Raw genomic sequence first — 57,671 nt, 5'->3', positions numbered from 1 at the left:
AAGATAAAATTAAGTAGCTGCCTAATTTGTATATGCCAAGTTTACTCTGTTGTGTTCGCTTTCACAACGCTGTATCAGCATTAAGAAAGCTGATACAGTTTTTGGAAGAGTTTACAGAGACTGTGCTTCAAGGATGTAAGAGTGAACAATATATTCTAAAGCAAGGCTCAAAGGAACCCGTGAACTAAGATCGAGATTGTTGAGGTAACAGGTCTCAATCGTAACAGGGCAATTGAGCGTTGCTTTTTGGGCCAAGGTATTTTGAGTGTCACCAGTGATTGATAGAAGTGGGACATGTCTGTTCGTCAAAATAGTGGCGTACTCGATAATATGTAGCGTTTCTCCACTATAGGACACAACAATTGCTAAATCCTCTGGTGTCATGGCTTGCGTGACGGCTCTAAGTTCATCCCAGTCTTCGCGTGCGTTACTTGGTCTACCAGCAAAAGTCAGCTTCCGTGCCGCTTCAACGCAATTAGTGTAGGAAGCACCAACACCTATAAATTCGATGTTTCGGCTATTTTTAATAAGTGTTAAGGCCTGAGCTAAGTCAAAGCTTGTCAGTTGATTAAGGGTGCTCGTCACTTCTCGCATGACCCGCTGATTGAGCGAATTAAGCGAGGAGAGTGGCGTTTGATCAGTTTGTTCAGTAGATTTGTTTAAGAGATATTGGCCTAGTACAATTCGTAGCTCTTGATAGCCTGAGTAGCCAAGGGCTTTACAGGTACGACTGATGGTTGCGGTTGAAGCAAATATTTTTTTTGATAATTCCTCAAGAGTTAAGTCAACTACTTCCTTGGGATGCTCCATCATATATTCTAAGACTTGGTTCTCTAATCGGCTGAGATTTTCTTTGCGTTGACTCAAACGTTTGAAAAATAATTCCATAATTAGCTACCTCCATAGTGGGGAATGGGTGAGATTTTTTATTTTTTCTGAGTATAAAAAAAGCGTGTGATTGACCGAATAAATGAGTCAATCACATGCTTTTAGAGACTAGTTTTGATTACAACCGCTTGGCTTCCCATTTGAAGCCAGGCATCTTCGAAATCTTCTCGATCAACTTTTTTATCTTTGTCTCCGTAAGGATCGTTAATATAAATGGAATCTGAATCAAAGCCTGTCATTAAGACACTGTGAACGTTCCAACTAATTTGGATAGTTCCGTTAACTGTTTTCCATTTTTCCATGTCAGCTGTTGCTTTCATTGGAACCGTAGTAATCACCCAGACTGGTCGATCTTCTAGTAATTGAAGTAGAACTGTTTCAAACTCTTGATCAGTCAGATCAACAACTTCTAAGTCCTTAGATATAAATTCTTCTGCGAGGTTAACAATAGGTTTGTGGTAAACGCTGTAGCCTGTCCCATTGCCGTAAATATCGCCAACAAAGCCATCATTAGGATCGCCGTAATAGCCGTTTTCATCTTGGTAATCGACGACCTCAATCTCTTCGGCTAGTTCATTTTTGGTGACATCAACACCAGCGTAATTAAGCATCATAGCTAAGCTAGTGATTTCGCAGCCGTTATAGAGACTGGGCTCTTCCATCTGTTCAATCAGTGGGACATCAAGTAAAATTTCGGCATCATCTGCCAGTGTTATTTTAGTCTTTTTTTGAGATATTTTCGTGTTCGGGAGATCGACAGATTTAGTGACTTCTTTAGCTTTCAGCCGATTCCAAGCCCGTGAGGATGGAAAACCGATTAGCAGTAAGAGCAGACAGAATGCAATAAGCCGATTTCGCTTGCCTCTTTTAGTGATCTGTTTCTTCATTATTCCCTCCGTTTTTCAAATGAACGTCAGCTTGTATCATAGCGCATATCGTTATTTATTTCAACTTTATGCAAATATTAATGAACTATTAACTTAATGGTGAAGCTGATTAAGCCAAGGGCAATTAATAGCCAGCCAAGATAATAGAAATAAGGAATGTAGCTAGAATTTGTTCCAGCAATTTCGACAATGCCAGTTAAGAGTTGACTGCAAATTAGGGTAGCAATGCCGCAGTTGAGTGTTAAGTAAAGTCCACGTCGTGTAGGGACCTTTTTTTTTGCGGTAAAAATACTTAGAATTCCATAACCAATTGACATAACTAATGAATAGCGCCACGTATTACTCATAGCGCTCGAACTGACACCGTGGCTAAACAAGCTGTAAATATGCGTAAAACTGATTAGCCCAAATGTGACAATGAGATGGCCTAAACTTTGTCTTTTTAAATTCATGTTACTGTTGTCCTTTCTGGGGCTAGTAGCCAATGTAGACAATATCACTAACAGAGCGTTCTTTAATTTGTCGACCATCTGTTGGGTTATTGACAACCGTGCCATTAAACCACAACGTTGAAGAACCACCGCCATCTAAGTTGTAAGCAAGGGTAGCGCCGCGTTTGGCAAATTCTTCAGCTAATTGATAAAGTGTAAGCCCCTCGCTATCAGTGGTTCGACCATCTGAGACAATCATTAGATAATGCAAGTGATCAATTTGACCAATAGCCGTTCGGGGATTACTGTTTTTAGATTGAGCGACTTCGGTGTCGGTAGAAATGGCAATATCACCGTCCTTAATAAGTGTCGGACCAAATGATAATATTTGTTGAGCCGCCTTTTCGCTAATAATTTCTTTGAGAGTGGTGTCGTCTTCACTATAGGTCGTAAAATCTCCATTTTGATCTATCACAAGGGCATCAGTTCCTTGCCAAGCAGTCTCACGATAGGTTTCACCATTTCTAAGGACATAGCCAGTGTCACGAAAGCCGTAATAATCCCCATTGATGGCCAATAAGGCTTGTTGCTCTTCAGCAATAGTTGATGTCGTTTCTTTGAGATTTCGACCGTAGCTATTTTGAGCAAAAGCTGTTTTTAAGTAATCAGCACTAGCCAGTTGAATATCAGCGATGTAAAAGGTCGTTTCATTAGCTCGCTCAGTTGTAATCGTTATGGAGATGGCGTCATCCTTGTAAGTCGTATCGGTAACGACTGCGGCGTCAGTTTTGATTTTTTCTGTAGTTGTGTTTTTGGTATTGGTTGATTTTGTTAATGATTTTGGAATCACAAAGGTATCTAGTAGAACGTAGCTAGAAGCCGCCGTTAGGAAAAGAGCATAAAGCAGAGCTAATCGAAAAGGCTTTTGAAAAAAATGAGTAAGGTGTTTCATTTCAATACCTCCAGTCAGTTAATTAAAAATAAAGCGTCGTTGAATGAAAAAGCTTAAACAGAATAGGCTAGAATCGATGGCTATTTTTAAGGGAACTATGTGAGCAGAGAATAGTGAAAAACCTTGTAAAAGGAGCCAACTTAGGAGAAGCTGTGAACAAAATAGACCAAAATAGTGACGCGCTTCTGTTCCTAAGGTGCCGTGACTTTTAAACACGAAGTGACGGTTTAAAAAGAAGTTAAAACAACCAGATAAGAAGCGGGCTAAAGAGGTAGCGATGAGTAATGAGAACCAGTTCTGGTTCTTGAAAATTAGGCTAATTAACAAAGTGAACAGCAGGATATCTAAACCAGCAGAACAGGCTGAGGCTAGAGGATAACGAATGATTGGCTGATAGATTCGAAAAGAGTCTTGAATAACTCGAAAATGACTACCAGAGTTGTTATTTAAATAGATTGTATCAATTGGGACTTCGTGGATGACACAATTATAACGAGAAAGGTTGAGTAAAACATTCATTTCATATTCGAAGCGATCCCCAGTTATTTTTAATAAATCAGGGATAATCACTTGCGGTAAGCCACGTAGACCTGTCTGTGTATCATGACAGCTGATGCCTGAGATCAAGTGAAAGAGACTTGAAGTCAGCCGATTTCCCCAAAAGCTTTTAAAAGGTGTTTGTTTTCGAGTGAATTGACGAGTCCCCATAATTAGTACTCGTTCTGTAGGTACGATAATTTTAGTGAATTTAATAATGTCTGAAACACTGTGTTGGCCATCCGAATCAGCTGTAATAACACCATCAGCTTGTGGAAAATGCTCAAGATGATAGGCTAGGCCTGTTTTTAAAGCAGCCCCTTTTCCAAGATTAGTAGGGTGACGAAGGATAACAATGTTGTTTTGCTGAGCCAATGAGTCGAATATAGCTTGATACTCAGGGCCACTGCCATCATCGACAATGATGATAGGATCATCGGTAAACTGTCGTAAATGAGTGATGAGTTGTGAGAAATGCTTAGTTGGTTCTAGTGAAGGAATTAAAATAGTTGCTGCCATGGGTTACCTCCTAGATGAAATAGTCGAGTACGTAAGTCTACTTTATCTGCTAGAACTTAAAAGTAACTTAAACGAGGACGTAGAAAATAATGTTAGTGACTGTCTTCAAACTAGACCTGATCTGGAATAACCTATATACTACAAGAAGTAGATAATTTTTTGGAGGAGACTTAATGATAATAAGTGTTTTAACAGCTATATATGTGATTAATGCAGTGGTTGCGGTCATTACTATTTTAATGAAGCCGCGTGATGTGGCAGCAATTTGGGCTTGGTTATTGGTCTTAATCAGCTTGCCAGTGATTGGATTTGCCATTTACTTATTTTTTGGGCGAGGGCTTGGTGATAAGCGAATGTTTCATTTACAAAAAAATGATTTTGATGAGCTAGAAAAGTTTAAGGCTTTTCAAGAAAATGGGGTTAGTTTGTACGAGTACAGTCATTCTGATGAGGTGGATCAAAATTTTTTGGCTTTTTTCTCCTCACTCAATAACATGCCTGTTACGCGTCAAAATAAAGTAGATATAATTACCGACGGCACTGCTAAATTTGACCGATTAAAAGCAGATTTACAAGCTGCCACGGAATCAATACACATCGAATATTATGCCTTTGTGACTGATGAAGTTGGTAGGAGTATTTTAAGTATTTTGGAAGAAAAGGCTAAAGCTGGGGTTGAGGTACGCCTACTCTATGACGCGTTTGGATCTCTTGGGACGAAGAATAAGGATTTTGATACATTACGGCAGTATGGTGGTCAAGCGCAAACCTTTATTACGTCTCAACGTTCATTAATGAAGTTGCGACTTAATTATCATGACCATCGTAAAATTGTGGTGATTGATGGTAAAATTAGTTATATTGGTGGGTTTAATGTGGCGAATCAATATGCAGGTGTGACGAAGAAATTTGGCTATTGGCGCGATACGCATTTACGAATCCATGGTCCAGCCGCGTCATTACTACAAATTCGATTTTTGATGGATTGGAATGTTTCTGTTCCAGCCGTGAATAAGTTAGATTATAAGGATAATTACTTTTTTGCCGCAGAGGATTTACTTGCGGAGGGGGAAACGCCCATTCAAATTATTGCGAGTGGGCCAAATAATGAACACGAGCAAATTAAATTAGCATTCATCAAGCTGATAACTTCAGCAAAAGAACGGGTGTGGATTCAAACACCTTATTTAGTTCCCGATGACAGTGTGTTGGCCGCGTTAAAAATTGCTGCACGGTCGGGAGTGGATGTAAAAATTATGATTCCTGACAAGCCCGATCATCCGTTTATTTACCGTGCAACTCAGTATTATGCTCGTCAGTTAATTAAAGAGAATATTGAAATTCATATCTATGAGGGGGGCTTTATGCATGCTAAGACTCTGATTATGGATGATAGTATGTGTATTGTAGGTTCAGCCAATCAGGATATTCGCAGCTATAAGCTAAACTTTGAGGCAAGTGCTGTGCTTTATGATGAAAAAATGGTGACAGAATTAGCTGAGATTTTTGAAAGAGATATGAAGAAATCATCAGAGCTGACAGCAGAAACGGTCAAACAAATGTCGGCATGGTTGATTTTTAAACAACAAATTTCTAGATTATTTTCGCCAATTTTATAAGGTGGTGTTAATAAGAGTAGATAGGAGTCCTGCGGAAGTTTCGTGGGGCTTTTTTATTGTAGGAAGAGCAAGCTTTTTAATTAGGGAAGTGTTATTTAGTCAAAAAATCTCGACCGGTTCAAAAGGCTAAAAGCGTACATGGCTTAAGTTGATTTTGTTATGTTAATGGATCTGATTACTATTAGAAATAATGATGCGGTCATCTTTTCGATGATAATCTATTGGTTGTAACGTTGTTTCAAACCTGTATGTGTTTGACGGACAACCGATTTTTAAATAAAGTAAATTTCGTTATTTTTATGTTTTTGACAGTGAAAATTAAGAAAATGGGTGGGTCTGTTATTCAATGAAAAAATCTCGACCTGTTCAAAACGCTAAAAGCGTACATGGCTTAAGTTGATTTTGTTATGTTAATGGTTTTAATTACTATTAAAAGTATTGATACTGTCATTTTTTCAATGTTAATTCATTGTTTATAACGTTGTTTCAAACCTGTATGTGTTTGACGGACATCTGATTTTTAAATAAAGTAAATTTCGTTATTTTTATGTTTTTGACAGTGAAAATTAAGAAAATAGGTGGGTCTGTTATTCAATAAAAAAATCTCGACTGGTTCAAAAGGCTAAAAGCGTACATGGCTTAAGTTGATTTTGTTATGTTAATGGTTCTGATTACTATTAAAAATGATGATACTGTCATCTTTTCGATGATGATCTATTGGTTGTAACGTTGTTTCAAACCTGTACGTGTTTGACGGACATCTGATTTCAATAATACTAAAAATAGGTTATTTATCTGATTCAAACATACTAACATTGATGAGTGATAACTTCTTATCTCTTAATTATATAATGTTTGGGTAAGGATCGTCTAATTGAGCTCTTTCCCTATAAAGTGTTAATCTACCTAAAATGGCTGTTAATGACTTCAAACAGTCAAAGAAAACCGTGTAGATTCAGTATTTATATGAAACTGTTAGTTATTTTAAAGTAATATTAAAGACAAAGTGGTAATTTAGCATCTCATATTCGTTTTTCATTATTTTGCATTTTTTTATTATAAAACAGCAAAATAATGCAAGTGGGTTCTTTTTATGTTAAGATAGGTTCTAGGAGTTGATAGCGTGTTAATAGAAGAGAGACTCAGTAAAATAATTGAGACACTGGAAGAGCAAAGCAGTGCGACCGTTGATCGTCTTGCCCAAACATTAAAAGTGTCAAAAGATACTATTCGTAGAGATTTAATCAAATTGGAAAATGAAGACAAGATCAAACGAATTCATGGTGGTGCCATGTTAGCAACTCGTGATGCGTTAATTTTTGATTATTCTCAGCGGGTTGCAGCTCTTTCGGCTGTTAAGAAACAACTAGCGTATGAAGCTGTAGCATTTATTGAAGATGATATGTCTCTAATTTTTGATTCATCAACAACGGTAGAGGCGGTTATTCCATTAATAAAAAATAAGCGACTACAAGTGATTACTAATTCGTTGACGCATGGGCTTTTGTTATCTCAGCAAAAAAATAAACAAGTGAGGATTGTTGGGGGAAAGCTTCATAATGAGCAACAGTTTTTATATGGCGAGGAAACTGTCGAAAAGTTGTCACGTTATTCGGCAACAGTGACGTTGTTAGGTGTTTTTGCGATTTCTGCAAATGGTCTATACATTCACACCGAGGAAGAGGCATTTGTTAAGCGCATGATGGTCAAGCAGGGGCAGCTCGTGGTGGCACTGGCAGACCAGACTAAAATTGGCACAACTGGTTTTTATAAGATCGCTGATCTTAAAGAGATTGATGTATTGATTACAGATAGACAGCCTGAGGTAGGATTTTGTGAGGTATTACAGGAAAATAACGTTCGGCTCATTATAGCCGGAGAAGGAGAATTAGTATGACATTAGAACTATCATTGATACCAGAACCAAGTGTTTTTTCAGATGTGGAGCAAGTTGTTTTAACCAATGACACAATGGCTAAACGATTGTCAGCTGTACTAGAGCAAATGAAAGCTGATCAATTAGAGGCGCTTGTTGTGTATGCAGATAAAGAGCATGGCGCCAATTTTGAATATTTGACCGGATTTATTCCTCGCTTTGAAGAGGCGCTCCTAGTATTGAAGTCTGACGGTCAGGCTTTTCTTTTATTAGGAAATGAAAATGTTAAGATGGCCGCTCATGCGCGACTTAAAAATACCGTCATCCATGTTCCTTATTTTTCACTTCCAAATCAACCAATGGAGGGTGAACGTTTGTTAGAGGATATTTTTGCGGAAATTGACTTAGACAAAGCGAGTAAAATTGGAATAGCGGGTTGGAAATTGTTTAGAAGTAACTTACAAGATAATCAAGCTTTATTTGATCTCCCTCATTATATAGTCGCTGCCTTGGAAAAAACTGTACAAGGTGAGGATGTGTTAGTAAATGCGACGGGTATATTTATTGGTGAAGAACAAGGGGTTCGAACGATCTGTACGGCTAATGAAATTGCTCATTATGAATATGGAGCTAATCTTGCTTCAACATGTATGTTGCAAGCACTGAATGCAGTTAAGGTGGGAATTTCAGAAATTGAATTAGGCGATCGTCTTTCGGCTGAGGGACAGTACCAGCCAGTTGTGACAATAGCAGCTACAGGTCAACGGTTCGAAAATGCCATTCTTTATCCGACACACAAGAAGCTACAAATTGGCGATAGATTATCTTTGACAACAGGGTTTAAAGGCGGATTATCTAGCCGAGCTGGATATGTGGTCAAGCATCAATCCGAGCTACCTCTGGGGGAACAAGATTACTTGGAGCGAGTGGCATTTCCTTATGCTAAAGCTGTTTCGATATGGTTGAAAACAATCAAAGTTGGGTTAAAAGGTGGCGATTTGTACGATAAAATTGAGCAAGTTTTGCCTAAAAAACAATATGGGTGGAGCTTGAACCCAGGGCATTTAGTAGCCGATGAGGAATGGATGGCAAGTCCTATTTATCACAAATCTCAGGTCAATTTGAAGAGTGGGATGATTTTTCAGGTTGATATTATTCCGAGTGTTCCTGGTTATGCAGGGACTAGTATGGAAGAATGCGTTGTTCTTGCTGATCAAAAATTACGAGCAGAATTAGCAGAAAATTACCCTGACTTGTGGAAAAGAATTGAAATTAGACGAGATTATTTAGTATCGGTCTTGAATATTGAACTGAGTAAGGACTGCTTACCTTTGTCAAATACGGTAGGCTATTTAAGACCTTATCTTTTAAGTAAGCAAGCTGTCATTATGTCTAAATAAATGAAGCAAAGACTGGACTGTGTTTAGCGCGCAATATTGGTGAAACAAAAAGGGGACATGACTTATGTCACGGCCTCGTTGTTTTCACGTATGTTATGTGATAAACACGCTCCAAAAGTCTGCTCACTACGTTTTACTTCGATCTCAACAACTTCTAAATGCTAAAGCATTTAGAAGTTGAAGGCTCGGCAATTTCTCAAAACCCGAGCAATCGAAATTACCGATTGTTCGGGTTTTTCGAGATTGCTCGGAGCAAAACGACTTTATGTCCCAGCTTCTTTTTGACATTAAAGAAAGCTGTTTTTGAAATTTTTCAAGATAAATTCAATTAAATGAGGAATTGGTGATAAAGGTGTGATACAATGATTAGAAAAAAAGGTGGCGGTAGTTATGAAAGCAATTCTAACAGTTATTGGCAATGATAAGGTAGGAATCATCGCACATGTGAGTCAAGAGTTAATGTTAGAAAACATTAATATTTTGGATGTTTCCCAAACAATCATGGGAACTAATTTTACAATGATGATGATGATTGATCTGTCAAAGGCATCAATCAGCTTTAGTGATATTCAAAGTAAATTACATTTACTAGGAGATCAGTTGGCCGTGAAGATTAGTGTTCAACGGGAAGACATTTTTAACACGATGCATAAACTATAATCTAGAGGAGGCTGTTAGATAGATGGAAGTCAATCAAATATTAGAAACAATTCGCATGATCGAAGAAGAAAAATTAGACATTAGAACGATTACGATGGGCATCTCCCTTTTGGATTGTATTGACAGTAATGGGGAACAGGCTCGTCAAAAAATTTATCAAAAGATTACTACCAAAGCAGCAAAATTAGTTGAAGTAGCCGAAGAGATTGAAAAAGAATACGGGATTCCGATTATCAATAAGCGGATATCTGTAACACCTATTGCGATGGTAGCAGCGGCCTCGGGAGAGCGTGATTACGTGGCCTTCGCTAAGACCTTGGATCAGGCAGCCAAAGCAGTTGGCGTCAATTTTATTGGTGGTTTTTCTGCCTTAGTACAAAAAGGTTATTCTGCTGGTGACGATATCTTGATGAATTCAATTCCGCAAGCTTTGGCCGAAACGGAGCGAGTTTGCGCCTCTGTTAATATCGGGTGTACCAAATCTGGGATAAATATGGATGCCGTTCGACAGATGGGGTATGTGATTAAGGAAACGGCAGCCTTATCGGATTTAGGGTGTGCTAAGTTAGTTGTATTTGCAAATGCAGTTGAAGATAATCCATTTATGGCTGGAGCTTTTCATGGTGTTGGAGAAGGAGATTGTGTCATCAATGTGGGAGTAAGTGGCCCTGGTGTAGTGAAACGAGCTCTTGAAAAAGTCCGTGGGGAAAGCTTTGATGAAGTAGCAGAAACGATCAAGAAGACAGCCTTCAAAATTACGAGAACAGGTCAGTTAGTTGGACAACTGGCATCAAAAGCGCTAAATGTTCCCTTTGGTATTGTTGACTTGTCATTAGCACCTACACCAGCAATTGGGGATTCAGTGGCTCACATTTTAGAAGAGATGGGGCTTGAATCAGTTGGGACTCACGGCACAACAGCGGCGCTGGCCTTGCTAAATGATGCGGTAAAAAAAGGTGGGGTTATGGCTTGCGGTCATGTTGGCGGTCTATCAGGTGCCTTTATACCTGTTTCGGAGGATATTGGAATGATTAATGCTGTCAATAATGGCGCTTTGAACTTAGAGAAATTAGAAGCCATGACGGCAATTTGTTCCGTTGGTTTGGATATGATCGCTATTCCTGGTGAAACCAGTGCAGAAACCATTGCAGCGATGATTGCTGATGAAGCGGCGATTGGGGTCATCAATAATAAGACAACTGCTGTTCGACTAATCCCAGCTGCTGGGAGAAAAGTTGGCGAGATGGTTGAATTTGGCGGTTTGTTAGGGCGCGCGCCTGTTATGGCAGTCAATAGCTATGGATCAACAGACTTCATTTTGCGTGGCGGACGGATACCAGCCCCCATCCATTCATTTAAGAATTAGGCAGTAAGAAAATAAAAGTAGTTCTCTGAAAAAGGAGGGCTACTTTTTATTTATGTTTGAAAAAGATAGACTAAAAATGAATAATTAATGAAAAAAGTTAATTAATTCAGTGATTATTGAGCTATTTTACTCGAATATGAGGTATGATAATAGATGGAGATTCTAGCCTTATTATGAGCTAGGGAGAGACAAGGGAGGAAGAATGAAGTGAATATGTTTGTAATAATAGTAGAATTTCTTCTTTGGTTTGTCTTTTATCCCGTGCTTTGGTGGGCTGGGTTAAACTATTTATTAAAGAAATACTCATTTCTTAACTATCTAAAACTATTGAGCATACCGTTGATTATCGGTCAGGCAGTTCTATTTTTTCTGATCCTAAGGGACAGTGTTCGTTTTGTGGTCGTATTTTTGATCGAAGGGCCGAATAAAGTGGAGTGGTTAGCCAAACAAATGTCTGGTATCTCTTATTATTTATTTGTTTCGTGGCTGTTATTGCCAATCTTAGCACGGTTACTATCTTTGACTACTGACAAGGATTATCGTTATTTGAAAAAGTATAGTCAAAAATTAGTAAAAAAAATACGGAAAAGGTGGCGTGGCTCTACACCGAAACGTCGAAAAAAGACGAGAAAGCATAAAAAGAGTCAAGCTTCTACTAAAAAACATAGATAATAGACTGGTTAACAATTCAGGAACTCGACTGCAAAGTAGTTGAGTTTTTTTATCGAGTCTCGGACTGTGAGAATCGTGGGCTAGTCTTTGTTGATAGCCTCTGTTTTTTGTCAAAAAATCTGGTATCATAGTGGGGAAGTTAGAATGGTAATTATGACATCAAGGAGAGTCGATAACATGACTAAAACAAGACTTAAAGTTGGCACGTTTAACATAGCTGCTGGCTTGCAACCGAATTTAGAAGCGCTTAAAAAGGTGATTGCTGCTACTCAACTCGACATAGTTGGATTACAGGAGGTGGATAAATTCACCAAGCGTATGCCTTACGATATGCTAAGCGGTATTGCAGGTAATACCTTTCCTTATTTGTATTTTAGTGCAAGTATGCCTTTTGAGGCAGGAGAATTTGGTAATGGAATAATGTCCGTAACGCCCTTTTGCTCTACTGAAATGACTCATTATATTGAACGAGCCGACTTAGAGCAACTAGAGCCACGCGCATATCAGTGTGTCAAAATTATAGCTGATGGTAAGGAAATTAGTTTCTATAACACTCATCTTTCCTATGAAAACCAAGCTCTTCGTCAAAGCCAATTCAGAGAATTATTAGAGGCATTGGAGCAAGACGAGAGCGCTTATCAAATTATTGTTGGTGATTTCAATACAGATCAATCGGTTAGTGAATTTGATTTAATGTCTGCTTCTTATAGCTGTGTTAATGGCCATCAAGGAGACTGGTGCGAAACATTTAATCAGGTTGATGTATCGATGAAAACAACAGCAATCGATAATATTTTTATTAGCCAAACTATCCAGCTTGTTGATTGGCAGATTGATGATGAGTTAGTCTCTGATCATTATTTATTGTCTGCTTTGCTGGAGTTAGCATAATTGAAGGATATAAAATAACAAAAAAAATTTTATTTTTTGGAATTATCACCAATATTAATCAAATAAATTTCACATTTTAATAACGAGTTTATAAAAGAAAAATCAAAAATTAATGATAATATTTAGATATTAGCTAGTTACGTATTTCTGACAGAGCTAATAGAAACGCATTCCTTTAGCTAGCTAATGAGTGGCTGCCGACAGGAACGGCGGTCACTTTTAATCAGATGAGGAAAGGAGGATTAGAGATGACTTATAGAGATGGATATGGCGAATACCGGCTGTCTCTTGATTTAGAAACGCAATTGTTTAAAGTTTATTTACCTGATAAACCCGAAGTTTGTGGTTACGGTACAACAATCGAAAAGGCGCTTCAACAATTAAGTAGACAAAAGGAGCCAGTATAGATGAGTGACCTGGAACTAGATTCACGATAAAAAGAGGTATTGTAAAAAAATTACAATACCTCTTTTTTATTTTAGAAAAATTTTAGATAAGAATTAAACATTTGCTAAAGGATGATAGAGTTTCTTTACTATTTTTTTTCATTGTGGTTTAATTACTTTTGTAAAGAGAAAGTGTGAGGTGAGATATGTCTGCAGGTAAAAAAGTTTTTTTAAGTATTTTAGCGGTAATGCTTGTAATCATTTTAGGGATTGGGGCTTATGCAGCTAAAGTTTATTTTGATGTTAAAGGAACAGCGAATGAGATCCATGAACCAATGAATCGAAAGGTCTCTGATAAGCGAGACAAACCCGTAAGCATTGATGCAGGAGAGCCTTTTTCAGTATTGTTATTAGGCTTGGATACAGGTGATTTGGGTCGTGATGAACAAGGTCGTTCTGATACGATGTTAGTGGCAACTATAAGCCCTAAAAATAATCAAACGACGCTCGTAAGTATTGCTCGTGATACTTATACGGAAATTGTTGGCAATGGTACAACTGATAAAATTAACCACGCCTATGCATTTGGTGGTGTAGAAATGGCAATGAATACGGTTGAGAACTTGTTAGATATCCCACTAGATCACTATGTGACGATCAACATGAAAGGGTTGAAGGAACTAGTTGATGCTGTTGGTGGCGTAAAGGTAGAGAATACGTTAGAATTTAGTCAGGATGGTTTTGACTTTCCTTTAGGAATTATTTCACTGAATGGCGAGCAAGCTCTGTCATATTCGCGGATGCGTTATGAAGACCCTAAAGGCGACTATGGCCGCCAGGATCGTCAGCGAAAAATTATTGAAGCAATCGTAAAAAAATCTTTGAAGCTTTCAACAATAACAAGCTATAAATCATTATTGGACACAATTGGTTCGAATATGAAAACTGATTTATCTTGGGATGATATGGTAGATATCCAAAGCAAGTACCGCAATGCAATGGGGGATATTAAACAAGAAACCTTACAAGGACAAGGTGTAATGCGTGATGGCGTTTCCTATCAGGACATAGCACCAGAAGAACTGACTCGTGTACAAGGAATTTTGAAAGCACAATTAGAAAAATAAAAAAATCTGCAACTACTCGTGATAAGTGGTTGCAGATTTTTTTACTTATTGAAGCAATTTGAAGAGGTCTTTGGTCATGTTGGCATTTTTTGAGTCGGGATAGATGTAGTTACTTAAAGTGACAATCCCTGTACTTCCGTCAGGAGAAAAGGAGAGGGTGGGCTCAAATCCGACAAAGACACCATGACCAGAAATAAAGGTATCATTATGGTAAAATCCAGCTGTATAAGTATAGTCGAAGGGTAATTTTGGTCGAGACCATAGCTCGGTTAAGCTTGATTTAGAAATGATTTTCTCATCGATCAGTGCCTGAATAAAGGTAAACATATCACCAACTGATGAATACACATTGCCTGTTCCAGTTTCTGAGGCAAAGGTAGTATCGGGCGTCTTAATTGGTTGCTCATAAGCTGCTTTTTTATTTTCAGATGCGACAGCGTGATTAGAACTTGCGTAAAAAGTAGGATAGAAGCCGGTGTGTTGCAAGTTCAGTTTAGTAATAATTTGAGTGGTGAAATAGTCTTGGTAAGTTTGCCCAGTAATTTGCCGAATAATACCTGCTAATAACGTGTAATTAACTGCCGAATAATTCCATTTTGTTAATGGACTGTAAGTTAGATTGTTAAGAGCATAGTTCAGAGAATCTTCTTCTGATACGCCAGCCGTATTGAAGCCTTTTAACTGTAGTCCAGATGTCATGTTTAATAAATTTTTAATCGTAATTTGATCACTATTAGGAATGTTTGGATAAAAGGTTACTAATGGTGTTTCCATTGTTAATAAGCCTTCTTCTATTAATTTCATGACTAGGACTGCTGTGTAGGCTTTTTGGACAGAGGCAATCATAAATTCTGTATTAGCATCATTTAAGCGATCAAGAGACTTGTCAGCATAACCGTAGCCACGTTCTAAGACAATCTGATTGTCTTTAACTACTAAGATTGACCCAATAAATTTAGTGTCATTAATTTTACTTTCAATCTGTTTTGTCAGCTCTGGATATTGCTCACCATTGTTAGTTTGACCAAAGGCTATTCGAGGTTTCTTTTTTTCTTCTTCTTCTTTAAGTTGTTGGAGATTAAGGTCTATTTTTTTTTGTAGATCACTATTTTGTGTGGTTAGAGAAGCGACAGTTTGTTGCTGTTTTGTTAGTTCCTGTTGATTTTTGGCAGCTAGCTGAGGCTCGTAAAAGAAATAGAAAAAACAAAAAATGGCCAAGCCACCAGTTAGGAATCCGAAGAAGAAAAAGAAGCGATGATAGCGTCGTTGACGTTTTCTTTGTATATTCATTTGTTGTTTTCGTTTATTTTCCATAAGGGCCTCCCATGTTGCAAAAGCATGTTTATATACTCACAGTTATCTAGCGAGATATGCATAGATTAGTTATATCACTTCTAATATAAAAGATAAACAATTTTTGGCTATCCTTACAAAGACGTAAGCTTTTCGCTATAAGCTGTTAGAAAAATTTAATAAATCAAAAAATGACTGACAGCTAAGCTTGGGCTGTCAGCCACTTCTGATAATTAAGATCTTAGGGTTAGTTTGACAACGACTTCCGCGCGAGCCGTTTGTGGAAACATATCCACTGATTGTAGATAATCAACATCATATTTTTTGGTTAATCTAACTAAATCTCGAGCTAATGTAGAAGGGTTGCAGGAGACGTAGACTAATTTTCTACTTGGATAACGTAGAATAGCTTGAATCAATTGTTCGTCTAGTCCTGTCCTAGGGGGATCGACAATTATTCCGTCAGGCCTAAATCCAGCCCTTAGCCAGTGAGGAAGAAGCTCCTCAGCTGTCCCTACTTCATAACGACTGTTGTCAATACCAAGACGTTCAGCATTGCGTTGTGCGTCTTCAATCGCAGCTGGAATAGTGTCCATTCCTCGAACCCGCTTAACTTGCTTAGCGAGGCTTAGGCCGATTGTACCAACACCACAGTAGGCATCGACGATTGTGTCATTTGGTTGAACATCAAGGGCCTTTCTTGCTTCCTCATATAGGACAGCTGTCTGCTCTGGATTAAGTTGAAAGAATGCTCTCGGTGATAAGTCAAACACTAAATCACCGAGATGTTCTTCAATACTTTCTTTTCCCCAGAGATGTTGTGTGTCATCTCCCATCACAAGAGATGTTTTTTTATTTTGAATATTTTGCATAATTGAAACGACGTTTGGGATAGTTTCAATTATATCCGCAATTAAGGCCTTTTTTTTCGGTAATTTTGGACTATTTGTAATAAAAACTAATTGAATTTCTTTAGTAGCAATCCCAACTCGAACCATTAGTGTTTTGACAATTCCACTATTTTTTTGTTCATCATAAATAGGAACTTGATGCTTAGTCAACAGTTCAACTACTTGATTAACAGTGGACATGGTTGCGGGTTGTTGGACTAAACAGTCTTCAATGGGCACTAGCTGATGAGAATCAGCTTGGTAAAGTCCTGCTTGAGCATGGCCATCACTTGCTTGACGAACTTGGAATTGTAGTTTGTTTCTGTAATGCCAAGGTGTTTTCATACCAATTGTCGGTAAGAGTTTATAAGTTTGATAACCGTTTGGTTGGTATTTAGCCAGAGCTTGCTTAACCACATCCTTTTTAAAGCTTAATTGTGAGTCATAGGCTAGATGCTGCAATTGACAGCCACCACATTCTTCGTAAACAGAGCATGGAGGGATCACTCGGTCTGGGGCTTGCTTATTTATTTTCGTTAAGCGAGCTTCAACGAAACGTGGCATAATTTTAGTAACCTCGACTGTGACAGTTTCGGTCGGTAATGCGCCAGGAATAAAGACAATCGTTTTTTTGAAATAGCCAATGCCTTCTCCGTTGATGCCTAATCGCTTAATTGGAAGTGTTAGTGACTGGCCAAGTTTAATTGTATGTTTGGTTTCCATTGATTCACCTTTTTTCATTATTGTTTCAGCTTATCTATTTTAGCACAGAATCAATTGAAATGCTGTTGAAGTTGAATCAGCCTTCTGTTAATAAAAATATCTCAGCTATCAGGACGTTTTGGAAAGAAATATATGGTAAACTATTAAAAGATAGAGAACGTTTGTTTGTTCTTAGATATGACTATCATGAAAGTATTAAGAAAAAATGAGGAGTTGAAGACAATGGAAATTATTAACCGTCTCTCAAAGGAAAAAAATAATCAATACAAAGTCTGGCTCGAATCGGGTAGCTCCTTTTTTGTTTCAGAGGATGTCTTGGTTCGTTTACGGTTGCTCAAAGGAATGGAAGTTGATAATGAGCTTATTGAAACTGCAAAAAAAGAAAGTCAGTTGGATCACGGGTATCAAATGGCTCTCAATTATTTGAGTTATCAATTACGCTCTCAAAAGGAAATTGAGGATTATCTAAGAGGTCGTGAAATTGATAGTCCAAGTATTAGTGAAATTATTAAACGCTTAGAGTCTCTTAAGTTAGTCGATGATGTAATGTACGGAGAAAGCTATGTAAGAACGCAAATGCGTACATCAGATAAAGGCCCAAGCGTTGTTCGTCAACAACTGAAAAAAAGAGGGCTAAGGGATGATGTCGTTGAACAGGTTTTACAGCTTTATACAGAAGAAGAGCAAGGCCGTGTGGCGCTAGAGGTAGGAACTAAGGCGGCACGAAAATATGGTCGTAATAGTCATTATGAACGATTACAGAAGATTCGTCAGTATTTAATGACAAAAGGGTTTAATGGCGACATTATTACAATGACATTAGAGAGTCTGTCAATTGAAAAAGATGAAGAGGAAGAAGAAAACCTACTAGAAATTCAAGGCGATAAGCTGTGGCGAAAAAATCAACGCTTTGATGCTAAGAAACGTAAACAGAAAGTCACTCAATCCCTGTACCAAAAAGGGTTTAGTTTTGATATAATTAATGCCTATATTAGTCAGAAAGAGATGGAAGATGAAGAGTAAAATTGAGAAACCGGATGCTCGTTTGGAGCAAGTGGTTGCGGAGTGGAGTCAAGAAAAGATAGCAAGCTTTCAGCATGATTTTTTGGCTTGGTATGAACAAGAGCGTCGCCTGTTACCTTGGCGAGAGAATCAAGATCCTTACCGGATTTGGGTGTCTGAAATCATGCTACAACAAACCCAGGTAGTGACAGTCATTCCTTTTTTCTATCGTTTTATGGAGTGGTTTCCGACAATTAAAGAGTTGGCTGAGGCACCAGAGGAGAGACTTTTAAAAGCGTGGGAAGGTCTAGGCTATTACTCACGAGTGCGTAATATGCAGGCAGCTGCTCAACAGGTGATGGAAAATTTTAATGGTCAAATGCCACAAACAATTGAAGAAATCAGTACTCTAAAGGGGATTGGGCCGTATACTGCTGGGGCGATTGCAAGTATTGCTTTTGATTTACCAGAACCAGCTATTGATGGAAATGTCATGAGGGTATTTAGTCGGTTATTTGAATTGATGGATGATATTGCTAAGCCCGCTAGTCGGAAGACCTTTGATTTTGTTGTTCGTAAGTTGATCTCTCATGAGGATCCAAGTAGTTTTAATCAAGCCATTATGGATTTAGGGTCAGGAACTTGTACACCGACGAGTCCGAAGTGTGAAAGTTGTCCAATCCAAACCTATTGTAGCGCTTATCATAGCGGTACGATGACTAATTATCCAGTTAAGAGCAAAAAAATAAAAAGCCGTCCTGTTTATTATATGGCACAAGTTATTCGCAATCAGGATGGCGAGTATCTAATTGGTCAACGGCCAGAGACGGGATTATTAGCTAACTTGTGGACGTTTCCTTTGATAGAGGTGAACAAGGAGGAATACGTTGAGATGCGTAATCAATGGTTAGATTATGAGCAGAGTCAAAATGCCCAGACAAGGCTTAATTTAGTAGCGGAGGATGAAATAGATCTTAGCGACTGGGTATCTTCTAACGGTCAAGATAGTCAAGTGATTTGGCAAAAACAACCTTTGGGAGAGGTGACTCATGTTTTTAGTCATTTAAAATGGCATGTCTTAGTAACTTATGGTGTGACAAAAGATAAAGAATATGATTTACAAGCGAATGAATATTGGGTGAGACCGGCTGATTTTAATGAGTACGCGTTTCCTAAGCCACAGCAAAAAATGATTGAGTTATTAGAAGGTAAAGCTTATTTTTAATTAGGAGGTTGAAGTATGAAGACAATTGGATTAATTGGTGGAATGAGTTGGGAGAGCACAGTCGATTATTATCGTGTGATTAACCAAGCCGTTAAGCGTGAGTTAGGCGGGCTTCACTCGGCAAAGATTATTTTAGTTAGTGTTGATTTTCAGGAGATTGAAACGTATCAATTTGCTGGACAATGGGAAAAGAGCGAAGAGATTTTAGTTGAAGCTGCTAAGACATTAGAAAAAGCAGGTGCTGATTTTGTTCTAATTTGTACGAATACAATGCATAAAGTAGCTGGGGGTGTGGCAGCAGCCATAGAGATTCCTTTATTACATATTGCTAAAGTGACAGGAGAATTATTGGTAGAAAAGCAATTGAAAAAAGTTGCTTTATTGGGAACTATTTTTACGATGGAGCAGGCTTTTTACCGAGATGAAATTGAAGCTAAAGGTATTGAAGTTATCGTTCCTAACCAAGCTGACCGACAAGTGGTTAGCCGGATTATTTATGAGGAACTTTGTTTAGGCGAATTGAGTGATGATTCTCGTCGAACCTATTTACGAATTATTGCTGAGTTAGCTTCTCAGGGGGCTGAGGGGGTTATCCTAGGCTGTACAGAAATTGGGCTACTCATTAAACAAAGTGATACATTAGTGCCATTGTTTGATACAACCAAAATACACGCTGAGAGTGCTGCTTTATCTGCACTTTCACGGTAATCGTTCCTTGATTCGAGGAGAATTAGGTATTTTATTCTAGCTATCAGACATATTTGTGATATAATAATTCTGATGCCGGTGTAATGAACACCCTAACGAAATGGCTGAATCATTTCAGAGAAAGTAGGGTACCTATGCGTGTTCCTAGAGAAGGGGAATTCATCACCATTCAAAGCTATAAACACGACGGCAATTTGCATCGAACATGGCGAGATACCATGGTATTAAAAACAAGTGAGCACTCGCTCATAGGGGTCAATGACCATACTTTAGTGACTGAATCAGACGGTCGTAGATGGGTAACGAGAGAGCCTGCTATTGTGTATTTCCACAATAAATATTGGTTCAATGTGATAGCCATGATTAGAGAAAAAGGGGTTTCTTATTACTGTAATTTAGCCTCACCTTATCTCTTAGACGAAGAAGCTTTAAAGTATATTGACTATGATTTGGATATCAAAGTCTTTCCTGATGGAGAAAAGCGCTTGTTAGACGTCGATGAGTATGAAGAGCACCGTAAACAAATGAACTATCCGGCGGAGATTGATTTTATTTTAAAAGAAAATGTCAAGATTCTCGTCGATTGGATCAACAATGGGTATGGGCCCTTTTCTCAAGAGTATGTTGAACTTTGGTATGATCGTTATCAGCAATTGTCTCGTAAGTAGTATGAGGTTAGATGAGTTCTAACATAAGTAAAAAAGAATGGAGCTGTCAGCTGTTTAGCTGGCAGTTCCATTTTTAGCATTCTTTTCAATTAAGACCCGATAATTATAACAGGATAGGTTTCAGAAAGGGAATTGTGACTTAAGTCACGCCCTCTTTTTGTTTCACGTATATTATGTGATGACCGCGTCCCAAAAGTATACTCGCTCTGTTGTTCTTAGTGCTCGGAGTAAGACGAAGGTTGTCACAACTTCCTTTATTTAGAGAGTTTTTTCCATCATATGATGGGGGATATTGGCATCTAAAAATTCATCGCCATAAATTGAATAACCGAGTTTGCTATAAAAGCCGATTGCAGTATTCTGTGCGCCAAGAATAATACGTTCAAAGTCTTGTTCAGCGGCGATTTTCTCTGCTTCAAACATGAGCTTTTTTCCAAGGCTGAGATTGCGAGCCTCTTTCATAACGGCCATTCGCTGTAATTTAGCAACGTGATGGTCTTGTTTTAATAACCGACAAGTAGCAACTGGTTGGTTATCATGATAAAGGACGAAGTGGAGACATTTTTCTTCTCCATCTATTTCAATTGCTTCGGAGACACCTTGTTCCTTCATAAAGACAGCTCGTCTGATGGCTAAAGCATCTTGATAAATAGCTGTTGACAGGTCTTCAGTAAATTGGACGATCATGTAATTCTCACCTCTTGCTTAGATTTCTACTTATAATAGTACAAAAGAAGAGCATAAATCAAGTAAAAAGTTAAAATTTAAAGTGAAATAATCAGTCTTAAGAACTATTTTAGCGCTACTTTTTTTCGGATACAATAGAGAGAGGGAGAAGCAACATAAAATAATTGGTTATTTTGAATCTTATCGAGGTAAATAAGAGCAATTTGTGGTTAAATCCATTATACTAAATGAGAGTTAGATTATGTTGTTGTTCAGGTACAGGAAATGTGTACGTGAAAGTTGAAGGAGGAAGTATTATTGTTTGAAAAACTTAAGCAATCCAAGTTAATGTTTTGGTCGGTGGAATTACTAGTCATCGCGACCTTTATTTTGGTATCATCCAAGATAAATTTTATGTTTAAGCCGGTGGCAACGTTATTTACAACGCTTTTTGCCCCAATCTTAATTGCAGGATTTTTGTATTATATGCTTAATCCATTAGTGAAATTATTGATTAAAAAGACGAAGATGAAAAAGAATTTAGCTGTGGCCCTAGTTTTTCTCTTGCTACTTGGGGCGTTGGTCGTTTTTATTGGTGCAATTATTCCTAATCTTGCTAAGCAGATTGCTTCTTTAGCTAGTAGTGTGCCTGGAATTGTTAAAGGGCTAGAATCTTGGGTCAATGAGATGTTGGCTCATCCGATGCTAAAAAATGTTAACTATCAAGAATATATTGATAAGTTAGATCTATCTTTTGGAGACATTTTCAAAAATGTTGTTAATGGTCTATCAACTAGTCTTGGTTCTATTATTTCGTCAGTTGCGAGTGCGACTATGCTGATTGTGACGGTACCGTTAATTTTGTTTTATATGCTAAAAGACGGTGAACGTTTTGTTCCGTCGATCGAAAAGTATTTACCAAAAGCTCATTCTAATGAAATAAAAGAACTATTACATAAAATGAGTGAAACAATTTCTGCTTACATTAGTGGGCAAGCGCTAGAATGTCTATTTGTGGCTGTCGCTACTATAGTTGGCTACTGGGCAATTGGTGTGGAGTATGCTTTCTTATTTGGTGTCATTGCGGGGCTGACAAACATGATTCCGTACTTAGGTCCATACATTGGGTTAGCGCCGGCTGTTTTAGTGACAGTCTTCGATTCACCCTTCAGAGCGATTTTAGCATGTGTGGTTGTCCTCGTTGTACAGCAAGTTGATGGTAACTTTATCTATCCTTTGGTAATTGGGAAAAGCTTGGATATTCATCCATTAACCATTATTTTAATTTTATTAGTAGCGGGAAATATTGCTGGCTTACTTGGAATGATTTTGGGAGTTCCTTTTTACGCAGTCTGTAAAACAATTTTTATCTATGTATTTGATATCGTGCAACTTAATCGAAAAAAAGAACTATTAGATGGTTCTAGTAAGTTAATAAAATAATTCTTAATATTGATAAATCGTATCATTTATGATACGATTTTATCGTATATCATTAACATGAGAAGATAGGGTGAAAGCCTTTAATTATCATGATGGAAAAACTACTGATGGCCCTATGACTACATAGTGAAAGCCCAGGAGTAAAAAGGGACTGTCGTTCCCTAAATAAAAGGAGAGAACAGCGTATGAATGCTGACCCGGAGAGTCAGTCGTTAATAGGACAACTTTTAATTTTAGTCATATTAACAATGTTAAATGCTTTCTTTGCAGCCGCAGAGATTGCCGTCGTATCACTTAATAAAAACAGAATCCAACAAAAAGCAGAGCAAGGGGATAAAAAAGCTGCCCGTTTGTTTGCTTTATTAGGAAATTCAAGTAACTTTTTATCAACGATTCAAGTTGGTATTACGTTAGTTAATATCTTGTCAGGGGCCTCTTTAGCAGACTCACTTTCAAGAAAATTAGCCCCACTTTTTGGGGATGCTACTTGGGCAACACAACTATCAAAAGTCCTTGTATTAATGCTATTAACTTATATTTCAATTGTGTTTGGTGAGCTTTATCCAAAACGGATTGCACTAAATAAATCAGAGGAAGTTGCCCGAATTGCTGTTGGGCCAATTTTAGCGATTGGTGTAATTGCTAAGCCCTTTGTTTGGCTGTTATCTGCTTCAACGGATGTGTTAAGCAAACTTACTCCAATGAAATTTGATGATGAAGATAATAAAATGACCCGTGATGAAATGCGGTATATGTTAGAAAAAGAAGGTATCTTGGAATCAGATGAGTTAGAAATGGTTCAAGGGGTATTTTCATTAGACACAACAGTTGCTCGGGAAGTGATGGTTCCTCGGACAGATTCATTCATGATAGATTTAAATGAACCAATGGCGAACAATTTAGAGCTGATTTTGAATAATACTTATTCTCGCGTGCCAGTTTATGACAATGATAAAGATAAAGTAATTGGTGTTTTGCATTTGAAACGGTTATTGAAGGAAGCACATGAAAAAGGGTTTGATAAAATTGATTTAATGTCAATTTTACAAGAACCATTATTTGTCCCAGAAACGATTTTTACGGATGACTTATTATATGAGCTGAAACGTACTCAAAACGCTATGGCGATTCTTTTAGACGAGTATGGTGGGATGGTCGGTATTGTAACATTAGAAGATTTATTAGAGGAAATCGTTGGTGAAATTGACGATGAATCCGATCAGGTCGAAAAACTTTATACTCAAATTGAAGATAATGTTTATTATGTACAAGGTAGAATGCCGATTGGTGAGTTTAATGAAGAATTTGGTACAAACTTAGATATGAAAGACGTCGATACAATGGCAGGTTATTTAATCACGGCTCTTGGAACTATTCCAGACAAGGATCAAAAATTGTCTTATACAGTGGACAATCTGACATTGATTTCGGAAGAGATGGAAGGGTCTCGCGTATTATTGTTGAAAGTGATTTTTCATGAACCTGCTGAAGAAGAACCAGAGGAAGAAAAGAAGTTTTTCGGAAACGGGAATAAAAATAAGTCGAACGATGATGAATAGAAACAAACAGTCAGCTGATTATTTTCAGCTGACTGTTTTTTACAAAAGAAAGAAGGGATCGTTTTGAGTAAACGTCAACTAATTTTAAGAGCAGATGATGCGGGATCAAGTTCATCTGCTAATTATGCCATGGTTAATGTGATTGAGGCGGGCATGGTGAAAAATATTTCTTTGATGGCAGTAGGACCTAAAATTGAGGAAGCAGCTAAGCTACTGAAAAAATATAAGTCAGTTTGTTTTGGGGTTCACTTAGTTTTAAATGCTGAGTGGGATCGAGTGAAATGGGGACCTATAACAAAATTAGATTCCTCGAGTGGATTAGTTGATAACGAGGGCTATTTTTTAGCTGATCCCAAGATGTTTAGTGAAACTAAACCGAATGTATCTGTCATTATGGCAGAATACGAGTCTCAATATCAACGCCTAATTGAATTAGGATTTCCAATTAGTTATGTAGACTCCCATATGTTTGCCGAGTTTTATGTGCCAGGGCTGCAGGAAGCTGTTGATGAGTGGGCGATAGAGAAAGGCCTGCTTAATCATGCTGATTATTATTCAGTTCCACCGGATATTGACAAGTTAATTAATCGTGAAGTAAGAACTGTGAGCTTTTTAACAACCGTCCCACCTGGTCAATACTTCTATGTGATTCATCCAGCTTTAGATTCAGCTGAAATGCGTTTGACAGGGAATTCCGAGGTTAGTGGAGAGAAAGTGGCGATTGATCGTCAAAAAGAAGCAGAGTTATTTTCAAAAAAAATGGTAAAGTTAACGTTGAAAGGGTTGGGAATAGAGACAATACGCTACGATCAAGCCAAAAAAATGCCGCGAATTGATTTGAAGTCATTTTTCGGTTAAGACATAGTGTAGAAGACGTGACTAACCTCGTTTTGCTCCAAGCACTGGGAACTTCGATAGCTTAAAGAAACTCGATGATCCATATTTCTAGGTAGTAAACTGCTTAGAATAAGGACTTGCAAGAGAGGTTAAAGACAATGAAACGAAGTCCATGAGTCGTTTTTTTGTGACGTGTTTAGCATGCGATATATGTTAAACAATAAAGAGCTGAGACAAAAGTCGCAGCTCTTTATTTAACGTTGTTAGCCAACTATAGAAATTACTCAGCAGTCTCAGCCACTTCTTTTAAATAAGTGGAGATGACAGATAAAAAGGCTTCTCCGTATTTGTCGAGTTTGACGGTACCTACACCGCTAATTGTTCCAAGTTGGGCACTGCTTTCTGGTAACTGAGCAGACATTTCTCTTAAAGTAGCATCATTAAAGACGATGTAAGCTGGTACTTTTTGCTGGTCGGCAAACTCCCGACGCAATACCTGTAGCCGAGCGAAGAGAGCTGGATTAGCAACATCGTCGGTAACAGAGGTTTTCTTTTTAGGCTCTTCATCCTTGGCTAGATTCATCATTAACTCTGCATGAGGTGTCAGTAAATCCTTTGCGCGAAAGCCAAGTTGTAAAACGGGATATTGACCATCACTGGTAATCAAGTAACCTTCTGCTAACATAAACTCGATCATCTGCCGAATTTGTTTTTCGCTTGTCTCTTTCATAATGCCGTAAGTAGAGACATTATCTAGGCGTAATGTCTTTATTCTTTTTTGCTCACTACCACGAAGAACATCCACAACCATTTTAGTACCAAAGTTTTCTCGTAATCGTTTGACACAGGAAATTATTTTTTGCGCCTGAATTGTCACATCAACTTTTTCAAAATTGGTTAAACAGTTACTACAATTGCCACAATAATTACTACTAGCTTCACCAAAATAGTTTAAAATATAGTGTCGCAAGCAATCTTGAGTAAAGCAATAAAATGACATGCGTTTCAGGCGCTCTTGTTCATGCTTTTTGAAGGACTCACGCTCTAGTTCTGATAATTGATCGTTTTCGTTGTCATTATCAATAAAAAATTGATTTGTGACGACATCACGACCGCTATAGAGTAAAATACATTCTGCTGGGGAACCATCTCGTCCAGCACGGCCTGCTTCTTGGTAGTAGCTTTCCATGTTTTTCGGCATATTATAGTGAATGACGAATGCGACATTTGATTTATCTATCCCCATTCCAAAGGCATTAGTTGCAACCATCAGTTTCATTTTATCTGTAACGAAAAGTTCTTGATTGTTTCGTCGTTCATCACTAGTTAGGCCGGCATGGTAACGGGTAGCAGAGTGACCTAAATCTGATAAACGTTGGCAAACTTCCTCAACATTTTTGCGAGATTGGCAATAAATGACGCCACTAATATCTTCGTGCTTAGCGACGTAGTCTTGGACAAAGCGAAATTTATCTTTAGGTTTTTCAACTGCGAATGACAGATTTTTACGATCAAAGCCTGTCGTTAATGTTAAGGGATTTTTTAACTGAAGTAGCTGACTAATATCTTCTTTGACTAACTGGGTAGCAGTCGCCGTAAAGGCACCAACGATTGGTCGTTTTGGCAAAGCTTCTAAATAGTCGTTAATTTGTAAGTAGCCAGGTCTAAAATCTTGCCCCCATTGAGACACACAATGGGCTTCATCTACGCTGACAAATGCGATAGTAACTGACCGAGAGAACTCTAAAAAGCGAGGTGTCGTTAATTGTTCTGGTGCTACATAGATTAATCGATAGTGATTATTGCGTGCATTTTGCATCATCTTACTTTGCTGACTAGCAGTCAGTGAGCTATTTAAATAAGCCGCAGGAATTCCGACTTGGTTGAGGGCGGTAACTTGGTCCTTCATTAATGATATTAAAGGAGAAACGACAACGGTCAATCCCTCAAATAATAGAGCAGGAACTTGATAACATAAGGATTTTCCGGCTCCAGTAGGCATAATACCAAGAACATCCTGACCAGCGACTAAGGCATCGATGATTTCTGTTTGCCCATCACGAAATTCCGAGTAACCAAAGTAGGTTTGTAGGATAGAATACTTATCTTGACTCATGTATAGAATCTCCTTTCATTGACTAATTTAAGATTAAAAGACATCTGTCATTATAACATATATTTGTTAGGAGATAATGGCCTGTGTAAATTATCCGTGGAAAGAGGAGATGGAAATAGCCAAATAAGAGGAAGAGACAGGTTAAATTGTCTCTTCCTCTTATTTATTAATCTATCGCATTTTGCTCTATGACGTTTTTCATCCAAAAACTTGATTGTTTCGGGTAACGTTTAAAGTTATCGTTAATATCAACACGGTAGAAGCCGTAGCGATTTTTATAGGCATTAAGCCATGACCAACAATCTACAAAGGTCCAAAGATGGTAACCAAAACAGTTACTACCTTCTTCGATTGATTTATGAAGAAATTGAAGATGGTCTTCAATAAATTCAATACGGTAATCATCCTGAACGATGCCATTTTCATCAATAAACTTCTCTTCACCTTCAACACCCATCCCATTTTCTGAGATAAACCAAGGGATGTTTTCGTAGTCATTTTTTATTCTCATTGAGATATCGTAAATGCCTTCTGGATAAATTTCCCAACCACGATGAGGATTTATGCGTTTATCAGGCCAGTCATAGCCCTTAAAGTATGAGCCAGGCGTGATAGTCTCCATATCAGGATTATCTTGATGCTGCACACGTAACGGTTGGTAGTAGTTAACGCCTAAAAAATCAACTTTGTTATTAGCAATTATGTCTAAGTCACCTTCAACCATTTCTGGCAATAGATTTGTTTCTTTATATAGTGTAACTAGTTCTTCTGGAAAATGTCCAAGAACAATTGGATCCAGCAAACTACGGATTAGCAATAAATCAGCTAAACGACGTGCTTCTTGGTCTTTTTTATCGTCACTTTTCGCGTAAACAGGTGATAGATTAAGGATACAAGAAATTTCTCCGTCATTGTGTTTATTTTTACGAAAAGCTTCGACAGCTTTTACATGAGCCATAACAGTATGGAAACCAACTTGAATAGCTCGTTTATAATCATGAACGGCAGGGTAGTGGGCATCACCTAGATAACCACACTCAATATGTACCATTGGCTCATTAAAGGTTGCCCATTTTTTAATAATGTCGCCGAATAAAGTGAAAGCTGTGTCGGCATAAAACGCAAAAGCATCGACTGATTCACGCGTTTCCCAGCCGCCTTTTTCCATTAACCACATTGGCATATCAAAGTGGAAAAGGTTCATAATTGGCTCGACTCCTTTAGCTTTTAGCTCGCTAAAATAGTCACGATAATAAGCAACTGCCTGTTGATTGACAGTCTTACCATCAGGTAAAAGTCGGCTCCATGAGATAGAGGTACGATAAGAGTTTAATGACATATCTTGCATCAATTGAACGTCTTCTTTGTACTGATAGTAAACATTAGAGGTATCTTTAGGTCCCACTTGATTAAAAAAGCGCTCTGGTTCTTTTTCAAACCAGTAGTCCCATGTCGATGGACTTTTGCCATCTATTAAAGCGGCCCCTTCGGTTTGTGGTGCTGAGGCAGCGGCTCCCCAAAAGAAATTTTTTGGAAATTGTCTCATGTCTTAAACTCTCCTTTATTTTTGTATATCAACTGACTGAGATTCAGCCAGTTGATACACTTTTTTAGTCTTTCATCCAAATTGTACTATGAATCTCTGCAGATTCCAAAGTATTTGTTAATACCTTGTCACTAAGCGTTTCGATTAGAGTAGCTCGTTGTGAACTATAGCCAGCAATGGTCAGTGTTAGTGGGTATGAGTTTGTATTAGACAAGTTATAGCCACGCACGATAATCTCATTTTGATGTTCTTTTCGTTTCATTGTAGTTAGTAAATAACCGTCAGATTGAATGGTTAAAAATTGTTTAGTTGTTGCTAAACTACCTGAATGCTGTGTTGTTTGACAACTTGAAAGTGGCACTTGGAAATTTTGTGCGGCTTTAAAGGTAGTGTTATAGTCATCTGAACCATGGAAATCAACTGCAAATTCGACTTTTTGTGGACCGAAGCATTGAGCTTCTGGTGTTGCAAAGTAACCCCAATCACCTAATTCGCCTGTAGCGCGGAAAATAGTTAGCGCAATAGTTGTGTCTTTTTCGACAAGTTCGTATTCATTGATGCCAAAGTTGGCAACAGTGACTCCAGCTTTTTCGTCACGAACATTAACAAATGCTTGTTGATGTTGTGGATTAGTTGGATTTTCCCAAGACGAGCTGACTGCATTTGGTCTTTCTACTACTTCGTAAATACTCTCAGCGTAATGAACGTCTGTTTGAATCTTCGTTGGGAATAAGACACGTAGCCGATGATTTTTCATTTGGTTGTTGAAGCTAGTCGTAAATTTAAGCTGCGAGCTATTTTGATCTAGTCGAATCAAGGTTGTAATTTCTAGAGGAACTAGTTCCTTACTGCGACCAGCTTTTCGGTCTCTGAATTCAGTAACAGAATACATTTCTTCATTCAAGATCGCTTCATCTGCACTAATAGGAATCATCATCGTCTGCGTTAGAGCAATTTCTGCTAACAAGGGGCTATCAGTTACAATTGAAACGGTAGAAAGGAACTCATGCCCATAAATAGCTTTGTCTCCTTCTGGTTGTTTAAAGATATATTCATTAGCAATATCGCCAACATTTTCGTAGGTTAAGAAATTATCATGAGTGATGGCTGTTTTTTTATCCATAATTCTTAAGCGACCATCCGCTTTTATGACGACCTTTATGTGCTCGTTTTCTAATACTTGCCCATTATCTTGAATTAAACTAGTCGTATTTTTTTGTGTCACTTTTTCAACAAGTGCGTAGCCTTTCCATGACATTTCAGGCATCTCGCTGACCATCACACGAACTTTGATATAACGAGCCATAAACGGTACTCTAAAACCGTCTTTTGGTAGATCATAGCCGAAGCGAACATCTGTATCGATGATTTCGGCTGTCACTTCTTGTCCAGTTTCATCAATCACAACTAGATCAGGAATCTCTTCATTTTTTAGCTTATAATATTGATCATTTGGAGCTCCGTCTGAAAATAAAGCGCGTGTCCATTCTATTTCAGTTTCAATCACATCGGATTTTGGATTGCCACTTGTGTTAACTAAAACGAAGGGCTTGCTGTTTTCAGGGAAGCAACTTGTGTCAATTGCAGAGGCCAATGTGTCTAAGGCTTCACTGGCTAAGAAGCGGCCAACCTCTAATGATTTAGCAAAACGAGTCATCATTTCCTGATGAACTTCATCAACACTACAGCCGCAAATACTGTCATGAGGATGATTTTGTAAAAGTAATTTCCATGCGTACCGTAGTTCGTCGTGAGGATAGTTCCCCGTAAGCTCTGAGGCCATCGTTGCTAGCGGTTCTGTAATGTTTTCTAATTGACGCTGTACCTCGGTATTCTTTTGTTTTAAATAAATACGTGCTGATGAGGTGTTAGCTAGGGTATACCAACCGTCAGTTTCTTGACTGGTCAATTCGCCTTCAACTGTACTAAGGGTTGCTGGCGCATCAGCCATAACGGCTTTCAAATAGTCATCAAAGCTGCTGTGAATAAAGTCATAGTCTGGGAATAATTGGTTTGCTAATTTGATTGCTTTAGTCACATCTTTTTGAAGTGGTTGGTGGTCACAGCCATTCATCATCAAGAGATGACCTGTTGAAGCATATTGCTCAGCATCAGCTAATTTGGTATTCCAAAAGTTAATGGCCGCTTCTTTTTCGACAGGAATTTCATTGCCATTACTGTACCAGTTGGCAAATAGCACACTAAAAATTTTTGAACTATCAGGGCCTTGCCACCACATTTCAGAAAACTGTGAGGCATACTTTTCATCATTAATAACAGCATTATTGAAACCAGTTGGTTTAACACCACGACCAAAGGCCGCAACTTCTATGCCACCTTCACGCATCATTTGTGGAGCTTGTCCCATATTACCAAAGGTGTCAGGGAAGTAGCCAAGCATAACAGGATCGCCCCATTTGCGACTTTCTTCTAAGCCAATTAACATATTTCGTGTGTTCGATTCGGCACTGATTAAGAAATCATCTTGTAAAATATAGAAGGGGCCGATTTTTAATTTTCCATCAGCAATTGCTTGGCGAACTTCGGCTTCTTTTTGAGGCCGAACCTCCAGATAGTCGTCAAGTGCAATCGTTTGGCCATCTAAATGAAAACTGTGAAAATCTGGATCGACTTTGATGAGTTCTAAGAAATCATCCATCAGTGCAACAAGACGCATGTGATGTTGTTCGTAAGGCATATACCACTCGCGATCCCAATGACTGTGGGAAATAATGTAAACTTTTTTCTTTGTCATAATAGTTAATTCTCCTTATATGCTAAAGAGCTAGTCTGTGAAAAGACTAGCTCCTAGTTTAATTAATTGATTGAAGCTATCTAATTGTCAGTGTGACTCTTAGTTGCTGAGTAAAGCTATCTGTTATTTTTCAACGCGAATATCGTAGTAGTCCATGACTAATTCACAAAACATCATATTAGCCCACGAGAACCATTCTCGTGTAAATTCGTCAGGATTATCAACATTGACTCCTTCGTGCATAAGGTCAGTTCCACCAGTTGTTGATGCTAACATATCAAGTATTCGTTTTTTCTCACTCTTATCAGAAGTAGTCATCCCTTCTATAGAAACGGCTATCGGCCAGATATAGTTTTCAGGTGTATGAGAACTGCCAATTCCTTTTGCGAATTTTCCTTCATAATAATAAGGATTTTCTGAGCTTAACAACGTTTTTCTCGTTGCGAGGTAAACTGGATCTTTTTCATCGCAATACCCCAAATAAGGAGCAGCCATTAAGCTTGGGACATTTGAATCATCTTGAATAGAAAAGTTGCCTAAGCCATCCACTTCGTAAGCAAAGATTGTTTCGTCAGCCGCGTTTTTTACTTGAGCAAACTCTTTAATTCCAGCATCAATTTCTTTTTTCAATTTATTAGCTCGTGCGACAACATCTGGTTGTGGCAAAATATCTGTATAAATTTCTTCTAGATAAGCTAATACAACGACAGCAAACATATTTGACGGAACTAGGTAGCCATAGATACAACGATCATCACTTGGACGGAAACCAGACCAAGTCATGCCAGTTTTAGCGACAGGGGTTCCTTTACCATCATGAGTTAAGGTGTCTTCTTCACGCCAAGTATCACGTTCAAAAGTGTAAGGTGATTGACTATGATCTTGTTCAGTTTCCCAAACAGTCAAGATTTTTTCCACACCATCTTTAAAATCTTGGTTGAAGTGGGCAGTATCGCCTGTTGCTTTGTAAAGCAAGTAAGCAAGTTGAACAGGGTAACATAATGAATCGATTTCATATTTCCGTTCCCAAATCCACGGTGTCATTTCTGTGTCGTCTGTTTGGTGTCCCGCGTTATTTGCCTCTTCATTAAATGCGTTAGCATAAGGGTCCATATTGATATAGAAGAATTGTCGTTTGACTAGTCCAGCAATCATCGCCGCTAAGTCAGGGTCATTTTTAGCAATAGGGAGGTAAGGGCGAACTTGAGCGGTAGAGTCTCTTAGCCACATTGCAGGGATATCACCAGTTAATAAAAATGTTGTTTGGTCCTCTAAACGCTTAACTGTTGTTAAAAGCGTGTTAGCAAAACAATTAGAGAAAATCTCGCCCCATTTAGGATTGTCTGCTTGAGTTTTAGCTTTCATGTCATCCATAAAAAGTTGAACAGATGTTGGAACTTTTTCATAAGCCATTAAAATAGCCTCCTTAAAATGATATATCATTTGTTTGCAATTACGATTATATGGTATATCATTGGATTTGTCTAGTGGAAATATAATAGAAAATATAGGACAGATTATAGCTGATACTTGTTATAGCTGACGATGACTAATAAGTAAGTATGGATGATAGATAGAATTAGCAGTAATAAGTGATTTATCGCTCTTTGTAGTCTGCTAGTAAGTAGTGTGGTAAAATATGAATCAGAGAAACGGAGAGACTATCATGAAGAAAAAACCGTTATACCAAGTGATTTTAAATGATATAAAAAATGATATATTGACAGGTAAATTTAAACCGGATGAGCAAATTCCGACTGAATTAGAACTCGCAGAGCGCTATCAAGTTAGTCGAATAACATCTAAACGAGCACTAGCGGAATTAGAGAATCAAGGATTCATTTACCGTTTACGAGGGAAGGGCAGTTTTGTGAAGGAAGCGGTTGTCCGTAAGTTATCTGGAGATAAAACGGATCTTCTATTTGTGATGCCATTTCCTAAAGATATTGGTTTTGGCAATTACACACAGGGGATTTTTCAAGCGATTGAACATACTCCTTATCGACTAGTTGTACAATCTCATGAGAGCCTGAATCAAGAAACCTTGGGAACTATTATTGAGCATTATGCAGGGATTATTTTTTATCCGATTAATCGGGGATCTGATTTGGAAATGCTCTATAGTCTGTTTCTTCATCAGATGCCAACGGTTATCTTAGATAAAGAGTATGAAGGAATAGAATTTACGACAGTAGTCTCAGATAATCAGCAAGGTGGTTTTGAAGCGACGAATCATTTGTTGAAGACAGGGTTAAAAAAAGTCGCTTTTGTCAGTAGTCAGCCCATTATGGAAATTTCAACGATTAGAGAACGTTATTTAGGCTATCTTAAAGCTCTCCATCATCAAAAAAATCCATCAAAATTATTATATGAAGATCTAGGTCATAACTCATTCGATAACTTTGTTGATGAGGTCATCGATTCGGCTATTAAAGAAGGAGTCGAAGGCTTAGTGGCTGAAAATGATTTAGTTGCGATTGCCCTAATCAATCATATTAAACAACGCGGGTTAACTATTCCAAAGGATTTATCTATTGTTGGTTTTGACAATATTCAAGCTAGTGAGTTATTGGAGCCTAAGCTGACAACTGTTGGTCAGAATTTTACTGAGATGGGATTGTTAGCGTGTCAAAAATTGATTGAACAAATCGAAAGTCCTTTGCCTATTTGCGAAACACTTGTCGTAGATGTTGATTTTATTGAGCGAGAGACTACTAAAAAAGTGAGTGGGTTTTAGTGAAACAGATATCGGTATTAATAAAACCAGCCTCGTCTTTATGTAACTTACGCTGTCAGTATTGTTTTTATGCTGATATTAGTGATATGCGAGAGGTTCGCTCTTTTGGTCGGATGACAATTGAGGTGATGGAAAAGATGATTGATTCTCTTTTTTTGGATCTTGAAGAAGGGGATCACTTATCTGTTGCTTTCCAAGGAGGGGAGCCAACCTTAGCTGGTTTAGCCTATTTTCAAGCTTTCGTGGCATATGTGGAGCGGCAAGTTAAGAAAATTAGTGTTAATTATGCAATTCAAACGAATGGTACCTTGATTGATGAGGCTTGGTGTGCGTTTTTTAAGGAGCATCATTTTTTAGTCGGATTATCTTTGGACGGTGGGCATAAGTTTCATGATAGTTATCGTGTAGACGCTAAGGGAAGAGGGACTTTTTCGAAAGTTCTGGAGACAAAGCAGTTATTTGATCGTTATGGCATTGAATACAATGTTCTTTGCGTACTGACCAATCAAAATGCTCGCCATCCCAAACAATTGTTTAATTTCATCATGAGTAATAAAATAAAATTTATGCAGTTTATTCCTTGCTTGGATGAGTTAGAAGCAGAGACGCCTTCGATTTATGCGTTAACACCAGAGCGTTTTGCTAGTTTTTATAAGCAACTTTTTTTTCTATGGCAAAAGGAATACCACAAAGGTCAATACTATAGCATTAATTTGTTTGATAATGTCGCTAATTTATTAGGACATGGTCAAGTGAATGCTTGCGGTTTGGTTGGTAAATGTGCGGTTCAATATGTGATTGAAGCAGATGGCAGTGTCTATCCCTGTGATTTTTATGTGCTGGATGAGTATAGATTAGGAAATATCACTGAAAAAACCTTGAGGGAGCTATTTTCGGTGAAAATTGCCCGTAATTTTTTACAAACTCCTCGCGATATGAGTGGTTTATGTGAGAGCTGTTCTTATATTAACGTCTGTGGTGGTGGATGTAAGCGAATGGAGCAGACGATTTATAAAAATAGAGAAGGCACTTATTGTGGCTATCAGGATGTTTTGAAAACAATAGCTAGACCATTGTTTGAAATTAGTCGTAGTTGATTATAAATTGTGTTCCTTTTTTGAAAGGGAACATAAAGTAAAAGAGAATGAAGCATACGCCAAAATCCGCGTGTGTCTCATTCTCTTTCTAGTTTATGTCAATTAATTTTAACTTGTATTTCAATAATAAAACGCGGGTGACGCTCTTATTAATTTTTTCGATGGGAATTTTTTTGTCTTTGACAGCTTTAATGACAGCTGGTATTTGTGTGTGATAGCTGGAGCTCAGTATTAAATCTGCGCTACTGTTAATTGCTGAAATTGCGGCGTCTTCCTGAGTAGTAAATTCTTTTAAGCCTGCCATATCAAAATCATCTGTCATGATGACACCATTAAATTTTAGCTCTTTTCGTAAGTAGTCGTAGACGTTGCTTGAGATAGAAGCTGGTTTTTTATCATCTAAAGCATTGACGATGTTGTGGGTAATTAGAACTGAGTCGGCACCAGCTTCAATTCCTTTAATGAAAGGAGGGAGTGCCTCTTTTTTTAATTCTTCAAGGGAACGTTTATCACGTACAATTTCTAAGTGAGAGTCGCGGTTATCGCCATAGCCAGGAAAATGCTTGAGAGTGCTACCAATGCCTAGTTTATTCATTTCTTTAACGGCTGTTTCAATATAGCGAGTAGTCTCATCGATATTTTTACCAAGGGTACGTTCATAGATAAACGAGTTTGGGTTGGTAGAAGCATCTGCCACAGGGGCGAGGCTCATTGAAATACCGAGATCATTTAAAATAGACGCTTGATAAGCTAGCTCTTTTTTTACTCCATCTAAGCCGCCATCTTGGTAGCTTTTTTGAGGAGAGCTAAATGCTTTTTTTAGAAAACCTTTTTCATAGCTCAATCGTGAAACTACCCCACCCTCTTCATCAGAAGCAATAATTAAAGGAAGCCCAGCCGCTTTTTGGTAACTTGTAATTTTCTTTTTTAATGAATCTTGGGATTCTCCTGCAATATCTCGGCTAAAAAGCAGATAGCCACCTAAATGATAGCTGGTTAAATCTTCTAATTGGTTTGTTTCAGGCACCCTAGCTAAAAATAGTTGACCTACTTTTTCTTCAAGGGTCATCTCAGATACTTGTCTATCAAAGGCTTTTTCAGGATCAATGGCAGTTAAGATTGGCAAGGGCCGTTTTTTTATGAGTGTTTTAGCTAAAGTGATTTGAGTATTACCGACCTGTTTAGTTGGTAATGTCTTAGATGAAGCTTGTAGATAGTAAAAGCCAGCAATTAAGCCGAAAAGGCCAACGATGATACTAGCTAGCTTTAGTTTTTTAGTCATGTGGATCTGTCTCTCCTTTTTTTCTTCCTAATTGGAAGGTGGAAACCTTATTTCCGTAACTGATACTAGCTATTATAGTAGCACAATCAGACGAATCGAAACAACCAAAGAGGACTAAAAAGACTTAAATTTTTTCTCTTTTTAATGAAGAAAATCTGATAAATGAAAAGTAGTTAAGTTTAATTTTTGATAATATGATATATCATATGTTTACAAATACGTTTAAATGATATATCATTGCGCTAGAAAGAGATATGTAAAAGGAGTGATGTTATGTTAACTGAAAAAGATTTACTAGCGATTGACACCCGCCAAGGCACAAATAATCAACATGCGTATTCAAATGGAAACTGTTTGCCTTACACGGCTGTCCCTTTTGGAATGAATCATTTTGTGGCGCAAACAGCAGATCAGAGAGGGAGCTGGTACTTTAATCCACATGATCGTGTGTTTCAAGGATTTCGATTAACCCACCAACCGAGTCCATGGATGGGAGATTTTTCAAGTCTGTTAATGACTCCAATTGCTGGGAGAGTCAATGATTATAGTTTATTTACTATTCAAAGCAGTTATCGCCCAGAGGAAGCTGTCTATGCTCCTCATTATAATAAAATTAAGCAAGAACGATATCAAATTACATCTGAGCTAGTCCCTACAACGTATGGAGCTGCTATTACGAGTCAGTATCTTTATGGAGAGAATGCGGGATTTGTCTTAACTAGTAAAGGTCGCTTTAGCTTAAGTATTGATTCAGCGACCAATCGTCTTTCTGGTTTTGTAATTAATTATTCTGGCTCTGAGGATCCGGATTTTAAAATGTACGTTGAGTTAACCTTTAGTCATCCAATTGATATGGAAACAAGTGGCTTTTATCAAGATGATCAATTACTATCAACGGCTAGTCTAGAAGGTGAAGACCTTCAATTAGTGATTCGCTTTAAAGAGTGTCAGTCACTTGAAACAAGGTTAGCTACCAGTTTTATTTCATTGGAGCAAGCAAGTTTCAACTGTCAAGAATTTATGAATGACTCATTTCAGGCGTTGAAGGAACAGGCGAGTGCTAAGTGGTTGAATTACTTAAATCGAATCGAAGTTCAGGATCGACAAGAGGAGGTAGTTAAGACATTTTATACGTCTCTTTATCGCACTTTTTTATTCCCTCAAAAATTTTACGAGGTTGATATGAAGGGACGAGATATCCATTATGACACACTGAGTCGGACTGTTAAGGAGGGGAAACTTTATACGAATAATGGTTTTTGGGATACGTATAAGACTGTTTACCCACTTTATTCATTGATTGCAGTGGAAGACTATCAAGAAATGCTTGAGGGGTTTTTGAATTCGTACCACAATGCTGGTTATCTGCCGAAGTGGCTATCGCCTGATGAACGAGGGTTAATGCCTGGTACACTTGTGGATGCTGTTATAGCTGATGCGGCGGTCAAAGGCATCGCCCAAGAATTAATGCCCGAATTTCTCGAAGCGATGATTAAAGGTGCTACTGTTCAAAGCGATCATCCGCACTATGGTCGTCGTGGAACAAATCAGTACAATAAAATGGGGTATGTGTCATCAGAATATGGAGAAAGTGTCAATCATACACAGGACTATGCCTACTCAGATTTTTGTATTGGTCAAGTTGCGACATCAGAAGGTCAGCACGAATTGGCACAAACGTACTTTGAGCGTTCGCATAATTACCGCAATATTTTTGATAAGTCCGTTGGCTTCATGCGGGCAAAAGAACCGGATGGGACATTTGTAGCTGATTTTCACCCATTTAACTGGGGGAGAGATTATACAGAAGGTTCGGCTTGGCAAAATAGTTTTGCTGTCTATCATGACTTTGCTGATTTGATTAAACTTCATGGTGGTACAACTGCCTTCTTTGAAAAATTAATTGAGCTGTGCAATACGTATCCTGAATTCAAGGATTTAGGCTATGGCTTTGAAATTCACGAGATGAGTGAGATGGCAGCTGTTAATTTTGGACAAGTTGCGATGTCTAATCAACCAAGCTTCCATCTACCCTACCTCTTTAACTATGTGAATCAACCGCTCTATACCCAGTTGTTGGTTAAAAACATTAAAGATAATCTCTTTAACACTGGCTGGGATGGCTACCCAGGAGATGAAGATAATGGCAGTACAGCAGCTTGGTATATTTTTTCAAGTCTAGGCTTTTATCCTGTGTGCCCTGGTTCAGGAGAGTACATTATTGGTATTCCAAGTTTTGAACAAGTGACGCTTCATCTATCTAATGGGAAAAGCTTATCAATTGTGGCTGAAAATCAAGCATCCACCCATCATTTTGTGGGACAAGTGCGTCAAGGCAATCAGCGTGTGAGTTCACTTGCGATTACTCATCAAGCGCTATTGACTGGTGAAACCGTCCATTTTGATATGACCTTAGTTCCACCGATTGCTAATTCAGAGGAGAAACTACCTTTTTCATTAAGTAACTAATTTAAATGTCGAAGCTGTGACAACCGTTGTTTTGCTTCAAATGGAGGGAGAGATTTTTGTCTCCCTCTTTTTTTGCGTAGTCATATAGTTAGTACTATGAATCACTATGATTTGTTTCTTAATCTTATTTCTAACTGTAGTAAAATAGGGGAACAATATTAAATAAAGAGGAGTCGTAAGATGGAGCATTTACAGAAAAAATTAGCGGATTATCAGGAAGTCTACACTAAAGGTCGTTATGAAGTAATAGAAAAAGCTAAAATAAAGGTGAAATTTTGGGGGAAGTTTTATCGATTCGAGGCTTATAAGGATATGATTAGGTCTGAGCAGCAGCATTCTAGCATTGAATGGTTTGCTAGCGACACAGAAGAGCCAGTTGATTTAAATTTCTATCATGAATTCGATCGCAAATTGACGCCCGATAGCTTTTCTTTAGATATCAGTGAAGCTGGGAAGGTCATTATTAAGACAAAAAATCTAAGAGGTTTTCGTTATGGGGTAGAGGCTTTTAATCTGCTAATCGAGGCAACTGATGATAGTGTGGCGTATCCTCTAGTGACCATCAAACATGACGTATCTTTCCAGTTACGTGGTGTTATTGAAGGCTTTTATGGGATACCATGGCAACATAGCGATCGGATTGATTTGCTACACTATCTTGGAAAAGAACGATTAAACACTTATATGTATGCGCCAAAGGATGATGAGTATCAGCGGAAGTTATGGCGTGACTTATATCCAGCCGAAGCTCTTGAGAAATTTTCAGAGCTGTTATCTGTTGCAGAGTCAGAGGAGATTGATTTTTATTACATGATCAGTCCAGGGAATGACATTGACTATACCTTGCCAGAAGAAGTCGCTGTATTAACGACTAAGTTACAACAATTAGTTGATTTAGGGGTTCGCCATTTTGGACTCTTGCTAGATGATATTGATTACCTCTTAAAAGGGAATGCTAAGCGTAAATTTTCATCAGCAGCGAGTGCCCATGCTTACTTAATTACACAGGTAGATACGTATTTAAGCAGTCAGTTAGCTGATTATAGTTTAGTAGCTTGTCCGACAGAGTATGATAACCATCATGACTCACTTTACTTAGAAATTTTGAATCGCGAATTAGCGCCTCATATTCCTTTATTTTGGACAGGGCCTGCAACCTTAGCGACACAAATAAGTACAGCAGATATTGACACAATGTCTGCTTCATACAATCGTCCAATTGTTATTTGGGATAATATTCCTGTGAATGATTATCAGAAGGACTACGAGCTCCTCTTTTTAAGTCCTTATGAAAATCGGTCACCAAAGTTGAATGATCCTAGTTATCAAGTAGTCGGAATTGTTTCTAATCCAATGGCACAATGGGAACTATCAAAATTAACGATCCATAATATGAGTCAGTACTTATGGCATTCAGAAAAATTTGATGTGTCAACTTCTTGGGATAAAACAATCGCTGCATATGGAGGGGAAGAATACGCTGAGGCTCTTAAGATTTTTGCTGCGTATAATCCTAATAAATACACACGTGAGGTTTTAAGTTATCAGCAACGTAAGGAAATAGCTGAAAAAGATCACCATTCTATCTCAAATGAATTGGCTAAACTACAGTTTTCCGCTAAAGTATTGGCCAAATTACCTAGTTCGGCATTTCAAGAGCAGTGTGGGCCGTGGTTAGCACGAGTTGAAAAAGATTTAGCGTATTGGCAAGTGGTTATGACAGGTGATAAAAACGCAATTAAGGAACACTATGCTACTTTAAGTCAATATCCTCACCGGTTAGGAACTGATTTAGTTCAACAGTATGTAGAGCATTGGTCATTATTAGAAAATTAATTTGATTGGCCTGATAAAAGAGGAGATGAAAGTGAAAAATACTTTATCTTCTCTTTTTACTTAGTTATATTAGTGGCAAGAATGAAACTCAGATTGTGAATTTTATTGTTTAACAGTTGTTATTTTATTATGTATATTCAAGCATAATTAGCCAGAAAAATATAAAATATCCATTTTTTGAATTAAAGAAACCTTGTAATGGCGCTGATTGTAAACAAGTACCTATATTCTGTAGACAAAAATCAATGATTTATCTCTTATTTTTATAGCGCTTTATTCGTATAATAAGAATGTGAAATTGATTAAAAGTGTTTAGCTTTTCGAAGGAGGAGTAATATGAAGCAGTTAAAGAAAGCGATGAAACACAAGGCCTTACTTTTGATGGCTCTACCAGGAACTATTTGGTTGATCGTCTTTTTCTATATTCCAGTATTGGGAAATGTCGTAGCTTTCAAAAATTTTAGAATATCAGATGGAGGATTTATCAAAAGTTTGATTGATAGTCCGTGGGTAGGCTTTAAGAATTTTGAGTTTTTATTCAAGTCTTCTAACGCGTATATTATCACGCGAAATACTGTCTTGTATAATGCAACCTTCATTGTTTTGAACTTATTGGTTGCGGTTATATTTGCAGTTATTTTAAGTCAATTGCGCTCGCGAAAATCTATCAAGGTTATTCAGACCTCTATGCTATTACCTTATTTTCTGTCATGGGTTATTATTGATTTCTTTGTAAATTCATTTTTAAATCCAGAAAAAGGGTTATTCAATGCCATTATTAACGCAAACGGCGGTGAAGCTATTAGTTGGTATAACGAACCTAAGTATTGGCCGTTTATCATCATCTTTATGGGGGTATGGAAAGGGATTGGCTACAACAGTATTATCTACTTTGCTTCAATCATGGGGATTGATCCAACGTACTATGAAGCAGCAGAAGTTGATGGTGCGACTAAGTGGCAACAAATTATTCATGTGACAATTCCTCAATTGATTCCACTAATGACTGTTTTGACAATCTTGGCAGTAGGGAATATTTTTAGAGCAGACTTCGGTCTCTTTTATCAATTACCTCGTGAGTCAGGAGCATTATTCGATGTGACTAATGTGCTGGATACTTACATCTTTAGAGGGTTAATGAAGAGTGGCGATATTGGCATGGCATCAGCTGCCGGTCTTTATCAATCAGTTGTCGGGTGTATTTTAGTAGTTGTAACTAACTTAATTGCTAGAAAATACGATGAAAGCTCAGCATTATTCTAAGAGGGGAGACTAGCATGAAAAAGAAAAAGAAAATTGATTCAGTTAATCTTAAAGGCTTCAGTAAGCCAGTTAACATTTTGTTCACTATTTTAATGGCAATTGTTGCACTTGGATGCGTTTTTCCATTTCTCTTTGTCATCATTATCTCCTTTACGAGTGAGCAGTCGATAGTCCAAAACGGCTATCAATTGATTCCTTCAAGTTGGAGTTTAGATGGGTATCGCTATTTGCTTGAAATGAAAGAACAGATTTTACAAGCGTTGTTTATTACCATTTTTGTAACAGTCTTTGGGACAATTGTTAACGTCGTTTTTACGTCAACATACGCTTATGCAATCTCAAGACAAAATTTACCTTTTCGTCGCTTTTTCACGATGTTTGCTTTAGCATCTATGCTATTTAGTGCTGGTATGGTTCCTAACTATATTGTTATGACCAACTTACTTGGCTTAAAAGATACGATTTGGGCGTTGATTTTACCAATGGCTCTGTCACCATTTAATATTATTGTTATGCGAACCTTTTATCGGCGGTCGGTTCCTGATGCAATTATTGAAGCAGCCCGTATTGACGGTGCAGGTGAGTTACGGACCTTTTTACAAATTGTGTTACCACTGTCAGTTCCCGGAATTGCAACAATTAGTTTGTTTGCGGCCTTAGCCTACTGGAACGACTGGTTCAATGCACTACTTTATATCCAAAGTGATAACTTAGTGCCACTACAATATTTATTGATGAAAATTCAAGCGAATATTGATTTCATGATGCAAAATACAGCATTAGGTGCTCAGGTCACTGGTGGAATTGGGATTCCAAAAGAAGCAACACGGATGGCAATGGTGGTTGTATCAACACTACCAATTGCAGTGGCGTATCCATTCTTCCAAAAGTACTTTGTTGGAGGATTGACAATCGGTGGCGTCAAAGAATAGGTTATAATCTGGACGGAGCGTATGTGTGAGGCGTATAGCTTTCTATCATACCTCTGTCTGGTATAATAAAAATCTGAAGTAGAAAATCGGAGGGAACGAACGTGAAAAAAACGTTTAAAAAGTTGATGTTAGCAAGTATGAGTTTAGCTTTAGTTGGTACTTTAGCAGCCTGCGGAAATTTAACCGGAGACAAGCAAAAATCAAAGAAAAATGATAAGGCTAGTGGCGATACAACTACCTTAACAATGTATCGTGTTGGGGAAAAGCCAAAAAATTATGATGAGTTGATGGAAGTAGTTAATAAGCGCATGAAAGAAGAAGTTGGCGCTGAATTGAATATTCAATACATTGGTTGGGGCGATTATCAAAATAAAATGTCTGTTATTACTTCTTCTGGTGAAGATTATGACATCGCTTTCGCTGACAGCTATGTTAACACCGCTCAAAAGGGTGCTTATAAAGATTTAACAGAACTGGCTCCTAAGTATGCCAAAGAAACTTATGAGAATTTGGATCCAACTTATATTGAAGGTAACATGGTAGATGGTAAATTGTATGCGATTCCTGTCAATGCTAACGTATTTGCACAGCGTGTAATGACCTTTGATAAAGAATTAGTGGATAAATACGATTTAGATATTTCTAAAGTAAAAACAATTGCTGATTTAGAACCGTTACTAAAAGTTATTAAAGAAAATGAGCCAAATATTTCTCCTTTACCAGCAGGAAAAGATACACGAATGGGACATATTGATTATGTGTATGATGTTAACGTTCCATTAGGAATTGATATTGAAGGCGACAAAACTAAGATTATTAATCCTTATGCGGATTCAGCACGTATGAAACGCGATATAACTGATATGCATAACTTGTTTACTAAAAAATATATTCCACAAGATGCAGCAACAAGTGATGAAATTTATCGTTTAGATGATAAAACTTGGTTCGTTCGTATTGAAACACAAGGACCTTACGATTATGGCGATACCATCTTGACACGTGCAGCTGGTCGTGAATTGGTTTCTGTACCATTAACAACACCACTTAAAGATAACGGTCAAATGTTTGTAGCAAACTGGGTTATTTCTAATACATCTAAAAATGCTGAAAAGGCATTAGAAGCGATTAACCTAATCAACACAGACCAAGATTTACTTGCAACAATGGTCTTTGGTAAAGAGGGCGAAGGCTGGGAAAAAATTGGCGACGATCACATGAAGACGTTACCTGGTTATGATGCAAGTAACAAAGTTATTGGTGGAGCTTGGATGACAGGTGACAATAATAAAATTTACTTAGATGAAAAAATAACAGATGAAATGGTAGCAGAACGTGATGAAAAAATTGCTTCTGCAGAGAAATCACCATTACTAGGTTTCAATTTCAATGCTGAAGAAGTTAAGACTGAAATTACAAACCTATCAAACGTAACAGGTCAGTACAGAGCTGGTTTAAGCACTGGAACACTTGATCCTGAAAAAGCTCTTCCAGAATTCAATGCAAAACTGAAAGAAGCTGGTTTAGAAAAAGTTCAAGCAGAAATGCAAAAACAATTTGATGAATTTATGAAATCAAAATAGTTAACAGAAACTTTTGGGACAGAGGTAAATTTCTTTTATGAGATTTGCCTTTGTTTTCTTAACTTTATACTGAAATTAGTTAACTAAAAGTGGTAATATAATAACAGAAAGAAGAGGTGAACCCTTTGATAGAGAGTGGTATTACAGAAGGTATAAATAAATTCTTTTACCTATTGAAATTGAGTATTTACTTTTGGGGATTAAGTTTAGTTGGTGGGGTTATTCTAGGTATTGGACCTGCTTTTATTGCGATTATGTCTTTGTATCAAGAGGTTGACTGGGATTACAAAGAAATTAAATGGAAGAAATTAGTTGAGTTGTTTAAGGCTAACTTCATTTTAGGAAATCAACTTTTTTATTTTTATGGTATGATGATTCTCTTTTTCTTTTTAAGTTTGTATACGTCAAGTCAATTGACAGGGATTATTTTTTTGATGATTGATTTTATTGTCGTATTTTTATTGTTAATGACGATTGTTGCGGCTTTTTTTGCTTTTGCTTTAATCTCTGTGTATGAAATATCGTTAAAAAACTTGTTGAAATTATCTTTCATTTTATTTTTTAAGGAATTGAAAGCCACGTTCTCTATAGTTATTATGGCTGTTTTGATTTGTCTGGTAGCTTTCAAGATGCCAGCCTTGCTATTTTTTGTTGGCGGTGGAATCTTAGCATTCTTTTTGACTCGACTAGGTAAAAAATTAGATGAAGGGTTATCATTTGAGTGATTGTTGTTTGACTAATGAGAAGGAGTAGGTAATGGAAATTAAAGGAAATTTGATGTATCGCTTAATAAAAATATATTCTATTACCCTCTTAGTGATTATTACATTTTTTGCCATTGGGATTAGTTGGATTTTTACTCGCGACAGTCATCAAAGAGCAGAACGCTTAACACAAAATTCATTGCTGAGGGTCTCGACATTTGTTGACGAGCATCAGAAAAAAGCTGTTGAGATAGCTGATAATGTCAGCATAAGTGAACGTGATTACCAAGGGTTAACAAGGTATTTTGCGATGACTGATGCTGAATATTTGAGTTATACTCTCAATAATAATTACACTAAAAGTAATTTTACTAATTCGATTCAACAAGTATACCCAACGAACGATGAGATCGTCTCTATTGCGATTGATTTGAATGAGTCCAAAGAGCGTTATTTATCGGATGTTGAAAGTCGTTATGGACGTAAAGTTGAGAAGTTACCTGTTAATAAGGAAATTATGTTTAATGCACCTCTTAAAGATGTTGGCTGGAAAATTTTTGGCAATCTTTACATGACAGTAACTAAGGAGCCACTGACAGAGATGCTTAAACAATTGTCATCAGAATACAGTGCTGATGTTTTTTTGATTTCAGAACGTGGGCAACTTATTTATACTAATTCGAACGACATCGATTTGTTAACAAAATTGGAAAAGACCTTGGAAAAAGGCAAAGGAATAGATATTAGTCAGTATGAATCGACTAATTTTGTGGCAGAAACTCATGTCACCAATCAAAACTATCAAATTCTGTCTTTAGTTAATAAAGAACAAGTCACACACAGCTCGAGACTCTTTATGTTTTGGGTATTGTTATTCAGCTTGATTATTGATGGTATTTTATTAGTGTTACTATTTCGTCTATTTAATGGTTACGTCTTTCAGATAAGTGATATTTTAAAGACGATTAAACAAGTATCAACCGGGGATCGGCAAACGAGAGTACCTACAGATAACAAAAAGGCTGAACTGAAGGATATCTCTCTAGGAATAAATGAAATGTTAGAAAGTCTAGATAGCTTCATTAAGGAAAATTACGAGCTAGAACTACGACAAAAGGATGCTGATTTTAGAGCCCTCCAGGCTCAAATCAACCCTCACTTTATGTACAATACGTTGGAGTACATTAGGATGTACGCGCTGAGTGAAGGTATGGATGAACTATCGAATGTGGTATTTGCTTTTGCTTCCATTCTTAGAAATAATATTTCTCAAAATAAAATGATCTCTTTGGAAAATGAGTTGAAATTTGTTGAGCAATACGTCTATCTTTATCAAATGCGATACCCAAAAAGTATTGCTTACTCATTTAAAATGTCTGAGGAGTTGCGGGAATTTGGGATTCCTAAGTTCTGTTTACAGCCACTAGTTGAAAATTATTTTGCTCACGGTATAGATTATACAAGACTAAATAATGTTATTAGTGTTTATGCGCTACAAAATGAGCAAGAAATTGAAATTGAGATTCGCGACAATGGTAATGGAATAGATCAGGTGACGTTACAAAAAATTAATGATTATTTACTTGCTGGCAAGACTTATGAAAGTCAATCAATTGGGATTCAGAATGTTAATGAGCGGATGAAAATTATTTTTGGTGATGCATACCAAATGAGGTATGAAGAGACGCCAGGTGGTGGGACAACTGTCAGAATTGTCATTCAATTATTTGACAAACTATCGCTACAAGGCGGATGAATCAATAATAGAGAGCAGTAAAAAATTGATGTGAGTCATTCACTTCAATTTTTTGCTATCTATCGTTTTAAGTTTTAAAATCAGGAGGAAAAATAATGTGTAAGGTTTTATTGGTCGATGATGAGTATATGATATTAGCTGGGCTGAAACATCTGATACCGTGGGATGAGTTGGGGATGGAATTAGTTGGCACAGCGACTAATGGAAAAGAAGCGTTGGATTTTGTTTTGCAGCATCCTGTTGATATTGTTTTATCGGATATTACAATGCCTCTCTTGTCGGGAATTGATTTTTTAAGAGAAGCTCAAAAGCAACAGATCACTATCAAAACGGTTTTTCTCTCTGGTTATCAGGAATTTGAATTTGTTAAAGAAGGAATGTCTCTCGGGGCCGTGGATTATTTAGTGAAGCCAGTCGATCGTCATGAACTGGTTTTGGCATTGAAAAAGGCAAAGGTTCTGGTTCAAGAAGAAGCAAATAAACATGATTTTGAACGATTGAAATTTGAGCAAAGTTTAAAGGAGTGGGTCTTGGGAGAGGCGGATCAGTCATTAATCGATGAGCTATCTCTAGTAACAAGAAAGAGTGTTAACGTTTTTGTTGGTCAATATGGAGATGACGATTTTGAGACTTATTTGCAGCAGATTGCTAATTGTTTTTATTATTTTGAAGGGGAGAAACAAATTGTTGGGATTCTTTTAGATTATACAAAAGAAGAATTGGCACAATTATATCGAAAAATGGCAGAAAAGTATCCAAAAGATGTCTTTGTTTTCGCGGGAACTTTGCGAACTTCGTATGAAGAAATTAGAAAAAGTTATACAGTTGCGTTAACCTTGAAGGATAGCTACTACTTTTATAACTTAGTTCAGGAGGGGTGTATTTGGTTAGAGCTATCAAATCAGCTTGAAGAAATTTACTATAATAGTACGGACGATCTCCCTTTTATCTCAAAAAGTGATCCAAGCTTAAGTTTGCACGAAAAAATTCAACAGATTATTAATTACTTTGAACGAACACCGATACCACCTAATCATGCGCGCTATTTCATGCTGCTGATTCTTTCAGATGCACGGGCTCATTATGACCTTGAATTAACTGGAAGTTATCAGGAGGAAATAGATCAAATACGTGGAATTACGAATATCGATGAGATTACTGCCAGCTTTATCCAGATGGAAGAAGATATTAAGGGGCTTCTTTCACAACGTTCCTACAGTGAGTTAACACAAAAAGCAATTAATCGTGTTCATCAAGATTATCAACAGGATTTAATGCTGCGAGAGATAGCTGAGTCGCTTTTTGTAAACTCAATGTATTTAGGTCAACTTATTCGTAAAGAAACAGGCCAAACCTTTTCACAATATTTAAATAGTTATCGCATGAAAAAGGCTGAGGAGCTTCTTATTAAATCGGCGAAGACGGTTAATGAAATTGCGGCCGAAGTCGGTTACTCAAGCACAGGGTATTTTCATAAAAATTTCAAGGAAACATATGGTATGACACCCAAAGATTTCCGTGAAAAATATTTATCTATTTAAACTTTTTTTCTCTAAATTTAAAGGTATCGTACTAGTTTCATTTTTGAAACTAATACGATATTTTTTTGTTATTAATGAAAGAAATCTTGACCTGTTCATATGCATAAAAGCGTACATCGGTTTAAGCCTCTGAGTTATTTTAAAGAGTGCTAAATCGCTATATATCGCTGGTATTTATGTTTTATGCGGATTAAATATAAACTATTAGCGTTGTTTCAACTTTGTCCGTGTACAGGGTACATCCATTTTTTAGAAGAGGATATTATTGTTATTAAACGGCTGATTCAGCTAAAGTTAGGTCCAAAAGGGCTTGTGTTATTAATGAAAAAAATCTCGACTTGTTCATATGCGTAAAAGCGTACATCGGTTTAATCCTCTGAGTTATTTAAAAGAGTGTTAAATCGCTATATAGCGCTGGTATCCATAGATTTTATACGGATTAAACATAAACTAATAGCGTTGTTTCAACTTTGCCCGTGTACGGCGTACATCCATTTTTTAGAAGAGGACATTATTGTTATTAAACGGTTGATTCAGCTAAAGTTAGGTCTAAAAGGGCTTGTGTTATTAATGAAAAAAATCTCGACTTGTTCATATGCGTAAAAGTGTACATCGGTTTAAGTCTCTACGTTATTTTAAAAATTATAAAATCGCTATATAGCGCGGGTATCCTTAACTTTTATGCGGATTAAACATAAACTACTAGCGTTGTTTCAACTTTGTCCGTGTACAGCGTACATCTATTTCTGAGAGTAGTGGAAAAATGTTATTAAAACTAGGTTTAACAAATAGCTCTAATTGGGAACTCTCAATCACTTAGTTATATCACACCCTAATAAGAAATGTCCAATCGCCACTGAGCCCTATATGAGGCGTAAATGACTCATTTTAGGCTTAGTGCCCTGGACCATTTTTGGGAAATGGCTTAACTTCAACGTTTTTGTTAATTTGTGAAAATTTACAGAGTAAAAACAAACGTAATAAAGGTAATTTAGCCGTATTTCGGGTAAGTTAGCTCAGATTGTTGCTTTTCTCCCAAAATAGTTTTCCTTGGGAAAAGTCTTCATCTCCCCATTCTTTGGCCGTTGCTTTTAATTTTTGTTTCATGTCACTTAAAAGATCGCCATAAACAGGATTAGTGGCCAAGTTATTGAGTTCATAAGGGTCAATCGTTAAATCAAATAATTGGGTTTGATTTCCAAATTTTGTTCGATATTCAATTAACTTATAGCGAGTCTCTTTATAGCTACGAATTTTATCTGTAAAGGCACCAAACAAATGATCTCGTCCATCTTTATTTTCTTGGATAACCGGTAGAAGAGAGCGGCCATCAAGTTGTTCTGGTATGTCAATGTCGACTAAGTCACAGATTGTAGGGAAAATATCTAATAAATAGGCGAATTGTTGACGGGTTTCACCGCTAGGAATTCCCGGACCAGACATGATCAAAGGCACTCTGACGCTATGTTCATATAGATTTTGTTTGCCCATTAAGCCATGCTGCCCAATGGCAATCCCATTGTCTCCGCTAAAGATAATAATGGTTGAATCATAAAGACCTTCACTTTTTAGGGTGGCAATGATTTTACCAATTGCATCATCAATATGACTAATCATGGCGTAGTAATCAGCTAAATGCTGCTTAATTGCTGACGGATCTCTCGGGTATTTTTCTAAGGATTCGTCTCGTTGCTCTCGTACATCAAAGTCAAAGGGATGCTCAGGTAAAAAGTTCATAGGGAGCGAGATTTCTTTAGGGTCATAATTATGTTGATATTTTTCAGGCATTGTCCGTGGATCATGAGGAGCTAAAAAGGAGGTATACATGAAAAATGGCTGCTCCTTTATTTGCGGTGTTTCTAAAAAGGCAATTGCTTCGTCAGCGAATAGATCGGTCGAATGTTTGCCCAGCTCAATTTGTTGGGAGGGCAGTTCAATCGTTTTATTTGTTGAAAAAGGGTCTTGAGTAAATTTGTGTGTGATATCATAGGCACCGCTTTGATCAAAGCGATAGGTTGGGACGTTCCAATGATCCCACATACCACCAAAAAAGATTTGATTGCCATTGGTAAAACTTCGAGCAAAAGCCTCTGTCCCATTATGCCATTTACCAATGCCATAAGTTTGATAGCCAGCATTTTTAAGTGTTTCTCCTAGCAAGGGATGAGCAGCTGGAACGGATTCCCCACAATCAGTTAGTTTGAAAAGGGATTGAGAAGTGTGAATCATGGCGCGACTAGGCATACAGACAGCACCGCTTGTGCCACCAGGAATATGAGCTTGCTCAAAAGAGAGACCAGAAGCCACTAGCTCATCTAAATTTGGCGTGTCAATTTGGTCATTACCTAAGGCATGAATGGTGTCAAAGCGTTGGTCGTCAGCTAGAATGAACAGAATATTTTTTTGAGTCAAGATAATTTCCTCCTAGAAAAGTTAGTCAATTAATGTTAGTTTACAAGGGATTCGTTTAAAAGGATAGGGGGAAAGTATGGCGATGATAACACAAACTATAGCTGGTAGTATAAGACCTATATTTTTTGACTGTTTGGTGAGAACGGTTATGAGTATAATATTAGTAGTAGATGTGTAGAAAGGAATTGATAAGGATGGCAAAGAAGCCCAACATTTTATTTATCTTAACGGATCAACAACGGAAAGACACGATGAATGCTTATGGGGAGTTAATTTGTGAGACACCAGTTTTGGATCAATTGGCTAAGGAGAGCACTGTATTTGAGAACGCTTATGCGAGTTGTCCAATCTGTGCTCCTGCTCGAGCTACAATTCAAACGGGGCTTTATCCCATGCACCATGGCATGTTAACTAATTCGTACAATTATGGTAATATGATTCAGGAATTGCCAAATTCAGCTGAGTTACTGAGTAATCGCTTAAAGATACAGGAGTATCAGTTAGGCTATACAGGGAAGTGGCATTTAGGGTCAGGTGTTGATAATTTTAAAGCAGATGACTATATTCAACGGTATATGGGAGAGATCAATTTTCCAGAGATTACATTTGATTACTCTGCGACACCTGAAGAAATTGGCTATCAAGGGGATTATTTTCCTGGTCACGGCTTTGGAGGGCATCATTATCCAGAATTTAAAGCCTATCTGAAAAAAAGAAGCTTGGAGCATCGTGTTGAAGGAATTGTGACAGGAAATTATGGCGGACATCAAGCGGGCGAAGTTGTGACAGGTATCGAATCGACAATTGAGCATTTTTTGGTAGAGCGGACGAAGGAAATTCTTGCAGGCTTTTCTGAGGAGAAACCGTGGTATTTTCAGTTGAACTTTTGGGGGCCTCATGAACCTTATTTTGCGCCAACAGAATTTCTTGATAAGTATCGTGGACAATCAATACCTGAATGGCAAAATTATCAAGGGGATAGTCCAAATAAACCTCGGATTCATGACTTGAAACGAGCCAATGATACAAGTTGGTCTGCACTCGAACCGTATATTCAACATTACTTTGCCAATACAAGTCATATTGATTATCAAATTGGACGATTACTTGCTCATTTGAAGGAGCAAGGTTTATATGATGAGACGATTATTATTTTTAGTAGTGATCACGGTGAATCTTTGGGGATACACAATGGTTTATGTGACAAGGCGATATTTATGTATGAAGAAACCTGTAGTATTCCTTTGTTGATTAAAGGGGCTAATCAACAAGTAGGTCGTCGAGTCCCACAATTAGTTAGTAGTTGTGATTTATATTCAACCATTTTGGAGTATGGAGGCTGGCAGAGAGACGCTGTCGAGCGAGATGGAGCATCTCTTGTGCCGCTAATGAATGATGAACAGGGGAAGTGGCGAGAGACTGTTGTGACGGAATGCTCTGGCATTGGTAGCGTGATGTTTTCTCAGCGGATGATTCGAAAAGATAAAATTAAATATGTGTTTAATTGTGGTGACCTTGATGAGCTATATGACTTGGAGGCTGATCCCTATGAAACAGCCAATTTGATTGATGATGTCACATCGGTGGCTGTGTTACGAGAAATGCGTGAGGCCCTTGAAGAGTGGATGCTCGCTCACAATGATAATTTAATTTTTGATTATCAGTATCTGCGCATGAGATAAGACCAATTTGTCTAACCGTGAAAAACGTTTAAAAGAGGGTGATTTATAGTCACGCCTCTTTTTGTTTTATGTATTTTATGTGATAAACTCGTTCCAAAAAGTCTAAGCAAATAAAGGTGTAAGCATTATGGTATCGAAGTTTATGTAGTGCTGTCATTCTTTGATCTTTGGGCCTTAGAAATGAGAGATAACGTAATGTTCGGAGTAAAACGATTTTGTGTCTTAATGCCATGTCGATACAACAGCATTATTTAAAGCTAGAAGCAGAACTGTTATACTGTTAGTGTTGGAAAGGAACGTGAATGGTGATGCAATTATTTAATTTATCTGGCATTAGGTACCAAGTGGATGATAAGGAGATTTTGAAAGATATTTCATTAGTAGTCAATCAGCAGGAGGATGTTGTTATTTCAGGGCCTTCGGGAAGTGGTAAGAGTACGTTGCTTAAAATTATAGGGTCTCTTTTAACGCCGACTGGGGGACAACTTCTTTTTGAAAATAAGCCAGTCAATGAGCTGGAACCGACGGATTATCGAAAAGAAGTTTCTTATTGTTTTCAAAGTCCACAACTTTTTGGTGCCACTGTTAAAGACAATTTGGTTTTTCCATATGAGATTCGTCAAGTGGCCTTTGACAAAAAACGGGCATTAGCATTACTAGCGCAAGTTGATTTGTCAGAGTCATTTTTGGACCAGTCAGTTCATGAGCTTTCAGGTGGGGAGAAGCAGCGAGTTGCTCTGGTGCGCAATCTGCAGTTTATGCCAAAAGTATTGCTATTAGATGAAGTAACAAGTGCCTTGGATAGTGAAAGTGGTCAACTGGTCAGAGGGTTCTTAAAAAGATTGCAGGAGGAGCAGCATTTAACGTTAATCCGTGTGACTCATGTAGAGGAAGAAATCAAGCAAGCATCGCGCTTAGTTCAAGTGGTTGCTGGGAGGATAGTAGAATGAATACACTCGCAATTAGTAATATGACGCTCGTTTTGTCAGCATCTCTAGTAGTTATTTCGTTAGTTGTCTCATATAAAGAAAAGTTAAGTTTAGAGAAGTCAATAGTCATTAGTGTTTTAAGAGCTGTGATCCAATTAACGATTATTGGATATGTTTTAACGTATATTTTCAAAAGTAGTCAGTTGATTTTGGTGATCGCTATGTTTTTAGTTATCTGCTTTAATGCTTCATATAATGCTGCTAAAAAGAATGCTGGGATTCCTCATATTTTTCGGACATCATTGATTGCGATCACTAGTGGCACACTAGTAACGTTAGTGATTCTAGTAGCCAGTGGGTCGATTCAGTTAATCGCTTCTCAGGTTGTTCCGATAACTGGTATGATTGCCAGTAATTCAATGATCGCCATAGGCCTCTGTTACCGTAATATGACAACCTCTTTTTGCGACCAACGGCAACAAGTTCAAGAAAAGTTAGCATTAGGAGCCAATCTTAAGCAAGCTTCACGAGTGATTGTAAGAGAAAGTATTCGTACAGGAATTACGCCAACCTTGGATTCAACTAAAACGATGGGCACTGTTAGTCTGCCTGGGATGATGAGTGGTTTGATTTTTGCTGGTGTGGACCCTGTTCACGCGATTAAGTACCAGATTATGGTTGTTTTCATGTTGATGTCAACAACAGCTATTGCCTCTGTCCTTGCCTGTTATGGCAGTTATAAAGGTTATTTTAATGAGGAAGAGCAACTAATCTGAGTTATTTTACTTGTGAATCGGCGGTCAATGCTTTATTCTAGTAAGTCTTCATGATATACTTACAAATAGTAAAAAATTTCAGCTAAAGATAGAGGCAAAAGAGATTCTTAGCGAGAAATCATAAGGAGTCGTCCAATGTAAATCAATTAAATGTAAGAAATAACTGATAGATATTTGTAAAAAAAAGGAGATTAGTGATGAGTCAAAAACAACACGAAGCTGTCGATAGCCGTCGAACATTCGCCATTATTTCCCATCCGGATGCTGGGAAAACAACGATTACTGAGCAATTATTACTATTTGGTGGCGCGATTCGACAAGCTGGAACGGTAAAAGGAAAAAAAACAGGTAATTTTGCTAAGTCCGATTGGATGGAAATCGAGAAGCAAAGAGGCATATCGGTAACCAGTTCTGTTATGCAATTTGATTACGATGATAAACGAGTTAATATTTTAGATACCCCTGGTCATGAGGATTTCTCAGAAGATACTTATCGAACGTTGATGGCTGTTGATGCGGCTGTCATGGTAGTTGATAGTGGTAAGGGGATTGAAGCACAGACAAAGAAATTATTTCAAGTTTGTCGGATGCGTGGGATTCCAATTTTTACTTTTATGAATAAATTAGACCGAGATGGCCGCGAGCCACTAGATTTATTGGCAGAGTTGGAAGAGGTTTTGGAAATTGAATCTTACCCGATGAATTGGCCAATTGGGATGGGGAAAGGGCTTGAAGGGTTGTATGATGTCTATCATCAACGAGTAGAGCTACATCGTCCCGAGAACTATGATGGTGAGCGTTTTATTCCTTTAGTCAATGGGGATATCCCAGCAGATCATCCACTACATAAAGATTCAGTTTACAATCAGGTATTGGAAGATGTTGAATTGTTAACAGAAGCGGGTAATGAGTTTTCAAAAGAGAAGATAGCAGCTGGCGAGCTGACACCTGTTTTCTTTGGCTCTGCCTTAACTAATTTTGGTGTACAAACCTTTTTAGAAACCTTTTTACAATTTGCACCGAAGCCATCATCTCATGTGACTAAAACAGAAACTGAAATTAGTCCTTATGAAGAAGAGTTTTCAGGCTTCGTCTTCAAAATTCAAGCTAACATGAATCCTGCTCACCGAGATCGGATTGCTTTTGTGCGGATCTGTTCTGGGACCTTTGAACGTGGGATGGATGTCTTTTTACAACGAACAGGTAAGAAGTTTAAATTGAGTAATTCAACTCAATTTATGGCTGACACTCGTGAAACTGTTGAAGAGGCTGTTGCTGGTGATATTATTGGGTTGTATGATACTGGTAATTATCAAATTGGTGACACGCTTTTCTCTGGCAAGTTAAATGTGGCTTATGAAGATTTGCCGCAATTTACGCCAGAACTATTTATGAAGGTAACAGCAAAAAATGTCATGAAACAAAAATCCTTCCATAAAGGAATGGCACAACTAGTACAGGAAGGTGCCATTCAATTGTATAAAACAATTGTGACCGAAGATTATATCATCGGTGCCGTAGGTCAATTGCAGTTTGAAGTTTTCCAACATCGGATGCTAAATGAATATAATACAGAAGTTATCATGACACCAATGGGAACAAAGACTGCACGTTGGATAGATCCGAAAGACTTGGATGAAAGCATGAGCTCAAGTCGAAATATTCTGGTTAAAGATCGCTTTGATCAACCTCTATTTTTATTTGAAAATCAATTCGCAATGCGGTGGTTTGCAGACAAGTACCCTGATGTAGAACTAAAAGCCTTACTATAAAAGGCGGTTCATAATTTTTAGGTGATGAGAATGTTCTAAAGTAAAAAATAAACCCTTCAGCCTTTTCTCAATTTTGAGAAAGAACTGAAGGGTTTTATCGTTTTATTTTAGAAGCACTTAGAGCAAGGTTCTAGACCTCGAGCTAGTGCTTGTTCCATCGTAGATTCAGAATAAGTTCCATTGCCACAGACTCGGTTATGATATTTTTTTCCAGTAGGAGTGACTAATACGACTTGTGTATTAGCGGCATCTACTTGAGTGTCAGGCGTTTCAGCCGAACGAGCAGCCTCTGTTTGAGCGACTTCCTTTTGGCGAGCAGCTTCTTGTTCTGTAGCAACAATCGTGTTATTGACGCTATCTAGTCGTTTGGTTAAGTGAGGTGCACCATCAGGGATAGCATCAATAGCGAGTTTGGCGGCTTGATAGTTTTCTTTAGTTGGTTGAGTCTCAGCAGCTGCCAGTGCACTTTCAGCTGTTGCTGTTTTTTCTATCTTTTCATTAGCCAGCTCCACAGTTTTATTAACGCGAGCTAAGCGATCAGAAAAATCTTTGTTTTTACTTGATAAAGTACTGATCAAGGTAAAGGCCTTATCATAGTTTTCTTTATTAGGTGTGGCTTCAGCCAATTCAAGGGCAGCTCGAGCTTCAGCTTCTTCTAGCTCAATTTTTTCAACAAGTTCTTTTTTCTTGGCTTCATCTACTAAGCGTTGTTCCTCTTTAGCCAAGTGTTTAGCAAAAGCCTTGGATGCTTTTACAGTAACGGTTTTACTTAATTTTTCTTTTTTGTATTGAGTGCTAATGATAATTTTTTTAGATGTACCATCCGTTAATGTCACTTCATAGCTGAAACGCCCATCTTCATTAGGAATGACCCGACCATCAATAGATAATTTCGCTTGTGAATTAGTTGTACCTTCCACCAGAGCAACCCCACTATCATTTGTTTCAATGGTTTCTTTTTTGACGGTCAAATTAGCTTGATCAGGAACAGTTATAACCATCAAGACGAGACTGACGAGTGCAACTGCAAAAGAAATGAGTGCCGGCTTTTTTTGCTTTCTCACACTAAAAACAATCCCTGTAATAAATGCGATAGGGACGGCTAAAACAACTAACATAAATAAACTCTCCATTAATACTCCTCCTCGTATAATAAGGTTATCAGATTTATTCTGATAGTTCCTTTTCATCCCCATAAGGGGTATGATTATTTCGTACAGATAGAGGTCGTAGTATTCCTCCTTGAAGTTTTGTCTTC

The 57,671-nt window shown here is 37.7% G+C and carries 45 protein-coding genes; 30 read left to right on the top strand and 15 right to left on the bottom strand.

What is annotated here, in order from left to right:
• Positions 1-111 precede the first annotated feature (111 nt).
• From AC5KOD_RS15780 to AC5KOD_RS15760, 5 genes are all read right to left on the bottom strand, one after another.
• Positions 112-888 (bottom strand): MurR/RpiR family transcriptional regulator, encoded by a 777-nt coding sequence (locus AC5KOD_RS15780; protein ID WP_496915534.1) that lies wholly within the window; start codon positions 886-888, stop codon positions 112-114.
• A gap of 101 nt (positions 889-989) precedes the next feature.
• Positions 990-1,775 carry a C39 family peptidase gene (locus tag AC5KOD_RS15775; RefSeq protein WP_496915533.1) on the bottom strand — a complete coding sequence of 262 codons (786 nt, stop codon included), beginning with the start codon at positions 1,773-1,775 and terminating at the stop codon, positions 990-992.
• Between the two features lie 77 nt (positions 1,776-1,852).
• Positions 1,853-2,227, bottom strand: a complete 375-nt coding sequence (locus AC5KOD_RS15770; RefSeq protein ID WP_496915532.1) for a hypothetical protein — start codon at positions 2,225-2,227, stop codon at positions 1,853-1,855.
• A 22-nt stretch (positions 2,228-2,249) separates the two neighbouring features.
• Positions 2,250-3,158, bottom strand: coding sequence for a phosphodiester glycosidase family protein (locus tag AC5KOD_RS15765; RefSeq protein WP_496915531.1), 909 nt, complete (start codon positions 3,156-3,158; stop codon positions 2,250-2,252).
• Positions 3,159-3,176: 18 nt separating this feature from the next.
• Positions 3,177-4,214, bottom strand: coding sequence for a glycosyltransferase (locus tag AC5KOD_RS15760; RefSeq protein ID WP_496915530.1), 1,038 nt, complete (start codon positions 4,212-4,214; stop codon positions 3,177-3,179).
• Positions 4,215-4,387: 173 nt separating this feature from the next.
• Between AC5KOD_RS15760 and cls the strand changes: the two genes are divergently transcribed.
• The 9 genes from cls (at position 4,388) to AC5KOD_RS15715 (ending at position 14,211) form a co-directional block, all read left to right on the top strand.
• Positions 4,388-5,833 (top strand): cardiolipin synthase, encoded by a 1,446-nt coding sequence (gene cls, locus AC5KOD_RS15755; RefSeq protein ID WP_496915529.1) that lies wholly within the window; start codon positions 4,388-4,390, stop codon positions 5,831-5,833.
• Positions 5,834-6,956: 1,123 nt separating this feature from the next.
• A complete protein-coding gene (locus tag AC5KOD_RS15750) occupies positions 6,957-7,730 on the top strand; it encodes a DeoR/GlpR family DNA-binding transcription regulator (RefSeq protein WP_496915528.1) in 774 nt (257 codons plus the stop codon).
• Positions 7,727-9,109, top strand: coding sequence for a M24 family metallopeptidase (locus tag AC5KOD_RS15745; protein ID WP_496915527.1), 1,383 nt, complete (start codon positions 7,727-7,729; stop codon positions 9,107-9,109). Before AC5KOD_RS15750 ends, AC5KOD_RS15745 begins: the two co-directional genes overlap by 4 nt.
• Positions 9,110-9,499: 390 nt before the next feature.
• Entirely contained in the window at positions 9,500-9,769 is a 270-nt protein-coding gene (locus tag AC5KOD_RS15740) for an ACT domain-containing protein (protein WP_496915526.1), read from the top strand.
• A gap of 22 nt (positions 9,770-9,791) precedes the next feature.
• Positions 9,792-11,135, top strand: coding sequence for a PFL family protein (locus AC5KOD_RS15735; protein ID WP_496915525.1), 1,344 nt, complete (start codon positions 9,792-9,794; stop codon positions 11,133-11,135).
• 207 nt (positions 11,136-11,342) lie between these two features.
• The gene (locus AC5KOD_RS15730; protein WP_496915524.1) at positions 11,343-11,807 is read left to right on the top strand and encodes a hypothetical protein; all 465 of its coding nucleotides are present in this window, start codon (positions 11,343-11,345) and stop codon (positions 11,805-11,807) included.
• 177 nt (positions 11,808-11,984) lie between these two features.
• Positions 11,985-12,698, top strand: coding sequence for an endonuclease/exonuclease/phosphatase family protein (locus AC5KOD_RS15725; RefSeq protein WP_496915523.1), 714 nt, complete (start codon positions 11,985-11,987; stop codon positions 12,696-12,698).
• A gap of 248 nt (positions 12,699-12,946) precedes the next feature.
• Entirely contained in the window at positions 12,947-13,105 is a 159-nt protein-coding gene (locus tag AC5KOD_RS15720; protein ID WP_496915522.1) for a hypothetical protein, read from the top strand.
• Between the two features lie 185 nt (positions 13,106-13,290).
• The gene (locus AC5KOD_RS15715; protein WP_496915521.1) at positions 13,291-14,211 is read left to right on the top strand and encodes an LCP family glycopolymer transferase; all 921 of its coding nucleotides are present in this window, start codon (positions 13,291-13,293) and stop codon (positions 14,209-14,211) included.
• A 45-nt stretch (positions 14,212-14,256) separates the two neighbouring features.
• Here the strand turns inward: AC5KOD_RS15715 and AC5KOD_RS15710 are convergent, their stop codons facing one another.
• The gene (locus AC5KOD_RS15710) at positions 14,257-15,525 is read right to left on the bottom strand and encodes a serine hydrolase domain-containing protein (RefSeq protein ID WP_496915520.1); all 1,269 of its coding nucleotides are present in this window, start codon (positions 15,523-15,525) and stop codon (positions 14,257-14,259) included.
• Between the two features lie 212 nt (positions 15,526-15,737).
• Positions 15,738-17,117, bottom strand: a complete 1,380-nt coding sequence (rlmD, locus tag AC5KOD_RS15705) for a 23S rRNA (uracil(1939)-C(5))-methyltransferase RlmD (RefSeq protein WP_496915519.1) — start codon at positions 17,115-17,117, stop codon at positions 15,738-15,740.
• Between the two features lie 222 nt (positions 17,118-17,339).
• On the opposite strand from rlmD, the gene recX reads away from it, so the two are divergent.
• The 4 genes from recX to ntdP all read left to right on the top strand — a co-directional run bounded on the left by recX (position 17,340) and on the right by ntdP (position 20,720).
• Positions 17,340-18,140: a recombination regulator RecX gene (gene recX / locus AC5KOD_RS15700; RefSeq protein ID WP_496915518.1), complete on the top strand. Its 801-nt coding sequence runs from the start codon at positions 17,340-17,342 to the stop codon at positions 18,138-18,140.
• Positions 18,130-19,344 carry an A/G-specific adenine glycosylase gene (gene mutY, locus AC5KOD_RS15695; protein WP_496915517.1) on the top strand — a complete coding sequence of 405 codons (1,215 nt, stop codon included), beginning with the start codon at positions 18,130-18,132 and terminating at the stop codon, positions 19,342-19,344. The genes recX and mutY overlap by 11 nt, the downstream gene beginning before the upstream one ends.
• A 15-nt stretch (positions 19,345-19,359) precedes the next feature.
• The gene (locus tag AC5KOD_RS15690) at positions 19,360-20,052 is read left to right on the top strand and encodes an aspartate/glutamate racemase family protein (protein WP_496915516.1); all 693 of its coding nucleotides are present in this window, start codon (positions 19,360-19,362) and stop codon (positions 20,050-20,052) included.
• A gap of 134 nt (positions 20,053-20,186) precedes the next feature.
• Positions 20,187-20,720 carry a nucleoside tri-diphosphate phosphatase gene (ntdP, locus tag AC5KOD_RS15685; RefSeq protein WP_496915515.1) on the top strand — a complete coding sequence of 178 codons (534 nt, stop codon included), beginning with the start codon at positions 20,187-20,189 and terminating at the stop codon, positions 20,718-20,720.
• Positions 20,721-20,978: 258 nt separating this feature from the next.
• Here ntdP and AC5KOD_RS15680 read toward each other — a convergent pair whose 3' ends face one another.
• Positions 20,979-21,407, bottom strand: a complete 429-nt coding sequence (locus AC5KOD_RS15680) for a GNAT family N-acetyltransferase (protein ID WP_496915514.1) — start codon at positions 21,405-21,407, stop codon at positions 20,979-20,981.
• Between the two features lie 297 nt (positions 21,408-21,704).
• Between AC5KOD_RS15680 and AC5KOD_RS15675 the strand changes: the two genes are divergently transcribed.
• From AC5KOD_RS15675 to AC5KOD_RS15665, 3 genes are all read left to right on the top strand, one after another.
• Positions 21,705-22,829, top strand: a complete 1,125-nt coding sequence (locus tag AC5KOD_RS15675; protein ID WP_496915513.1) for an AI-2E family transporter — start codon at positions 21,705-21,707, stop codon at positions 22,827-22,829.
• Positions 22,830-23,014: 185 nt separating this feature from the next.
• Positions 23,015-24,388 carry a hemolysin family protein gene (locus AC5KOD_RS15670; protein ID WP_496915512.1) on the top strand — a complete coding sequence of 458 codons (1,374 nt, stop codon included), beginning with the start codon at positions 23,015-23,017 and terminating at the stop codon, positions 24,386-24,388.
• Positions 24,389-24,451: 63 nt separating this feature from the next.
• Complete coding sequence (locus tag AC5KOD_RS15665) at positions 24,452-25,246, top strand: ChbG/HpnK family deacetylase (RefSeq protein WP_496915511.1); 795 nt, start codon at positions 24,452-24,454, stop codon at positions 25,244-25,246.
• 259 nt (positions 25,247-25,505) lie between these two features.
• Here AC5KOD_RS15665 and recQ read toward each other — a convergent pair whose 3' ends face one another.
• From recQ to AC5KOD_RS15645, 4 genes are all read right to left on the bottom strand, one after another.
• Positions 25,506-27,341, bottom strand: coding sequence for a DNA helicase RecQ (gene recQ / locus AC5KOD_RS15660; RefSeq protein ID WP_496915510.1), 1,836 nt, complete (start codon positions 27,339-27,341; stop codon positions 25,506-25,508).
• Between the two features lie 166 nt (positions 27,342-27,507).
• On the bottom strand, positions 27,508-28,887 hold the full coding sequence (locus AC5KOD_RS15655) for a glycoside hydrolase family 1 protein (protein ID WP_496915509.1): 1,380 nt from the start codon (positions 28,885-28,887) through the stop codon (positions 27,508-27,510).
• 64 nt (positions 28,888-28,951) lie between these two features.
• Complete coding sequence (locus AC5KOD_RS15650; RefSeq protein WP_496915508.1) at positions 28,952-31,642, bottom strand: alpha-mannosidase; 2,691 nt, start codon at positions 31,640-31,642, stop codon at positions 28,952-28,954.
• A gap of 123 nt (positions 31,643-31,765) precedes the next feature.
• Complete coding sequence (locus AC5KOD_RS15645) at positions 31,766-33,055, bottom strand: glycoside hydrolase family 125 protein (protein WP_496915507.1); 1,290 nt, start codon at positions 33,053-33,055, stop codon at positions 31,766-31,768.
• A gap of 253 nt (positions 33,056-33,308) precedes the next feature.
• Between AC5KOD_RS15645 and AC5KOD_RS15640 the strand changes: the two genes are divergently transcribed.
• Positions 33,309-34,379, top strand: coding sequence for a GntR family transcriptional regulator (locus tag AC5KOD_RS15640; RefSeq protein ID WP_496915506.1), 1,071 nt, complete (start codon positions 33,309-33,311; stop codon positions 34,377-34,379).
• Positions 34,379-35,476 carry a radical SAM protein gene (locus AC5KOD_RS15635; protein WP_496915505.1) on the top strand — a complete coding sequence of 366 codons (1,098 nt, stop codon included), beginning with the start codon at positions 34,379-34,381 and terminating at the stop codon, positions 35,474-35,476. The genes AC5KOD_RS15640 and AC5KOD_RS15635 overlap by 1 nt, the downstream gene beginning before the upstream one ends.
• 88 nt (positions 35,477-35,564) lie before the next feature.
• Here the strand turns inward: AC5KOD_RS15635 and AC5KOD_RS15630 are convergent, their stop codons facing one another.
• Positions 35,565-36,758 (bottom strand): glycoside hydrolase family 3 N-terminal domain-containing protein, encoded by a 1,194-nt coding sequence (locus tag AC5KOD_RS15630; protein WP_496915504.1) that lies wholly within the window; start codon positions 36,756-36,758, stop codon positions 35,565-35,567.
• Between the two features lie 273 nt (positions 36,759-37,031).
• Between AC5KOD_RS15630 and AC5KOD_RS15625 the strand changes: the two genes are divergently transcribed.
• From AC5KOD_RS15625 to AC5KOD_RS15590, 8 genes are all read left to right on the top strand, one after another.
• Positions 37,032-39,227, top strand: coding sequence for a GH92 family glycosyl hydrolase (locus tag AC5KOD_RS15625; protein ID WP_496915503.1), 2,196 nt, complete (start codon positions 37,032-37,034; stop codon positions 39,225-39,227).
• 180 nt (positions 39,228-39,407) lie between these two features.
• Positions 39,408-41,063 (top strand): protein O-GlcNAcase, encoded by a 1,656-nt coding sequence (locus AC5KOD_RS15620; protein WP_496915502.1) that lies wholly within the window; start codon positions 39,408-39,410, stop codon positions 41,061-41,063.
• 336 nt (positions 41,064-41,399) lie between these two features.
• Positions 41,400-42,326, top strand: a complete 927-nt coding sequence (locus AC5KOD_RS15615) for an ABC transporter permease (RefSeq protein ID WP_496915501.1) — start codon at positions 41,400-41,402, stop codon at positions 42,324-42,326.
• Positions 42,327-42,340: 14 nt separating this feature from the next.
• Positions 42,341-43,258 carry a carbohydrate ABC transporter permease gene (locus AC5KOD_RS15610; RefSeq protein WP_496915500.1) on the top strand — a complete coding sequence of 306 codons (918 nt, stop codon included), beginning with the start codon at positions 42,341-42,343 and terminating at the stop codon, positions 43,256-43,258.
• A 125-nt stretch (positions 43,259-43,383) separates the two neighbouring features.
• Positions 43,384-44,841: an ABC transporter substrate-binding protein gene (locus tag AC5KOD_RS15605; RefSeq protein WP_496915562.1), complete on the top strand. Its 1,458-nt coding sequence runs from the start codon at positions 43,384-43,386 to the stop codon at positions 44,839-44,841.
• 125 nt (positions 44,842-44,966) lie between these two features.
• Positions 44,967-45,566, top strand: coding sequence for a YesL family protein (locus tag AC5KOD_RS15600; protein WP_496915499.1), 600 nt, complete (start codon positions 44,967-44,969; stop codon positions 45,564-45,566).
• 31 nt (positions 45,567-45,597) lie between these two features.
• On the top strand, positions 45,598-47,301 hold the full coding sequence (locus AC5KOD_RS15595; protein WP_496915498.1) for a sensor histidine kinase: 1,704 nt from the start codon (positions 45,598-45,600) through the stop codon (positions 47,299-47,301).
• A 95-nt stretch (positions 47,302-47,396) separates the two neighbouring features.
• Positions 47,397-48,842 carry a response regulator gene (locus AC5KOD_RS15590; protein ID WP_496915497.1) on the top strand — a complete coding sequence of 482 codons (1,446 nt, stop codon included), beginning with the start codon at positions 47,397-47,399 and terminating at the stop codon, positions 48,840-48,842.
• A 1,011-nt stretch (positions 48,843-49,853) separates the two neighbouring features.
• Here the strand turns inward: AC5KOD_RS15590 and AC5KOD_RS15585 are convergent.
• Complete coding sequence (locus AC5KOD_RS15585; protein WP_496915496.1) at positions 49,854-51,254, bottom strand: sulfatase family protein; 1,401 nt, start codon at positions 51,252-51,254, stop codon at positions 49,854-49,856.
• Between the two features lie 194 nt (positions 51,255-51,448).
• Here AC5KOD_RS15585 and AC5KOD_RS15580 point away from each other — a divergent pair, with 194 nt between their 5' ends.
• The 4 genes from AC5KOD_RS15580 to AC5KOD_RS15565 all read left to right on the top strand — a co-directional run bounded on the left by AC5KOD_RS15580 (position 51,449) and on the right by AC5KOD_RS15565 (position 56,413).
• A complete protein-coding gene (locus AC5KOD_RS15580) occupies positions 51,449-52,936 on the top strand; it encodes a sulfatase-like hydrolase/transferase (RefSeq protein WP_496915495.1) in 1,488 nt (495 codons plus the stop codon).
• Between the two features lie 308 nt (positions 52,937-53,244).
• Positions 53,245-53,886 carry an ABC transporter ATP-binding protein gene (locus AC5KOD_RS15575; protein WP_496915561.1) on the top strand — a complete coding sequence of 214 codons (642 nt, stop codon included), beginning with the start codon at positions 53,245-53,247 and terminating at the stop codon, positions 53,884-53,886.
• On the top strand, positions 53,883-54,641 hold the full coding sequence (locus AC5KOD_RS15570) for an ABC transporter permease (RefSeq protein ID WP_496915494.1): 759 nt from the start codon (positions 53,883-53,885) through the stop codon (positions 54,639-54,641). The genes AC5KOD_RS15575 and AC5KOD_RS15570 overlap by 4 nt, the downstream gene beginning before the upstream one ends.
• 197 nt (positions 54,642-54,838) lie before the next feature.
• Positions 54,839-56,413 carry a peptide chain release factor 3 gene (locus AC5KOD_RS15565; RefSeq protein WP_496915493.1) on the top strand — a complete coding sequence of 525 codons (1,575 nt, stop codon included), beginning with the start codon at positions 54,839-54,841 and terminating at the stop codon, positions 56,411-56,413.
• Between the two features lie 107 nt (positions 56,414-56,520).
• Here AC5KOD_RS15565 and AC5KOD_RS15560 read toward each other — a convergent pair whose 3' ends face one another.
• Positions 56,521-57,546, bottom strand: coding sequence for a hypothetical protein (locus AC5KOD_RS15560; RefSeq protein WP_496915492.1), 1,026 nt, complete (start codon positions 57,544-57,546; stop codon positions 56,521-56,523).
• Positions 57,547-57,671 lie beyond the last annotated feature (125 nt).

The organism is Vagococcus sp. WN80Y (assembly GCF_059621045.1).
The sequence above is the reverse complement of the archived record's forward strand: the minus strand, read 5'-3'. Positions and strand labels throughout refer to the sequence as shown.

Excerpts from the sequence above, each read along its gene's own strand:
- mutY (WP_496915517.1), top strand. The coding sequence starts at position 18,130 with ATGAAGAGTAAAATTGAGAAACCGGATGCTCGTTTGGAGCAAGTGGTT.
- AC5KOD_RS15630 (WP_496915504.1), bottom strand. The coding sequence starts at position 36,758 with ATGACTAAAAAACTAAAGCTAGCTAGTATCATCGTTGGCCTTTTCGGC.
- AC5KOD_RS15620 (WP_496915502.1), top strand. The coding sequence starts at position 39,408 with ATGGAGCATTTACAGAAAAAATTAGCGGATTATCAGGAAGTCTACACT.
- AC5KOD_RS15710 (WP_496915520.1), bottom strand. The coding sequence starts at position 15,525 with ATGGAAAATAAACGAAAACAACAAATGAATATACAAAGAAAACGTCAA.
- AC5KOD_RS15560 (WP_496915492.1), bottom strand. The coding sequence starts at position 57,546 with ATGGAGAGTTTATTTATGTTAGTTGTTTTAGCCGTCCCTATCGCATTT.
- AC5KOD_RS15645 (WP_496915507.1), bottom strand. The coding sequence starts at position 33,055 with ATGGCTTATGAAAAAGTTCCAACATCTGTTCAACTTTTTATGGATGAC.
- AC5KOD_RS15565 (WP_496915493.1), top strand. The coding sequence starts at position 54,839 with ATGAGTCAAAAACAACACGAAGCTGTCGATAGCCGTCGAACATTCGCC.
- AC5KOD_RS15625 (WP_496915503.1), top strand. The coding sequence starts at position 37,032 with ATGTTAACTGAAAAAGATTTACTAGCGATTGACACCCGCCAAGGCACA.
- AC5KOD_RS15640 (WP_496915506.1), top strand. The coding sequence starts at position 33,309 with ATGAAGAAAAAACCGTTATACCAAGTGATTTTAAATGATATAAAAAAT.
- AC5KOD_RS15605 (WP_496915562.1), top strand. The coding sequence starts at position 43,384 with ATGTTAGCAAGTATGAGTTTAGCTTTAGTTGGTACTTTAGCAGCCTGC.
- AC5KOD_RS15690 (WP_496915516.1), top strand. The coding sequence starts at position 19,360 with ATGAAGACAATTGGATTAATTGGTGGAATGAGTTGGGAGAGCACAGTC.
- AC5KOD_RS15570 (WP_496915494.1), top strand. The coding sequence starts at position 53,883 with ATGAATACACTCGCAATTAGTAATATGACGCTCGTTTTGTCAGCATCT.
- AC5KOD_RS15580 (WP_496915495.1), top strand. The coding sequence starts at position 51,449 with ATGGCAAAGAAGCCCAACATTTTATTTATCTTAACGGATCAACAACGG.
- AC5KOD_RS15725 (WP_496915523.1), top strand. The coding sequence starts at position 11,985 with ATGACTAAAACAAGACTTAAAGTTGGCACGTTTAACATAGCTGCTGGC.
- recQ (WP_496915510.1), bottom strand. The coding sequence starts at position 27,341 with ATGAGTCAAGATAAGTATTCTATCCTACAAACCTACTTTGGTTACTCG.
- AC5KOD_RS15760 (WP_496915530.1), bottom strand. The coding sequence starts at position 4,214 with ATGGCAGCAACTATTTTAATTCCTTCACTAGAACCAACTAAGCATTTC.
- AC5KOD_RS15720 (WP_496915522.1), top strand. The coding sequence starts at position 12,947 with ATGACTTATAGAGATGGATATGGCGAATACCGGCTGTCTCTTGATTTA.
- AC5KOD_RS15590 (WP_496915497.1), top strand. The coding sequence starts at position 47,397 with ATGTGTAAGGTTTTATTGGTCGATGATGAGTATATGATATTAGCTGGG.
- AC5KOD_RS15715 (WP_496915521.1), top strand. The coding sequence starts at position 13,291 with ATGTCTGCAGGTAAAAAAGTTTTTTTAAGTATTTTAGCGGTAATGCTT.
- recX (WP_496915518.1), top strand. The coding sequence starts at position 17,340 with ATGGAAATTATTAACCGTCTCTCAAAGGAAAAAAATAATCAATACAAA.
- AC5KOD_RS15595 (WP_496915498.1), top strand. The coding sequence starts at position 45,598 with ATGGAAATTAAAGGAAATTTGATGTATCGCTTAATAAAAATATATTCT.
- rlmD (WP_496915519.1), bottom strand. The coding sequence starts at position 17,117 with ATGGAAACCAAACATACAATTAAACTTGGCCAGTCACTAACACTTCCA.
- AC5KOD_RS15770 (WP_496915532.1), bottom strand. The coding sequence starts at position 2,227 with ATGAATTTAAAAAGACAAAGTTTAGGCCATCTCATTGTCACATTTGGG.
- AC5KOD_RS15575 (WP_496915561.1), top strand. The coding sequence starts at position 53,245 with ATGCAATTATTTAATTTATCTGGCATTAGGTACCAAGTGGATGATAAG.
- AC5KOD_RS15765 (WP_496915531.1), bottom strand. The coding sequence starts at position 3,158 with ATGAAACACCTTACTCATTTTTTTCAAAAGCCTTTTCGATTAGCTCTG.
- AC5KOD_RS15745 (WP_496915527.1), top strand. The coding sequence starts at position 7,727 with ATGACATTAGAACTATCATTGATACCAGAACCAAGTGTTTTTTCAGAT.
- AC5KOD_RS15740 (WP_496915526.1), top strand. The coding sequence starts at position 9,500 with ATGAAAGCAATTCTAACAGTTATTGGCAATGATAAGGTAGGAATCATC.
- AC5KOD_RS15610 (WP_496915500.1), top strand. The coding sequence starts at position 42,341 with ATGAAAAAGAAAAAGAAAATTGATTCAGTTAATCTTAAAGGCTTCAGT.
- ntdP (WP_496915515.1), top strand. The coding sequence starts at position 20,187 with ATGCGTGTTCCTAGAGAAGGGGAATTCATCACCATTCAAAGCTATAAA.
- AC5KOD_RS15655 (WP_496915509.1), bottom strand. The coding sequence starts at position 28,887 with ATGAGACAATTTCCAAAAAATTTCTTTTGGGGAGCCGCTGCCTCAGCA.
- AC5KOD_RS15680 (WP_496915514.1), bottom strand. The coding sequence starts at position 21,407 with ATGATCGTCCAATTTACTGAAGACCTGTCAACAGCTATTTATCAAGAT.
- AC5KOD_RS15735 (WP_496915525.1), top strand. The coding sequence starts at position 9,792 with ATGGAAGTCAATCAAATATTAGAAACAATTCGCATGATCGAAGAAGAA.
- AC5KOD_RS15775 (WP_496915533.1), bottom strand. The coding sequence starts at position 1,775 with ATGAAGAAACAGATCACTAAAAGAGGCAAGCGAAATCGGCTTATTGCA.
- AC5KOD_RS15650 (WP_496915508.1), bottom strand. The coding sequence starts at position 31,642 with ATGACAAAGAAAAAAGTTTACATTATTTCCCACAGTCATTGGGATCGC.
- cls (WP_496915529.1), top strand. The coding sequence starts at position 4,388 with ATGATAATAAGTGTTTTAACAGCTATATATGTGATTAATGCAGTGGTT.
- AC5KOD_RS15780 (WP_496915534.1), bottom strand. The coding sequence starts at position 888 with ATGGAATTATTTTTCAAACGTTTGAGTCAACGCAAAGAAAATCTCAGC.
- AC5KOD_RS15615 (WP_496915501.1), top strand. The coding sequence starts at position 41,400 with ATGAAGCAGTTAAAGAAAGCGATGAAACACAAGGCCTTACTTTTGATG.
- AC5KOD_RS15670 (WP_496915512.1), top strand. The coding sequence starts at position 23,015 with ATGAATGCTGACCCGGAGAGTCAGTCGTTAATAGGACAACTTTTAATT.